Annotated in this window: 41 protein-coding genes; 28 read left to right on the top strand and 13 right to left on the bottom strand. The window is 74.9% G+C overall.

Annotation, left to right across the window (positions count from 1 at the left end; genetic code table 11):
* Positions 1-1,739, bottom strand: a 1,739-nt coding sequence (gene hrpA / locus ACTHLI_RS00650; RefSeq protein ID WP_440180734.1) for an ATP-dependent RNA helicase HrpA, incomplete at its 3' end; no start/stop codon positions are given.
* A gap of 64 nt (positions 1,740-1,803) precedes the next feature.
* Positions 1,804-2,898 (bottom strand): NADH:flavin oxidoreductase/NADH oxidase, encoded by a 1,095-nt coding sequence (locus ACTHLI_RS00645; RefSeq protein WP_440180733.1) that lies wholly within the window; start codon positions 2,896-2,898, stop codon positions 1,804-1,806.
* A 144-nt stretch (positions 2,899-3,042) separates the two neighbouring features.
* On the opposite strand from ACTHLI_RS00645, the gene ACTHLI_RS00640 reads away from it, so the two are divergent.
* From ACTHLI_RS00640 to ACTHLI_RS00620, 5 genes are all read left to right on the top strand, one after another.
* Complete coding sequence (locus ACTHLI_RS00640) at positions 3,043-3,318, top strand: GlsB/YeaQ/YmgE family stress response membrane protein (protein WP_440180731.1); 276 nt, start codon at positions 3,043-3,045, stop codon at positions 3,316-3,318.
* A gap of 149 nt (positions 3,319-3,467) precedes the next feature.
* Positions 3,468-3,674, top strand: coding sequence for a hypothetical protein (locus ACTHLI_RS00635; protein WP_440180729.1), 207 nt, complete (start codon positions 3,468-3,470; stop codon positions 3,672-3,674).
* Between the two features lie 83 nt (positions 3,675-3,757).
* Positions 3,758-5,584: a thioredoxin domain-containing protein gene (locus ACTHLI_RS00630; RefSeq protein WP_440180727.1), complete on the top strand. Its 1,827-nt coding sequence runs from the start codon at positions 3,758-3,760 to the stop codon at positions 5,582-5,584.
* Between the two features lie 35 nt (positions 5,585-5,619).
* On the top strand, positions 5,620-6,447 hold the full coding sequence (locus tag ACTHLI_RS00625) for an aldo/keto reductase (RefSeq protein WP_440180725.1): 828 nt from the start codon (positions 5,620-5,622) through the stop codon (positions 6,445-6,447).
* 182 nt (positions 6,448-6,629) lie between these two features.
* Positions 6,630-7,592 carry a ferritin-like domain-containing protein gene (locus tag ACTHLI_RS00620; RefSeq protein ID WP_440180723.1) on the top strand — a complete coding sequence of 321 codons (963 nt, stop codon included), beginning with the start codon at positions 6,630-6,632 and terminating at the stop codon, positions 7,590-7,592.
* Positions 7,593-7,795: 203 nt separating this feature from the next.
* Here the strand turns inward: ACTHLI_RS00620 and ACTHLI_RS00615 are convergent, their stop codons facing one another.
* Positions 7,796-8,539, bottom strand: coding sequence for a PspA/IM30 family protein (locus ACTHLI_RS00615; protein WP_440180721.1), 744 nt, complete (start codon positions 8,537-8,539; stop codon positions 7,796-7,798).
* Between the two features lie 49 nt (positions 8,540-8,588).
* Positions 8,589-10,568, bottom strand: a complete 1,980-nt coding sequence (locus ACTHLI_RS00610; RefSeq protein WP_440180719.1) for a TPM domain-containing protein — start codon at positions 10,566-10,568, stop codon at positions 8,589-8,591.
* Positions 10,569-10,670: 102 nt separating this feature from the next.
* Here ACTHLI_RS00610 and ACTHLI_RS00605 point away from each other — a divergent pair, with 102 nt between their 5' ends.
* Complete coding sequence (locus ACTHLI_RS00605) at positions 10,671-12,029, top strand: GH1 family beta-glucosidase (RefSeq protein WP_440180717.1); 1,359 nt, start codon at positions 10,671-10,673, stop codon at positions 12,027-12,029.
* Positions 12,030-12,144: 115 nt separating this feature from the next.
* The gene (locus ACTHLI_RS00600) at positions 12,145-13,020 is read left to right on the top strand and encodes an endonuclease domain-containing protein (RefSeq protein WP_440180715.1); all 876 of its coding nucleotides are present in this window, start codon (positions 12,145-12,147) and stop codon (positions 13,018-13,020) included.
* 63 nt (positions 13,021-13,083) lie between these two features.
* Here ACTHLI_RS00600 and ACTHLI_RS00595 read toward each other — a convergent pair whose 3' ends face one another.
* Together ACTHLI_RS00595 and ACTHLI_RS00590 are read right to left on the bottom strand one after the other, a co-directional pair.
* A complete protein-coding gene (locus ACTHLI_RS00595) occupies positions 13,084-13,488 on the bottom strand; it encodes an NUDIX hydrolase (protein WP_440180713.1) in 405 nt (134 codons plus the stop codon).
* Positions 13,485-14,039, bottom strand: coding sequence for a TIGR00730 family Rossman fold protein (locus ACTHLI_RS00590; protein ID WP_440180711.1), 555 nt, complete (start codon positions 14,037-14,039; stop codon positions 13,485-13,487). The genes ACTHLI_RS00595 and ACTHLI_RS00590 overlap by 4 nt, the downstream gene beginning before the upstream one ends.
* Positions 14,040-14,104: 65 nt before the next feature.
* On the opposite strand from ACTHLI_RS00590, the gene ACTHLI_RS00585 reads away from it, so the two are divergent.
* The gene (locus ACTHLI_RS00585) at positions 14,105-15,319 is read left to right on the top strand and encodes an MFS transporter (RefSeq protein WP_440180709.1); all 1,215 of its coding nucleotides are present in this window, start codon (positions 14,105-14,107) and stop codon (positions 15,317-15,319) included.
* On the opposite strand, the gene ACTHLI_RS00580 is transcribed toward ACTHLI_RS00585, so the two are convergent.
* Together ACTHLI_RS00580 and ACTHLI_RS00575 are read right to left on the bottom strand one after the other, a co-directional pair.
* Positions 15,303-15,758, bottom strand: coding sequence for a DUF4395 domain-containing protein (locus tag ACTHLI_RS00580; RefSeq protein WP_440180708.1), 456 nt, complete (start codon positions 15,756-15,758; stop codon positions 15,303-15,305). The genes ACTHLI_RS00585 and ACTHLI_RS00580 overlap by 17 nt on opposite strands.
* Positions 15,748-16,185, bottom strand: a complete 438-nt coding sequence (locus ACTHLI_RS00575; protein ID WP_440180706.1) for a TlpA family protein disulfide reductase — start codon at positions 16,183-16,185, stop codon at positions 15,748-15,750. The genes ACTHLI_RS00580 and ACTHLI_RS00575 overlap by 11 nt, the downstream gene beginning before the upstream one ends.
* A gap of 106 nt (positions 16,186-16,291) precedes the next feature.
* On the opposite strand from ACTHLI_RS00575, the gene ACTHLI_RS00570 reads away from it, so the two are divergent.
* From ACTHLI_RS00570 to ACTHLI_RS00545, 6 genes are all read left to right on the top strand, one after another.
* Positions 16,292-17,188, top strand: coding sequence for a carbohydrate ABC transporter permease (locus ACTHLI_RS00570; protein ID WP_440180704.1), 897 nt, complete (start codon positions 16,292-16,294; stop codon positions 17,186-17,188).
* A gap of 61 nt (positions 17,189-17,249) precedes the next feature.
* Positions 17,250-18,917: an FAD-binding dehydrogenase gene (locus tag ACTHLI_RS00565; RefSeq protein WP_440180702.1), complete on the top strand. Its 1,668-nt coding sequence runs from the start codon at positions 17,250-17,252 to the stop codon at positions 18,915-18,917.
* Between the two features lie 100 nt (positions 18,918-19,017).
* Entirely contained in the window at positions 19,018-19,620 is a 603-nt protein-coding gene (locus ACTHLI_RS00560) for a TetR/AcrR family transcriptional regulator (protein ID WP_440180701.1), read from the top strand.
* Positions 19,617-20,852 carry an MFS transporter gene (locus tag ACTHLI_RS00555; protein WP_440180700.1) on the top strand — a complete coding sequence of 412 codons (1,236 nt, stop codon included), beginning with the start codon at positions 19,617-19,619 and terminating at the stop codon, positions 20,850-20,852. The genes ACTHLI_RS00560 and ACTHLI_RS00555 overlap by 4 nt, the downstream gene beginning before the upstream one ends.
* Positions 20,852-22,069 carry an alanine racemase gene (locus ACTHLI_RS00550; RefSeq protein ID WP_440180738.1) on the top strand — a complete coding sequence of 406 codons (1,218 nt, stop codon included), beginning with the start codon at positions 20,852-20,854 and terminating at the stop codon, positions 22,067-22,069. The genes ACTHLI_RS00555 and ACTHLI_RS00550 overlap by 1 nt, the downstream gene beginning before the upstream one ends.
* Positions 22,066-23,367, top strand: a complete 1,302-nt coding sequence (locus ACTHLI_RS00545; RefSeq protein WP_440180698.1) for a D-arabinono-1,4-lactone oxidase — start codon at positions 22,066-22,068, stop codon at positions 23,365-23,367. Before ACTHLI_RS00550 ends, ACTHLI_RS00545 begins: the two co-directional genes overlap by 4 nt.
* Here the strand turns inward: ACTHLI_RS00545 and ACTHLI_RS00540 are convergent.
* The gene (locus ACTHLI_RS00540; RefSeq protein WP_440180696.1) at positions 23,364-24,545 is read right to left on the bottom strand and encodes an MFS transporter; all 1,182 of its coding nucleotides are present in this window, start codon (positions 24,543-24,545) and stop codon (positions 23,364-23,366) included. The two genes, ACTHLI_RS00545 and ACTHLI_RS00540, sit on opposite strands and share 4 nt — an antisense overlap.
* A 75-nt stretch (positions 24,546-24,620) precedes the next feature.
* Between ACTHLI_RS00540 and ACTHLI_RS00535 the strand changes: the two genes are divergently transcribed.
* From ACTHLI_RS00535 to ACTHLI_RS00515, 5 genes are read left to right on the top strand one after another with little or no spacing between them, the layout of a single operon-like run.
* Positions 24,621-24,986, top strand: coding sequence for a BlaI/MecI/CopY family transcriptional regulator (locus ACTHLI_RS00535; protein ID WP_440180694.1), 366 nt, complete (start codon positions 24,621-24,623; stop codon positions 24,984-24,986).
* Positions 24,983-25,798 carry a M48 family metalloprotease gene (locus tag ACTHLI_RS00530; protein WP_440180693.1) on the top strand — a complete coding sequence of 272 codons (816 nt, stop codon included), beginning with the start codon at positions 24,983-24,985 and terminating at the stop codon, positions 25,796-25,798. The genes ACTHLI_RS00535 and ACTHLI_RS00530 overlap by 4 nt, the downstream gene beginning before the upstream one ends.
* A 29-nt stretch (positions 25,799-25,827) precedes the next feature.
* Positions 25,828-26,463: a DUF5134 domain-containing protein gene (locus ACTHLI_RS00525; RefSeq protein WP_440180736.1), complete on the top strand. Its 636-nt coding sequence runs from the start codon at positions 25,828-25,830 to the stop codon at positions 26,461-26,463.
* Positions 26,464-26,477: 14 nt separating this feature from the next.
* Complete coding sequence (locus ACTHLI_RS00520) at positions 26,478-27,200, top strand: YcnI family protein (protein WP_440180692.1); 723 nt, start codon at positions 26,478-26,480, stop codon at positions 27,198-27,200.
* Positions 27,197-28,807 carry a copper resistance CopC/CopD family protein gene (locus ACTHLI_RS00515; protein ID WP_440180691.1) on the top strand — a complete coding sequence of 537 codons (1,611 nt, stop codon included), beginning with the start codon at positions 27,197-27,199 and terminating at the stop codon, positions 28,805-28,807. The genes ACTHLI_RS00520 and ACTHLI_RS00515 overlap by 4 nt, the downstream gene beginning before the upstream one ends.
* 28 nt (positions 28,808-28,835) lie before the next feature.
* Here ACTHLI_RS00515 and ACTHLI_RS00510 read toward each other — a convergent pair whose 3' ends face one another.
* Positions 28,836-31,094 carry a heavy metal translocating P-type ATPase gene (locus tag ACTHLI_RS00510; RefSeq protein WP_440180689.1) on the bottom strand — a complete coding sequence of 753 codons (2,259 nt, stop codon included), beginning with the start codon at positions 31,092-31,094 and terminating at the stop codon, positions 28,836-28,838.
* 115 nt (positions 31,095-31,209) lie between these two features.
* Between ACTHLI_RS00510 and ACTHLI_RS00505 the strand changes: the two genes are divergently transcribed.
* On the top strand, positions 31,210-33,216 hold the full coding sequence (locus ACTHLI_RS00505; protein WP_440180687.1) for a cytochrome c oxidase assembly protein: 2,007 nt from the start codon (positions 31,210-31,212) through the stop codon (positions 33,214-33,216).
* A 43-nt stretch (positions 33,217-33,259) separates the two neighbouring features.
* Complete coding sequence (locus tag ACTHLI_RS00500) at positions 33,260-34,510, top strand: Nramp family divalent metal transporter (RefSeq protein ID WP_440180686.1); 1,251 nt, start codon at positions 33,260-33,262, stop codon at positions 34,508-34,510.
* Between the two features lie 4 nt (positions 34,511-34,514).
* Here ACTHLI_RS00500 and malQ read toward each other — a convergent pair whose 3' ends face one another.
* Positions 34,515-36,614 carry a 4-alpha-glucanotransferase gene (gene malQ / locus ACTHLI_RS00495; RefSeq protein ID WP_440180684.1) on the bottom strand — a complete coding sequence of 700 codons (2,100 nt, stop codon included), beginning with the start codon at positions 36,612-36,614 and terminating at the stop codon, positions 34,515-34,517.
* Positions 36,615-36,674: 60 nt separating this feature from the next.
* Here malQ and ACTHLI_RS00490 point away from each other — a divergent pair, with 60 nt between their 5' ends.
* Entirely contained in the window at positions 36,675-38,051 is a 1,377-nt protein-coding gene (locus ACTHLI_RS00490) for a serine hydrolase domain-containing protein (protein WP_440180682.1), read from the top strand.
* 25 nt (positions 38,052-38,076) lie between these two features.
* A complete protein-coding gene (gene proC, locus ACTHLI_RS00485; protein WP_440180680.1) occupies positions 38,077-38,898 on the top strand; it encodes a pyrroline-5-carboxylate reductase in 822 nt (273 codons plus the stop codon).
* Between the two features lie 4 nt (positions 38,899-38,902).
* On the opposite strand, the gene ACTHLI_RS00480 is transcribed toward proC, so the two are convergent.
* Positions 38,903-39,418, bottom strand: coding sequence for a hypothetical protein (locus ACTHLI_RS00480; RefSeq protein WP_440180678.1), 516 nt, complete (start codon positions 39,416-39,418; stop codon positions 38,903-38,905).
* Positions 39,419-39,570: 152 nt separating this feature from the next.
* Between ACTHLI_RS00480 and ACTHLI_RS00475 the strand changes: the two genes are divergently transcribed.
* Genes ACTHLI_RS00475 through ACTHLI_RS00460 form a run of 4 tightly spaced genes read left to right on the top strand, consistent with a single transcriptional unit; the run spans position 39,571 to position 43,574 of the window.
* Positions 39,571-40,191 (top strand): TetR family transcriptional regulator C-terminal domain-containing protein, encoded by a 621-nt coding sequence (locus tag ACTHLI_RS00475; RefSeq protein ID WP_440180676.1) that lies wholly within the window; start codon positions 39,571-39,573, stop codon positions 40,189-40,191.
* Positions 40,192-40,215: 24 nt separating this feature from the next.
* Positions 40,216-40,845 (top strand): uracil-DNA glycosylase, encoded by a 630-nt coding sequence (locus ACTHLI_RS00470; protein ID WP_440180674.1) that lies wholly within the window; start codon positions 40,216-40,218, stop codon positions 40,843-40,845.
* A complete protein-coding gene (locus ACTHLI_RS00465; protein WP_440180673.1) occupies positions 40,842-41,678 on the top strand; it encodes a putative RNA methyltransferase in 837 nt (278 codons plus the stop codon). The genes ACTHLI_RS00470 and ACTHLI_RS00465 overlap by 4 nt, the downstream gene beginning before the upstream one ends.
* A gap of 51 nt (positions 41,679-41,729) precedes the next feature.
* Complete coding sequence (locus tag ACTHLI_RS00460; protein WP_440180671.1) at positions 41,730-43,574, top strand: glycoside hydrolase family 15 protein; 1,845 nt, start codon at positions 41,730-41,732, stop codon at positions 43,572-43,574.
* Here the strand turns inward: ACTHLI_RS00460 and ACTHLI_RS00455 are convergent.
* Positions 43,567-44,622, bottom strand: coding sequence for a histidinol-phosphate transaminase (locus ACTHLI_RS00455; RefSeq protein WP_440180669.1), 1,056 nt, complete (start codon positions 44,620-44,622; stop codon positions 43,567-43,569). The genes ACTHLI_RS00460 and ACTHLI_RS00455 overlap by 8 nt on opposite strands.
* Positions 44,623-44,661: 39 nt before the next feature.
* On the opposite strand from ACTHLI_RS00455, the gene ACTHLI_RS00450 reads away from it, so the two are divergent.
* Positions 44,662-45,324 (top strand): GNAT family N-acetyltransferase (locus tag ACTHLI_RS00450; protein ID WP_440180668.1); only part of this gene is annotated, 663 nt, incomplete at its 3' end.

Genomic DNA, 45,324 nt, shown 5'->3' with positions numbered 1-45,324 from the left:
AGGAGATCCGGGCCGGCGGCGGCCGGATCTCCTGAACGACGAAGGATGCCCGCGTCCTTCGCGACGGAGGTGAGCTGCCGCACGAGGTCCTGCCACTCCCGCACCCGCACGAAGTTCAGGAACTCGCTGCGGCAGCGCCGCCGGAACGCGGAGGAGGAGAGGTCGCGCCGCTGCTGCTCGAGATGGTGCCAGAGCCGCAGCAGCGCGAGCAGGTCGCTCGTCGGGTCGCTGAAGCGCGCGTGGGCCTGATCGGCCTCCGCCCTCCGGTCCGCCGGTCGCTCCCGCGGATCCTGCACCGTCAGCCCGGCGACGATCGCGATGACGTCGGCGGTCACGCCGTGGCGCTTCGACTCGAGCAGCATGCGCCCGAACCGCGGGTCGACCGGGAGGCGGGCGAGGTCCCGCCCGATCCGGGTCAGCTCGGGCTGCCGGTGCTCCTGCAGCGCGCCGAGCTCGCGGAGCAGGTCGAGGCCCGCTTTCACGCCGCGCGAGTCCGGCGGGGTGAGGAAGGGGAACGCCTCGATGTCGCCGAGCCCGAGGGAGAGCATCTGCAGGATGACCGCCGCGAGGCTCGTGCGCAGGATCTCCGGATCCGTGTACGCGGGCCGGCGCTCGAAGTCCTCCTCGGCGTAGAGCCGGATCGCGATGCCGTCGCTCGTGCGCCCCGCCCGCCCGGAGCGCTGGTTCGCGGACGCCTGCGAGATCGCCTCGATCGGCAGCCGCTGCACCTTCGCGCGGGAGGAGTACCGCGAGATGCGCGCCGTGCCGCCGTCGATCACGGCTCGCACCCCCGGCACCGTGAGGCTCGTCTCCGCGACGTTCGTCGCGAGGACGATCCGCCGGTCGAGACCCGGGGTCGTGCTCCGCTCGAACACGCGGTGCTGCTCGGCGGCGGAGAGACGCCCGTACAGCGGCAGGACCTCGGTCGGCCTCGTGCGGCCCGCGTACCGGCCCCGGAGGGCGTCGGCCACGTCCCGGATCTCGCTCTCGCCGGACAGGAACACGAGCACGTCGCCGCCCGGGAGGTCGCGCTCGAGCTCGTCGAGCGCCTCCTGGACCCCCGTGACGAGGTCGCGGTCCTCCGAGCCGCCGGGATCCGGGTCGTCCTCGTCGTCGCCGGCGTCCTCCACCACGAGGGGTCGGTACCGGATCTCGACCGGGTAGGTGCGCCCCGAGACCTCGACGATCGGGGCGGGCGTCCCCTGCGCGTCCGCGAAGTGCGCGGCGAACCGCTCCACGTCGATCGTCGCCGACGTGACGATCACCTTCAGGTCGGGGCGGCGGGGGAGGAGCCGCTTCAGGTACCCGAGCAGGAAGTCGATGTTGAGGCTGCGCTCGTGGGCCTCGTCGAGCACGATCGTGTCGTAGCGGCGGAGCTCCCGGTCGCGGCGGATCTCGGCGAGCAGGATGCCGTCCGTCATGAGCCGGATGCGGGTGTCCGGCCCGGAGGTGTCGGTGAAGCGCACCGAGTAGCCGACGAGGCCCCCGAGCGGCACGTCGAGCTCCTCCGCGATCCGCTCGGCGATCGTGCGCGCGGCGATGCGACGCGGCTGCGTGTGCGCGATGGCGGTGCGACCGAGTCCGAGCGCGATCTTCGGCAGCTGCGTCGTCTTGCCCGAGCCGGTCTCGCCGGCGACGATCACGACCTGGTGCGCGGCGATCGTCGCGGCGATCTCCTCCCGCACCGCGCTGACCGGCAGCCCGGGCGGGTAGGAGATCACGAGGTCGTCGGCAGGCATGGCATTCCATTTTGAAGGGGTTCCTGTCGGCCCAAGGCCCACAGGAACCCCTTCGAGATGCACGTCAGGCCCGCTGGGCGATGCGGCGCGGCTGCGCGCGGCGGTACTGGACGGGCCACTGCACCTCCGCACCGAGCCGGGCGGCCCACGCCTGCGGGAGGTGCGGGTCGCGGAGCAGGGCGCGCGCCAGCATCACGGCATCGGCCTGACCGGACGCCACGATCGCCTCCGCCTGCTCCGCGTCGTCGATGAGCCCGACCGCGTTGACCGGCACGCCGGTCGCCGTCCGGACCGCGGTGGCGAGCGGCACCTGGTAGCCCGGGCCGACCGGGATCCGAGCCCCGGCGACCACCCCGCCGCTCGACACGTCGAACCAGTCCGCGCCCGCCTCGGCGGCCCAGCCGGCGACGGTCTCGGTGTCCTCGATCGTCCAGCCGCCCGGGGTCCAGTCGGTGCCGGAGAACCGGACGAGCAGCGGCACCGTGTCGCCCACGCTCGCCCGGACGGCGCGGATCACGTCGAGCAGCAGGCGTGCACGGTGCTCCAGCGGACCGCCCCAGGCGTCCGTGCGGTGGTTCGCGAGCGGGGAGAGGAACTGGTGCAGCAGGTAACCGTGCGCCGCGTGCAGCTCGATCACGTCGAAGCCGGCGTCCACCGCGCGGCGGGCGGCCGCCACGAAGTCGTCGACCACCCGCGCGATGCCCGCCTCGTCGAGTGCGACGGGCGCGGCGTAGCCCTCGAACGCCTCCGCGGACGGGGCGACGGTCGTCCATCCGCCGTCCTCGAGCGACTGCGAACCCTGCCCGAGCCACTCCGGATAGGTCGATCCCTTGCGGCCGGCGTGGGCGAGCTGGATCCCCGCGAGCGAGCCCTGCGCGTGGAGGAAGGCCACGATGCGTGCGAGCGCGTCGCGCTGCTGGTCGTTCCAGATGCCGAGGTCCCAGGCGGAGATGCGGCCCTCCGGGCTCACCGCCGTGGCCTCCGTCAGCACGAGCCCCGCGCCGCCCTGCGCGAAGGCGCCGAGGTGCACGAGGTGCCAGTCCGTCGGCATCCCGTCCCGCCCCTCGGCCGAGTACTGGCACATCGGGCTCACCCACAGCCGGTTCGGCACGGTCAGGGAGCGGATCCGGACGGGCTGGAAGAGTGCGGAGCTGGTCACGGAGGGATCGACCCGGGAGGCGCCGCGCGTATTCCGCTCGGCGCATCAGTCCGCCGCTTCGTCGGCGGACGTTCAGGAGAAGATCAGGTCAGGCTCAGGGGGTATCGGGATGCTGTGAGCCGTCTGGAAAGGACGGAATCCGCAATGGGCACCCTTTGGTTCATCATCACCCTGATCGTGGTGGGTCTGATCGCCGGCTTCATCGCCCGGGCCGTGGTGCCGGGGCGACAGCACATGGGCATCGTCGCCACGATCGTCCTCGGCATCATCGGCTCGTTCGTCGGCGGCCTGATCGGGTCGCTATTCTCGGGCGGCGGCTTCACGATCTCGCCGTCCGGCATCATCCTGTCGATCATCGGCGCGATCATCGTGCTGCTGATCTACATGTTCGTGCAGCGACGGTCCGGCCGGACCGTCTGACCCACCCCCCTCGAGAGCGCTCCGCCCGGATCGGGCGGGGCGCTCTCGTGCGTCGTACGGCGGACGGTGACCTCGCGCCCTCTCCTGGTCGCGGTCGTCGCGGAGGCGGCGGGCGGCGCCTTCCCATCCGGAGCCGGTAGAGAGGGGGCATGAGCAACAGCACCCCGCAGGGTCCCGGTCCCGAGTTCGGCAGCGGCCCCGACGCGTCCCCGGTCGACGAGGACGAGGCCGTGCAGCAGGCGATGGACGAGGAGTCGGCGCAGGTCGACCGCGAGCAGGACCCGGACCTCATCGACATCAGCCGCAACGAGGGGCCGGAGCTGACGACCGACGTGGACGACGTCGACGCGGGCTGATCAGGCGCGGGGTGCGGGGGTGGTCTCGAGGCTCGCTCCGCTCGCACCTCGACCACCGGGGGTTGGCGGGGTGAGGAGGGCACATGGCGGAACGGCTGCGTGATGCCGTCAGCCCGTACCTGCGCTCGCACGCGGACAACCCGGTCGACTGGTACCCGTGGGGTCCGGAGGCGTTCGCGGCCGCCCGGGAACGGGACGTGCCCCTGCTCGTCTCCATCGGCTACGCGACCTGCCACTGGTGCCACGTCATGGCCCGCGAGAGCTTCAGCGACCCGGATCTCGCCGCCCGCCTGAACGCGGGCTTCGTGGCGATCAAGGTGGATCGGGAGGAGCACCCCGAGGTCGACGCCGCATGCCTCGCGGCGGCGGGCGCCTTCACCTCGGCGCTCGGGTGGCCGCTCAACGTCTTCATGACCCCGGAGGGGCGGGTGTTCCACGCGGGCACGTACTCGCCGCCCCGGCCGCTCGCGGGCCATCCGTCCTTCCGGCAGGTGCTCGACGCCGTCGCCGAGGCGTGGCGGGACCGGCGCGGCGAGGTCGAGGCCTCCGCGGCGGGGCTCGACGCGGCGCTCAGGGAGGCGGCCGCGGCGACATCCCCGGAGGTCCCGCTGACCTCGGACCTCCTCGCGCGGGCGGTCGACGAGCTCGGCCGCGCGGAGGACCGGCAGCACGGCGGGTTCGGCGGCGCGGCCAAGTTCCCCGTCGCACCGCTCCTCCTGGCGCTCATCGCGATGCGCACCTCCCCGCTGCTCGACGACGCCCACCGCGCGACCGCGGGCGGACTCGCCGACCGGGCCCTCGGCGCCATGCGGGGAAGCGCGCTCCGCGACCCGGTGGAGGGCGGGTTCTTCCGCTACGCCGTCCGGCGCGACTGGACCGAGCCGCACTACGAGCGGATGCTCACCGACAACGCGATGCTCCTGCGGGCGTACACCGAGGTCGGCGACCGGGACGTCGCGGCGGGTGTCATCGCGTTCCTCCGCGACGTGCTGCGGCGCCCGAGCGGGGCGTTCGGGTCGGCGCAGGACTCGGAGAGCGACGTCGACGGGGTGCGGAGCGAAGGCGGCTACTACGCGCTCGACGCCGACGCGCGCCGGGCGCAGCCGCAGCCCGGGGTCGATTCGAAGGTGCTCACCGGCTGGAACGGCCTCGCGATCGGGGCGCTCGCCGCCGCGGGGGTCCGGTTCGGCGAGCCCTCCTGGATCGCGCTCGCCGAAGCCGCCGCGGACGCGGTGCTCGCGGCGAACCGCCGGGGCGGCACGCTGCTGCGGGCGAGCCTCGACGGGCGTCCTTCCGACGCCGTCGCGACGCTCGAGGACCACGGCGCCCTCGCGAGCGGGCTGCTCGAGGTCGCGATCGCCGCCGGGCGCGTCGATCTGGCCGTGATCGCGCGGGAGCTCGTCGACGGGTGCCTGCGGCACGGCCGACTCGTCGCGCCGGCATCGGACCCCGTCCTCACCGCGCTCGGCGTCCCAGGCGGCTCCGACACGAGCGAGGGCGCCGCGCCCTCCGGGCCGAGCGCGATCGCCCGGGCCGCCTGGCTCCTGTTCCTCCTCACGGGTGACGGGGCCTACCGGGAGGCCGCGGCGGCCGGGATCGCGCCGCTCGTCGCGGCTGGCCTCGAGCGGCCGATCGGCTCGGGCGCCCCGCTCGCCCTCGCGGTCGCGATGGCCGCGCCGGTGCGCCAGGTGGTCGTCGTGGGGGAGGTCGGGGGTCCGCTCGCCCGTGCGGCCGCCGCCGTGCCGGCGGCGATCACCGCGGTCGTCGATGAGGCGACGGCGCGGGCCTTCGCGGCGGCCGGGTTCGAGCTGTTCGCGGGACGCACCACCGCGGACGGGCGCGCCGCCGCGTACGTCTGCGAGGACTTCGTCTGCCGGCTCCCGGTCACCGATCCGGCGGCGCTCGGCTGAGACCCGCTCGGAGGCGCGGCTGCCAGTCTGGGCCGATGCCCGACATCCCCCTCCTCGCCGGCCAGGACGGCGCCCGCATCCCGGCCATCGGCCTCGGCACCTACGACCTGCGCGGCGCGGACGGTGTCGCCGCGACCCGCACCGCGCTCGACGCGGGATACCGGCTGCTCGACACGGCCTTCAACTACGACAACGAGGGCGCCGTGGGGCGTGCGGTCGCGGAATCGGCCGTGCCGAGGGACACGATCGTGTACTCGACGAAGCTGCCCGGTCGCTACCACCGGCACGACCTCGCGCGGCGGGCGATCGAGGAGAGCCTCTTCCGCAGCGGGCTCGACCGTCTCGATCTCGTGCTGATCCACTGGCCCAACCCCCGCGTCGGGCTCTACGCGGAGGCCTGGCGGGCGCTCGTGGAGGCGCGGGCCGACGGCCTCGTGTCGATGATCGGCGTCTCCAACTTCCTCCCGGAGCACCTCGACCGGATCATCGGCGAGACCGGGGTGACGCCGGTCGTGAACCAGATCCTCGTGCACCCGTACACGCCGAACGACGCCCTGCGCGCGGCCAACGCCGAGCGCGGGATCCTCACCGAGGGGTACTCGCCGCTCGGGAAGCACACGGACCTGCTCGCCGATCCGGTCGTCACGAGGATCGCCGTCGCGCACGGGGTCTCGGCGCGCGTCGTGCTGCTCGCCTGGTCCGTCGCGATCGGTGTCATCCCGCTGCCCAAGTCGGCGAGCCCCGCGCGCCAGGCCGAGAACCTCGACGTCTTCGGTGTCGAGCTGTCCGCCGACGAGGTCGCGGCGCTCTCGGACCTGGGTCGCGCGGAGGGCGCCGATCCGAGGACCCACGAGGAGTTCTGAGGACGGTCCGGGCCCGATTCCGTAGCGTCCGCGCGCATCCGGTCGCTCGGCGCTGGGAGAACGCCCACTGCGCCTTCCTCCGGATCCGGCCGCGCTCCTAGCGTCCGAGCCATGACCCCTGCCCGGGGGTCACGGCGCCCCCGTCGGGGCGCCGACGCTCGTCCCTTGAGGAGCACCACCCCATGTTCGGAACCAGATTCCTCGGCCAGGTCGTCGATCGGAGCGCGGAGACCGCCGTCGACCGCCGCAAGCTCCTCACGATGGCCGGCATCGCCGGCGCAGGAGCCGGCGCGGCCGTCCTCGGCGCGGCGGCCCCCGCGTTCGCGGCCACCGATCACGACCGCGACCACGACCACGCGGGAGGGATCAACGACGGCTCGATCCTCAACTTCGCGCTCAACCTGGAGTACCTCGAGGCCGAGTTCTACCTCAGGGCCGCGACCGGGAGCGGCCTCCCCGATGACATGACGACGGGACGCTGCGACCGCGGCTGGGTCACCGGCGGGCACCGCGTGCCCTTCCGCACGAAGGCGCTGAGGAACATCGCGAACGAGATCGCGAAGGACGAGAAGGACCACGTCGCGTTCCTCCGGAGCGCGCTCGGCGGCGCGAAGGTGTCGCGGCCCTCGATCGATCTGCGGACCAGCTTCACCGCAGCCGCCACCGCGGCGGGCGTCATCAAGAAGGGGCAGACGTTCGACCCGTTCGCGAACGAGCAGAACTTCCTCCTCGGCGCGTTCCTGTTCGAGGACGTGGGCGTGACCGCGTACAAGGGCGCGGCGCCGCTCATCACGAGCAAGACCTATCTGGACGCCGCAGCCGGCATCCTCGCGGTCGAGGCGTACCACGGCGGCATCATCCGCAGCGCGCTGTACGCGGAGGGGTACGAGAACCCGAGCGTCTACGGGACGGTGCAGAAGCTGTCCGACGCCCGCGACCTGCTCGACGGCCCCGGCGACGACGACCAGGGCATCGGGAACCGCGACGTCTCGAACCTCGTCCCGGCCGACGGCAACAGCATCGCGTACAGCCGCACCCCGGGGCGGGTGCTCGACATCGTCTACCTCAACCTGTCCGGCAAGCCGGCCACGAAGGGCGGCTTCTACCCGCACGGGGTCAACGGCACGATCCACGTCAGCGCCTGAGCGCACGGCGCGGCCCGGCCGGTGTCCCGGCCGGGCCGCACCGCGTCAGGCGGTCACGTGCCACTGCCCGTCGCGCAGGCGGTTCGCCAGCACGAACGCGGCCGCGACGATCAGGAGACGGACGATCAGTCGCTTCATGCGCGTCACGCTACGTCCGGAGCCTTCGGCTCCGCCGAGCGGTGCGGTGTGTCAGCCGGACCGGTCTACTGCTCCCGGTGCGGGGTGGCGGTGAGCTCCACCGGCTGCTTGAGGGCGGCCAGCCTGGCCTCGATCTCGGACTGGGTGCCGAGGTCCTCGAGGCTCTCGAACTGCTTGTCGAGGCTGTCGGCGGCCAGCTCCTGCTGACCCAGCACCTTCGCCTCCTCGCGACGGACCTTCTCCTCGTAGCGGCCGAGCTCGCTCGTCGGATCCATGATGTCGATCGAGCGCATCGCGCCCATCACCTGCGTCTGCGCCGCGGCGGTCTTGGACCGGGCGACGAGCTCGTTGCGCTTCGCGCGCAGCTGGTCGAGCTTCGTCCGCATCCCGGAGACGCCCTCCTTGAGCTTGTCGACGACCTCCGTCTGCGAGGCGATCGTCGGCTCCGCGTCCTTCGCCTCCTTCTCGCTCTGCAGCTGCTTGCCGATCGCGACCTTCGCGAGGTTGTCGAACTTGTCGGCGTCGGCCGTGTTGCCGGCCGCGCGGAGCTCGTCCGCCTTGGTCGACGCGGCGAGGGCCTTGCGGCCCCAGTCGGCTGCCGCGTCGACGTCCTCCCTGTGGTCCTGCTCGAGCATGCGGAGGTTGCCGATCGTCTGCGCGACCGCGTCCTCCGCCTCCGCGATCGAGTTCGTGTAGTCCCGGACCAGCTGGTCCAGCATCTTCTCCGGATCCTCGGCCTGGTCGATGAGCGAGTTGATGTTCGCGCGGACCAGGGTCGAGATGCGGCCGAAGATCGACTGCTTCACCATGTGCGTTCCTTCCGTCGGGTTGTCGTGCCGTGCTCGTGTCCTGGGCGGGTCAGAACGAACCGCCTCCGCCGCCTCCGAAGCCGCCGCCGCCTCCGCCGCCGAAGCCGCCACCCCCGCCGCCGCCGAAGCCGCCGCCTCCGCCGCCCCAGCCGCCTCCGCCCCAGCCGCCGCCACGATCGCCGCCGGCGAGGATCCCGCCGAGGATCCCGCCGAGCACGGCCCCGCCGAAGGCGCCGTTGCCGCCTCCTCCGCCCCAGCCGCCTCCGCCCCAGCCGCCGTTCCGGAAGTCGTCGATGTACCGCTGCGCGTGGCCGATCGCGTCGTTCGCGAGGGAGAGCGCGTCCTGGGCGGCCGTGAGCGCCTCCACCGGGTCCGACTGCTGCAGGGCGTGCGCGCGGTCGAGCTCGCGCTGCGCCTCGCTGAGCCGGGTGCGGGCCTCGCTGCGCACGCCGCCCCGGCGGTTCTCGATGTACCGGCGGGCGTCCCGCACCGCCTGGTCGGCGGACTCGAGGGCGCGGGGCAGGGTCGCGACCGCGCGGCTCTGCCGCTGCTGCCGATCGCGCACGGGCGCCAGAGCCCGGTCCAGGCGCCCGTTCGCCTGCTCGACCGTGGACAGCCCGGCGGGCGGCGCCTGCAGATCGGCGGCGTCGAGCGCGGCCCGCGCAGCCGCGACCGCCGACACGAGCTCCTTGTCCTTCGACCCGGTGCGCTCCGCCTCCGCGATGTCCTTCCTCGTGTCCTCGACGGCGGCGTCGAGCTGCCGCTTCACGGCCATGAACTCGGCGGGAGCGGACACGATGCCATCGAGCAGCGACCCGGCCTGCGCGAGCGCCTGCTGAGCGCTGCGGAGGGCCACCGCCCCGCCGCCCGCGTTCGTGGCGCCTTCGCTGCCCGCGTCGCCGAGCGCGTGCCTGGCCAGCTTGAGGAGGTCGTCCGCCTGCTGCAGGTCGTCCGCGGCGCCGCGGACGGCGTCCGCGCCGAACCGGGTCCGGATGACCTCGAGCGCCTTCGCCGCCTCCGCCGATCTCGCCGTGAGCCGCTGCAAGGTGTCGGACGCGGCCGGGACGGCCGTCGGCAGCTGCTGCTCCAGCTTCCGGAGGTCGTCGAACGCGGACTTCTGGTCCGCGAGCACCTGCTCCGCCTCGGCGCAGAGCGCGATGATCCGCTCCGTCAGCTCCCGCTGCTGCGCCGGCGTCTCGGGCACGTCGTCGTCGAGCTGCTGCCGGATCCTGAACGCCTCCTGCGCCCGCTGCTTCGCGGCCGCGAGCGCGTCGCCGAACGGCTTCGCCGCGGCGTCGCCGAACTCCGCGACGGCGAACCCCAGCTCCTGGTCGCTCGTCGTCAGGTCGTCGTCGAGCGCGATGAGCGCGCGGCTCGCCTGCTGGTCCAGCGTCTTCTGATCGACGGGCGGTGGCCCGACCGCCGTGGCGCCGCCGCCCGCCGTGACCGCCTGCCTGGAGCGCCTGCGCAGGACCACGACGACGATGACGACGACGACGATGAGCGCGACGAGGAGGAACAGGGTGATGAAGCCGCTGCTGATGCCTCCGCCGCCGGACTGCGCCTGCTGGAGCCCCTTCGCGAACGCCGTCGCGCCACCGGCCCAGTCGTTCTGCTTGAAGCGCGGCACCAGGTCGTTCGTCGCGACCTGATCGAGGGCGGACCGGTCGAGCGGGAAGTCGTTCGAACGGGCGATGCCGTAGTTGCGGTCCTGGGTCGCGACCGCGAGCACCACGACCTTCGTGGACGAGTCGCTCTGCTGCGCCGTGGCGATCGCCCAGCTCTGCCGGTCCGTCGGGTTCTGGAACGTCTTGACGAAGACGATCCGCAGGTCCGACCCGGTCGACGAGTCGTACGACTCGATCGCGTTCCGCACCGTCGTCTGCTCGCTCGAGGACAGGACGCCGGCCTCGTCGACGAGCTGCTGCGACCCGAGCGCGACGGGCGACTCCGCCCAGGCCGCCGAGGCCCCTCCGATGGTGAGCAGCCCGGCGACGACGAGGCCGAGGGTCACGCGGTGCAGTCGCATCCGTTCCTCCTGGATCACCGGATCGTAGTGGGCGCGCCCGCGCACCGGATGTGCCGATGGTCTGCACCGGATGAAAGGATCGATGCGGACGAGGAGGTCGGTATGCGGTTCCCGGAGGGGTTCGTGCTCGGCAGTGCGACGGCGTCGTACCAGATCGAGGGGGCGGTGGCGGAGGACGGCAGGACGCCGTCGGTCTGGGACGTGTTCAGTCACACGCCCGGCCGCACGTACGGCGGCGACACGGGTGACGTCGCCGACGACCACTACCACCGGCTCGACGAGGACCTCGACCTGATGGCGTCGCTCGGGCTGCACGCCTACCGCTTCTCCGTCGCGTGGCCGCGGGTGGTGCCGGAGGGGCGGGGCGCCGTGAACCGGGCGGGCCTCGACTTCTACGGCCGGCTCGTGGACGGCCTGCTCGAGCGGGGCATCACCCCCGTCGCGACGCTGTACCACTGGGACCTGCCGCAGGTGCTCGAGGACCGCGGCGGCTGGCGCGTCCGGGAGACCGCGGAGGCGTTCGCCGAGTACGCGGGCGCGGTCGCCGAAGCCCTCGGCGACCGGGTCGACACCTGGACGACCCTCAACGAGCCGTGGTGCGCGGCGTTCCTCGGCTACGCCGCCGGCGTGCACGCCCCCGGCGCGACCGACCCGCTCGCCTCCCTCCGTGCCGCCCACCACCTGAACCTCGCCCACGGGCTCGGGGCGCAGGCGGTGCGGGCGGTGCTGCCGGACGCGAAGGTGTCGGTGACCCTGAACCTCCACGTGTTCCGGCCGGAGGGGGAGACCGGGCCCGAGGCGGCCCGCCGGCTCGACGCGGTCGGCAACCGCGTGTTCCTCGGCCCGATGCTCGAGGGCGCCTACCCGGCCGACCTGCTCGAGGACACCTCCGCGATCACGGACTGGTCGTTCGTGCAGGACGGCGATCTCGAGGCCATCCGGCAGCCGATCGACGTGCTGGGCGTGAACTACTACTCGACCTCGCACGTGCGGCTGCGCGATGCGCCCGCCGAGCCGGAGCCGTCGCCGTGGACCGGTGCCGACGTCGTCGAGGTGCTGCCGCCCGAGGGCCCGCTCACGGACATGGGCTGGAACATCGATCCCGCCGGTCTCACGGACCTGCTCGTCTCGCTCCACGAGACCTACCCGGACCTGCCGCTGATGGTCACCGAGAACGGAGCCGCGTTCCCGGACGTCGTGGAGGACGGGGCGGTGCACGACCGCGATCGGATCGACTACCTCCGCCGGCACCTCGCGGCCGCGCAGGACGCGATCGCGCGCGGCGCGGATCTGCGGGGCTACTTCGTGTGGTCGCTGATGGACAACTTCGAGTGGGCGCTCGGCTACTCGAAGCGGTTCGGCATCGTCCACGTCGACTACAACACGCTCGAACGCCTCCCGAAGGACAGCGCCCGCTGGTTCGCGGAGCTGATCCGCACGGGCGACCTCCCCGACGCCTGACTTTGCTCACGCTTCTGGACGCCGCAACGCCCCGGCGGCGTCCACAAGCGTGAGCAAACCCGGGGGTGTGGAGAACCGGAGGCGTGCATCCTGCCGCATGGGCACGATGCTCGCCATGGCCGAGCCCCGACCGCTTCCCGACGACCTGCAGCACCGAGCCTTCAGCCGCGCCGACGCCGAGCGCGCCGGCGTGGGGCAGGGACGGCTGCGGCGTCGGGACATCCGTCGGCCCTTCCACGGCGTGCAAATCGTCAGCTCCTTCGGCACGCTCCGCGAGCGCTGCACCGCGTACCGGGTCCGCATGAAGCCCGGTCAGTCCTTCAGCCACCAGACCGCCGTCCTGCTCCAGGGGCTGCCGCTCGCCCGCGCATTCGAGGAGGAGCTCGACCTGCACGTCGCGGTCGTGATGCCCGGCCGGGCTCCGACGACCCGTGGCGTGGTAGGGCATCGGATCCGCATCGCGCCGCCCGTCGTCGATCTCGGGGGACTGCCGGTCGTGCGGATGGACGAGGCGTGGGCGCAGATGGCGCCGCTCCTCGCCGTGGACGAGCTGATCGAGCTCGGTGACGCGGTGCTGTGGGCCGATCGCGAGCTGCTGGACGCGATGCGGGCCGCGGCGCACGTCCCGTATCGACCCGCAGGCGACCGGTTGCGGAAAGCGCTGCGTGAGATCCGTCGCGGGTGCGCCAGCCCCGGTGAGACGCGGGTCCGCCTCCTGCTCACCCGGGCGGGAATCCGAGAGCCGGAGCTGAATGCGGAGGTGTACCTGCCCGGCGAGGTCGTGCACCCCGACCTCATCTGGCGCGACCGCATGGTCGCCGTCGAGTACGAGGGTGGCGACCATCTCGAGCGCGAGCAGTTCCAGTACGACATCCAGCGGTACGAGCGGATGCGCGAGCACGGCTGGACCGTGATCCGGGTGACGGCGGACCAGCTCCGCGGGCCGCGGGCTTCGGCGCTCATCCGCCGGGTGAAGGCCCTCGTCGGCTGACTTCGCTCACGCTTCCGGACGCCGCAACGCCCCTGCGGCGTCCAGAAGCGTGAGCAAAGTGGGTCAGGAGGGGAGGAGGAGGCGGGCCAGCGGCGCCAGGAGGTCGCCGAGGGCGGCGGCCTCCGCCGTGGTGCACCACCGCAGCTCCTCGATCTCCGCGCGGGGCTCCACCGCGGCGGCCGCATCGGCGCTCAGGGGCAGACGGAACACCGCCGCCTCGAGCCGATGCCCCGGCTCGTTCGCCGCCTCGGTCGTGAACGGGCCGAGCGGGACGAGCGCCGCCTCGGGGACGTCGAGCCCCACCTCCTCGGCCAGCTCGCGGACCAGCGCGCCCGCGGGTGTCTCGCCCGGCTCGGGCTTGCCGCCCGCCTGCATGAACCGGTCGGTGCCGCGCTTCCGCACGAGGAGCTGCCGGTCCTCCGGGTCCGTGACGAGCGCCGCCACCACCCGGATCACCCGGTCGCTCACGCGCCCTCGAGGGCCGCGAGCAGCGGCTCGAGCGAGGACTCGAACCGGATCATGGCGGCCCCGCGCCCGGACAGGAAGCCCTGATCGACCATGTGCGTCACCAGCTCCCGCATGGGCGACCAGTAGCCCAGCACGTCGAGGAACCCGCACGGCTTCTCGTGGTAGCCGAGCATCGCCCACGACCACTGCTCGACGATCTCCTCGAGCGTCCCGGCGCCGCCGGGGAGCGCGACGAAGACGTCCGCGAGCTCGGCCATCATCGCCTTGCGCTCGGCCATCGTCTGCACGACGTGCAGCTGCGCCAGATCGGGGTGCGCGAGCTCGGGGCCGATCAGGGCCTCCGGGATCACCCCGATCACCGTGCCGCCCGCCGCCAGTGCTCCGTTCGCCACCGCCCCCATCAGTCCGGTGCCGCCCCCGCCGTAGACCACGGTCATGCCGCGTCCGGCGAGGTCGCGACCCACCGCGGCCGCGGCCTCCAGGTGCCTCGGGTCCACCCCGTCGCGCGCGCCGCAGAACACCGCCACCGCCTTGATCACCCGTTCCGTCACGCGGCGCATCGTAGGCGAGGTTCGTTTCGCGGCCCGGCGTCGGACCGGCCTGCCAGGCTGGTGGGGTGACGGGACGGCGGGCGGAGGCGGTCTACCTCGCCGGCGCCATCCCCGTCCGGCTCGTCACGAACGGCGCCGGGGTGGCGCTCGCGCTCGCGGCGGCGACCCGCCTCGACAGCGTCGCCGTCGGCGGCCTGCTGATCGCGGTGCTGAACGCCCCCAGCGTCGTCGCGGCGCCCGTGATCGGCGCCCTCACGGACGCGGTGCGGTCCCCGAAGCGCTTCATGCTCGCGGGCGCCGCGGTGCTCGCCGCGGCGCTCGCCCTCGCCGCCTTCGTCGGCACCGTGCCGCTCGCGGTCGTCGTGATCGCGCTCGCGGCCGGCGGCTGCGCGGTCCCCGTCTTCATCGGCGGCCTGTCCGCCTGGGTGGACGAGGCCATGCCGGGGGACCACGCAAGGGGCTTCGCGGTCGACGCCCTCAGCTACAACATCGCGGGCATCGCCGGCCCCGCGATCGTGGCAGGCATGAGCGCCCTGCTCACCGCGACCGGCGCGCTGCTCGCGCTCGCGGGCGTGATGCTCGTCGGCGGCCTGCTGCTGCAGTTGCTCCCGATCTCCGGCCGCGGCGGTGCCGCCGATCCCCGCTCGCTCGTGCGCGGCGTGGCGAGGGCGACCCGGCACCTCGTGACGCACGGTCCGCTCGCCCGGGTCGTGGTGGCGGGCGCGATCGTGCAGCTGGGCGGGGGCATGATGCCGGTCGTCGCCGTGCTGCTCGCCGTGCATCGCGGGCTCCCGCAGAGCGCGGGCGGTCTGCTGCTCACCGCGTTCTCGATCGGCGGCGTCGGGGGCGCGCTGCTCGTCGCGGTCCCCGCGGTCACGGCCCGCATCGCCGTCGTGCCGCCGCGGCGGATGATGGCCGTGAGCTTCGCCGCGACCGGGGTCCTCACCCTGCTCGCCGCGCTCAGCCCGACCTTCCTGCTCGCGGCGATCGCGCTCGGGGCCTCCGGGCTCCCGGACGCCACCGGCGTCGCGTCGATGCTGCGGCTGCGGCAGGAGGAGAGCCCGCCCGACGTGCGGGCGCAGGTGTTCGTGGTCGCCGCGGGCACCCGTGCGGTCACCGCGGCCATCGGTGCCGCGGTCGCGGGCGCGGTGTCGGGGCTCGACCCGTCGCTGCTGCTCGGCCTCGTCGCCGTGCCGTGGCTCGCCGCCGCGCCGATCCTGCTGCTGCACCTCCGCCGGCCGCGGGACGGGGCGGAGCAGGCGGCTACGCCGGCCGGATGACGCGGGCCCGCAGCAGCAGCACGTAGAGCCGGCAGCCGAGGCAGAACCCGAACACCGCGTTGAGGAACGCGGCCGCGAACGCCAGCGCGGCGCACACGACGAGGGCGGGGAGGACGCCGAAGGCGCCGAGCGCGACCCCGACGAACGAGATGACGAAGCCGACCCCCTGCGCGAACGTCGGCGGTGCGGCGTCCTCCAGCTCGGCGGGCGGCCCGAGTCGGGGCCGCACCGCGGCGCGGAACAGCAGCCCGTACGGATGCCGCCCGATCCCGGCGAACGCGCCCCAGGCGAACAGGAGGCAGATCGCCGCGAGCAGCACCGTCGCCGCGACGCCCCTGCCGGTGAGGGCGAGGAACAGGTCGACGAGCAGCAGCACCGCGGTGATGCCCGCGCCGAAGCGGGGGCCCCGAGGATCGAGCGGGGGACGATCAGTGGACACGGGAGCCTCCCAGGACGGTCTCGAGCTCGGTCTCGAGCGCCTCCGGCCGCGGTGCGCCGCCGATGCGCGCCCGGACGCGGTGTCCCGCGTCGAGGAGCAGGGTGGTGGGGGTCTGGAGCACGCCGAAGCGGTCGGCGACCTCCGGATGGCGGGCGAGGTCCACCTCGAGGTGCTCGACGCCCTCGTGCCGGCCTGCGACGCCGCGGAGCAGGCGGGCCGTGCCGGGGCACTGCGCGCACGTGGGCGTGGAGAACTGGACGAGGGTCGCGCGCGTCCCGAACGGCGCCACCCCGCCGAGGTCCGCGGGCGCGATGCGCTCCGCCGAGCCGGCCACGGCGCGCCCCGCACGGGCGCGGAGCACCACGCCGACGGCCGTGGTCAGCGCCACGAGCACGACGAGCACGAGCAGGGCGAGCAGCGGGGACACGGCGTCCACGGTACGGACCCCGCGGCGCGCGTCCCGCCTCCATGACGCTCCATGACGGGCGCCCGTAGCCTGCGGGCATGCAGGCGAGCAGCACGAGGGGGTGCGCGTGACCGCGCTGGCCGGCCCGGTGGCGGCCCGCGCCGAGCGGCCGGTGCTCGCCGTCGACCGGCGGCGGCTCCGGCGCCGTCGAGCGCTGCGCCGCGGTGCGGGCACGGGCATCCAGGCGGCCCTGATCGTGCTCTGGTGCCTGCTGCCCGTCTACTGGATGGTCGCCGCGTCCCTCCGGCAGCCGGGCGAGGTGTACTCGACGTCGCCGTTCCCCGCGGACCCGACGCTCGCGAACTACGTCGACGCCTTCGATCCGTACGCGCTGCTGCTGCCCGGCCTCGTCCACAGCTTCGGGATCGCGGCGCTCGTCACCGGCATCGTGCTCGTGCTCGGCGTGTCGGGCGGCTACGCGCTCGCCCGCTTCCGGTTCCCCGGCCGGGGCGTCGTGACCGGTGCGGTGCTCGCCGCCTCGATGCTCCCGGGGGTCACGCTCCTCACCCCGCTCTTCGCCTTCTTCTCGACGATCGGCTGGGCGAGCACGTTCCAGGCGCTGATCATCCCGTACATCGCGCTCTCGATGCCGTTCGCGGCATACACGCTGCAGATCTTCCTGCGGGACCTGCCGTGGGAGCTCGAGGAGGCGGCGCGCGTCGACGGCTGCAGCCGGTCGCGGGCGTTCGTGTCGGTGATGCTGCCGCTCATGGCGCCCGCGGTCGTGACCGTCGCGCTGCTGACGTTCATCGCGAACTGGAACGAGTACCTCGTCGCATCGGTGCTGTCGGTCCAGCCGACCATCACGGTCACGGTCGTCGTGGCGAACTTCAGCGCCGAGCTCACCGGCGGTGGCGCGACCATGGCGGCCGGGGTGGTGGCCGCCGGCCCCCTCGTGCTGCTCGTGCTGCTCTTCCAGCGCCGGATCACGTCGGGCCTCACCGCGGGCTCCGTGAAGGGCTGATCGCCCCGGCCTCCCGGCCGGCGTGGCAGGGTCGAGGTCACCTGACCCTCGAGGAGGAGCGTTGGACGCGGATGTCGTGGTGGTCGGAGGCGGCCTCGCCGGGCTCGTCGCGTGCGCCGAGCTCACCGCCGCGGGGCGGCGGGTGGTGCTGATCGAGCAGGAGAGCGCCGCGAACCTCGGCGGTCAGGCGTACTGGTCGTTCGGGGGCCTGTTCCTCGTGGACAGCCCCGAGCAGCGCCGGTGGGGCATCCGGGACTCGGCGGAGCTGGCCTGGCAGGACTGGCGGGGCAGCGCGCAGTGGGACCGGCTCGAGGACGAGGACCGGTGGGGCGCCGCCTGGGGCGAGGCCTACGTCGCGTTCGCGGCGGGGGAGAAGCGGGACTGGCTGCGTCGGCAGGGGATCCGGCTCACGCCGCTCGTCGGGTGGGCCGAGCGCGGCGACGGCCGCGCGGGCGGCCACGGCAACTCCGTGCCCCGCTTCCATCTGCCGTGGGGCACCGGGACGGGCGTGTCCGGGCCGTTCGCCGCACGGGCGCTGGCGGCCGCGGAGGCGGGCCTGCTCGAGCTGCGGTTCCGGCACCGCGTCGACGGCCTGCTCGTGCAGGACGGCGCCGTGGTCGGGGTGCGCGGCGCGGTGCTCGCGCCCGACGACGCGCCCCGAGGCGTCGCGTCGAACCGGGACGTCGTCGGGGAGTTCAGCTGCACCGCGCAGGCCGTGGTGCTCGCGAGCGGCGGCATCGGCGCGGACCACGACCTCGTGCGAGCCATGTGGCCCGAGCGGCTCGGCACGCCGCCCAGCCGGATGCTGACCGGCGTGCCCGCGCACGTCGACGGCCGCGTGCTCGGCATCGCGGAGGCCGCAGGGGCGCGGGTCGTCAACAAGGACCGCATGTGGCACTACACGGAGGGGGTCGCGAACTGGGACCCGATCTGGGCCGGCCACGGCATCCGGATCCTGCCCGGCCCGTCGTCGATGTGGTTCGACGCGCTCGGGCGCCGGTTGCCCGCGCCGGGGCTGCCCGGGCACGACACGCTCGGCACGCTGCGCCTCCTGCGCACCGATCCCGACATCGCCGGGTTCGACCACTCCTGGTTCGTGGCGTCGCAGCGCATCGTCGAGAAGGAGTTCGCACTCTCCGGCTCGGAGCAGAACCCCGACCTGACCGGCAGGGACCGGCGGATGCTGCTGCGCACGCGGCTCGGGCGCGGGCCGACGCCGCCGGTCGCGGCCTTCGAGCGGCACGGCGCCGACTTCGTGGTCGCGGACGATCTGCGCTCGCTCGTGGCGGGGATGAACCGCATCGCCCCGGAGGCGCCGCTCGAGCTCGGGCCGCTCGAGCGGCAGATCCGGGAGCGTGACGCCGAGCTCGCCAACCCGTTCACGAAGGACCTGCAGCTGCACAGCATCCACAACGCGCGCCGCGCGCTGAGCGACCGGTTCACCCGGGTCGCGACCCCGCACCGCATCCTCGACCCGGCTGCCGGCCCGCTCGTCGCGGTCAAGCTGCACGTGCTCACCCGGAAGACGCTCGGCGGCATCCAGACCGACCTCGACGGCCGCGTGCGCGGCGCGGACGGGGCCGTGCTGCCCGGCCTGTACGCGGCGGGGGAGGCGGCCGGCTTCGGCGGCGGCGGCGCGCACGGCTACAACGCGCTCGAGGGCACGTTCCTCGGCGGCTGCCTGTTCACGGGGCGCGTGGTGGGCAGGAGCCTGGCCGCGGCGCTCTGACACCCGGACGCCGCAGCGGGCGCGGACCTCCCGCCGACGGCGACGCACCGCTATGGTGCGGGAGTTGGACGACCGTCCAACTCCGTGACCAGGAGGCGCCATGCGGCGGATCGCGGTGCAGGAGCGGCGCGCGACGCTGCTCGCCGCCGCGCTGCGGGTGATCGCGAGGGACGGGATCGGCCGTGCCTCGACCCGCGCCATCACGGCCGAGGCCGGCATGCCGACCGCGAGCTTCCACTACGTCTTCGACTCCTACGACGACATGGTCGAGCAGCTCGTCGCGTCGATCCTCGCCACGCAGACGACGGCGGTCGCCGAGGCCGTGGTCGAGGCGGCGGGGCTCCGCGAGTACGTCGTCGGCGCGCTGCTGGGCTGGCTGGACCGGGCGGAGGCGGATGCGGAGGCCGAGCTCGCGCTGCTCGACATCGTCGCCTGGAGCCGCTCAGCGCCCGCCCTGCGGCACCTCGCCGTCGCGGTCTACGAGCAGTACGCCGCCGCGATCGCCTCGTTCGTCGAGGCCGCGGAGGCGCGCTTCGGCGCCCGCTGGAGAATCCCCTCCTGCGACGTCGCCCGGTTCGTGCTCGTGCTCACCGACGGGGTGGCCGCCAGGTGGTCCGTCGACCGCGACATCCCCGCAGCGCGCCGCGCGCTCGCCGTGGGCGCCCAGGCGCTCATGGCCCTCACCGCGGAGGTCGTCGCATGATCGCCGTCGAGCCGCGCACCAGGGTCGGTGCCTCCTGGGTGACGGGCTTCGCGCTGGCCTGGCTCGGGGTGTGGCTCGCGCAGCTCACGGTGATCCAGTTGCTCCTGCCCGATCAGGTCGCGGCACTCGGCGCCGCGCACGGCTTCATCGACACGATCGTCCGGTTCGGCTGGATCTCCGCCGTCGCCGGCGTCGCCGCGCTCGTCGCGTTCCCGGTCGTCGGTGCGCTGTCCGACGCCACGGTCTCCCGGTTCGGCCGCCGTCGCCCGTGGATCGCGCTCGGCACCGCGGCGTTCGCGGCGGGCCTGCTGCTGCTGGGCGCCCAGCACAGCGCGATCGGGGTCGGCGTCGCCTGGTCGATCGCGCTCGCGGGCTTCGCCGCGGTGTCGTCCGCGCTCACCGCGCTGATCGCCGACCAGGTGCCGGTCGGCCAGCGCGGGCTCGTCTCCGCCTTCGTCTCCGTGCCGCAGGCGGCGGGGACGATCCTCGGGCTCGTGCTGGTGGAGGCGCTCGCGCTCAGCCGCTTCGGCTCCTACGCCCTCGTCGCGGTCGTGCTCGTGGTGCTGGTGCTGCCGCTCCTCGTGCGCCTGCCCGACCCGCCCGCGACCACGGCGTCCCCGCGGCTCCGCATCGGCGGCATGGTCGCCTCCCTCTGGATCGACCCGCGGACGCACCCCGACTTCGCGTGGACGCTCGCGGGCAGGCTGCTCGTGAACCTCGGCAACGCGCTCGGCACCAGCCTGCTGCTCTACTTCCTCGCCGACGGCCTCCACGACCGGCAGGCCGCGAACGACCTGATCCCGCTCGTCCTCGTGTACCTCGTCGCGCTGATCGTCGCCAGCCTGCTGGCCGGGCGGGCGAGCGACCGGAGCGGCCGGCGCCGGGTCTTCGTCGCGGGCGCGGCCGTGCTGCAGGCCCTCGCCGGCCTGCTGCTCGCCCTCGTGCCGGCGTACGGGGCCGCGCTGGTCGGCGCGGCATTGCTCGGTGCCGGGTACGGGGTCTTCCTCGCGGTCGATCAGGCGCTCGCCACCCAGGTGCTGCCGGATCCGGCGGACCGGGGCAAGGACCTCGGCATCATGAACGTCGCGCTCGCGGTGCCCCAGGCGTTCGGACCGATCGTCGGCGCCGCGCTGATCGCGCTCTCCGGCGGCTTCGCGGCGCTGTTCGTGGGCGCCGGGGTGCTCTCGGCGCTCGGCGCGCTCTCCGTCGCCCGCGTGCGAGGTGTCGCGTGATCGCGCTCGACCCGCCGCAGGCGACCCCGTGGACCGATCCGGCCCGGTTCTGGCCGGGCGTGCTCGCGGCGACCGCCGCTCTCGACGCGCCGTTCGGCGTGCTCGAGCTCGACGCGCTCGCCTTCAACGCGCACGACCTCGTGCGGCGCGCTGCTGGCAGGCCGATCCGGCTCGCGACGAAGTCGCTCCGCGTCCGGGAGGCGATCGAGTCCGTCCTCGCGCTGCCCGGCTGGCGCGGGGTGCTCGCCTACTCCCTCCGCGAGGCGCTCCGGCTCTCCACGACGATCGACGACATCGTGCTCGGCTACCCCACGGTCGACCGCGCGGCGATCGCGGCGCTCGCCGCCGACGAGCGCGCCGCGGCCCGGATCACCCTGATGGTCGACTCGGTCGCCCAGCTCGACCTCGTCGACGCGGTCGTGCACCCCGCCGCCCGCCCGGTGCTGCGGGTCGCGCTCGATCTCGACATGAGCATCGACCTGCCGGTGCTCGGCCACCTCGGCGTGCGGCGCTCGCCCCTCCGGGACGCCGCCGCGGCCATCGCGCTCGGGCAGGAGATCGCGATGCGGCCGGGGTTCCGGCTCGTCGGCCTCATGGGCTACGAGGCGCAGATCGCCGGCGTCGTCGACCGGTACGGGGCGAACCGCGTCTACGAGCGGGTCATCGCGGGCGTCAAGCGCCGGTCGGCGCAGGAGGCGTTCGCGCGCCGCGAGCAGGCGGTCGCCGGGCTGCGCCCGATCGCGGACCTCGAGTTCGTGAACGGCGGCGGCACCGGCTCGATCGAGGCGACGATCGACGACGGCTCGGTGACCGAGCTGACCGCGGGCAGCGGGCTGTTCGGCGGCCACCTGTTCGACCGGTACCTGGCGTTCCGGCCGGCCCCGGCCGCGTCCTTCGTCCTCGCGGTCGTCCGGACGCCCGCGCGCGGGATCGCGACGCTCGAGGGTGGCGGGTGGATCGCCTCCGGCCCGATCGGGCCCGACCGTCGGCCGCTGCCCGTCTGGCCGGAGGGACTCGCGTACGAGCCGCGCGAGCAGGCGGGGGAGGTGCAGACCCCGGTGCGGGGCGGCGCCCTCCGCGTGGGCGACCGGGTCGTGCTGCGGCACACGAAGTCGGGTGAGGCCGCGGAGCGGCTCGCCCGGTACCACCTCGTGCGGGCGGGGCGGCTGGAGGGGGCGTGGGCCACCTACCGGGGCGAGGGGGAGACCTACACGTGAGCGAGCGCACCTGGACGAACTGGGGCAGGACGAGCCGGTCGACGCCGGCGGAGGTCGTCCGGCCCCGGTCCGCGGACGGCGTCGCACGGGCCATGCGGCGCGCATCCGATCGCGGTCTCGCCGTCCGGCCGGTCGGGTCGGCGCACAGCTTCACGGCGCTCGCGCGCACCGAGGGGATGCTGCTCGAGACCCGCGGGCTCGCGGGGCTGCGCGGTCTCGACCGCGACCGCGGCCGGATCACGGTGGGCGGCGGCACCACCATCGCGGCCGCCGCGCGGCTCGCCGACCGCTTCGGCCTCGCGTTCGAGAACCTCGGCGACATCGACCGGCAGACGATCGCGGGCGCGATCGCCACGGGGACGCACGGGACGGGCGCCGCGTTCGGGCCGATCGCCTCCCGGGTCGTCGGGCTGCAGCTGGTGACGCCCGCCGGCGAGGTGCTCGACCTCGGCGAGGACGACCCGCTGCTGCCCGCCGCGCGCGTGTCGCTCGGCGCGCTCGGCGTCGTCACCGCCGTGACGCTGCAGTGCGTCCCGGCGTTCGGGCTGGCGGCCGAGGAGCGCGCGGAGCCGCTCGAGTCCGTCGTGGCGGGGTTCGGCGACCGGGTCGCGGCGGCCGACCACGTCGAGTTCTACTGGTTCCCGGGCACGCGGCTCGCGCTGACGAAGACGAACACCCGCATCCCGCTGGAGGAGGTGGGGCCGCGCGGCTCGCGCCTCCGCCGCCTGGTGGACGACGAGCTGGTGTCGAACGGGCTGTTCGAGCTCACCTGCAGGGCGGGACGCCGCGCGCCTGCGCTCGTGCCGACGATCAACCGGATCGCGGCGCGGACCGTCGCCGAGCGGCGCTACACCGCACCGTCGCACGACGTGTTCACCTCCCCGCGGCGGGTGCGGTTCGCGGAGTCGGAGTGGGCGGTGCCGCTCGAGGTGCTGCCGGAGGCGTTCGAGGCGTTCCGGTCGGCGCTGCGACGCAGGGGGTTGCGGGTCTCCTTCCCGGTCGAGGTGCGCGCGGCGGCGGCCGACGACTCCGCCTGGCTCAGCACCTCCTTCGGCCGGCCGACGGGCTACATCGCCGTGCACTGCTACCACCGGGATGTGCGGCGCGAGTACTTCCGGCTCGCGGAGCGCGTCTTCCGCGGCTTCGACGGGCGTCCGCACTGGGGCAAGCTGCACACGCGGGACGCGGCGGACCTGCGGACGCGCTACCCGCGCTTCGACGACTTCCTCGCCGTCCGACGCCGGCTCGACCCCGGCGGCCTGCTCCGCAACGCGCACCTCGACCGCGTGCTCGGCTAGCGCAGGCGGGTCGGGGAGGCGACCGTGGCGCCCGCTGCGGCGAGCGCGGAGGCGCCGAGGACCGCGATCGTCGCCCCGCCGCTACCCGCCGCACCAGCGAGCACGCCCGCGACCGCCGTCCCGGCGCCGATCCCGACGCCGAAGGCGCTGATCACCCACCCGTTCGCCTCCGTCAGGGCCCCCTCCGGGGTCGCCCGCGCCGTGATCGAGAACACCTGCGTGAGCAGCGGAGGGAGGGTCAGGCCGGCGACGTAGGCGCCGACCAGCCACAGCACGGGCGTCAGCCCGAACACCGAGGTCGGCAGGTAGAGCGCGGCCAGCAGCAGGAGGAGGACCCGCAGCGACCGCTCCGGCGCCGAGCGCAGCGGGAAGCGGGCGACGAGGAGCGCCCCCGTCAGCGCGCCTCCTGCGTTGAACGCGAGCGCCCAGCCGTTCAGCGCCGGGACGCCGCCGAGGGTCGCGAGCCGCGCGGCGCTGATCGTGAGGACGCCGATCGGCAGCCCGGCCGTCACCTGCGCGACCAGCAGGGTCCGCACGGCCCGCGTGCGGAGCGCCGAAGGGTGGTCGCCGGCGTGCGCGGCCGGAGCCGGGACGGGACGGAGGAGCCGGTGCGCGCAGAACAGCCCGGTGCCGACGAGCCCGGCGGCCGCCATGACGAGCACGCCGCCCGTCGCGCCGAACGCCGCGGCCGCCCCCACCGCGAGCAGTGGGCCGAGGATGAAGAGCACCTCCTGCGCCGCCGCATCGGCGCTGAAGAGCCGGGCGAGGGACCGGCCGCCGGCGATCCTGGGCCACAGGCTGCGGAGCGTCGGCTCGAGCGGCGGGAACGCGAAGCCCGCGACGAGACTGCAGGCGAACGCGGCCGCCGGGACGGCCGTCACGAGCGCCGCGAGCCCGAGCAGCGCCGCGGTCGAGAGGGCCGCGGCGCCGACCAGCACCGCGCGTGGCCGGCCGGAGCGGTCCACCATCCGCCCGAGCAGCGGCGTGCCGACCGTCGACGCGATCACGTAACCGCCGCTCAACGCGCCGGCGAACGCGTAGCCGCCCCCGCTGTCCACGACGATGCGGACGAGCGCAAGCGCGCTCATCGCCTGCGGCAACCGGCCGAGCAGCGAGGTGGCGAGCAGCGAGGTGATGAGCCGGGGCGGTGCGGCGGTCGTCTCGGGGGCTCCGGTCACGCGTCGAGCCTCGCAGGTCCGGTCCGCGCCGCCCGGGAGCTCTGGTAGACACGTCGCACGAGGACGGGAGGCGCGATGGTCGGTCGCCGGGCGCACGGGCAGCTGAAGACCACGGTGCTCGCCCTGCTGCGGGACGCCGACGCCCCCGTCTCCGCGCGCATGCTCCTCGAGCGCTGGCCGGGCGACGAGCCGCGACCCGCGTTCACCACGGTCATCACGGTGCTCACGCGACTGCAGCAGGCCGGAGCCGTCGAGCGGATCGACGGCGCGGAGGCGCGCTTCCGGGTGCGGCAGGTGGCGGGAGGCGTCGCCGCCGAGACGATGCTCGCCGCCCTGCTCGAATCCTCGGACCGCAGCGCCGCGCTCCTGTCCTTCGCCGGGCAGCTCACCGACGCCGACCTCGCGGTGCTGCGGCGCGCCGTCGCCGACGGCGCCCCGTGATCCCGCTCGTCGTCCTGCTCGCGCTCGCGGCGGTCTGCGTGCTCGGTGCGCCCCGGCTGCTCCGGGTGGAGGGCGCCGGTGTGCGCCGTCCGCGCCTACTGCTCGCGGCCTGGATCGCGACGTTCCTGCTGGGGGCCGCCGCCATCCTCGGCAGCCTGCTGTGGAGCGTGATGCTCGCGCTCGCAGCGCGCACGCAGCCGCTCGACCTCGGCTGGGTCGCCGGGCTCGTCGCGTGGACCGCGCTCGCCGCCACCGGGGGCGCCGCGGCCCTCGTGCTGACGAGGGCCGAGCCGATCCGGGCGCGACGGGACGCCACGACACGGGACCTCGATCTGCTCGCCGCGACGTGCACCGAGCGGATCGACCGGATCGGGCAGGTGCCCGTGCTGGTCGTCCGCTCCGCCAGGCCGCTCGCGTTCAGCTCGACCTGCGACGGCGGCCGCGTCGTCGTCACCTCCGGCCTCGTGGCGGTCCTGACCCCCGGGGAGCTGCGCGCGGTGCTCGAGCACGAGCGCGCCCACCTCAGCGGGCGGCACGACCTCCTCCTGCTCCTCGCCCGGCTCAACCGCGCGTGCGTACCCGCCCTCTTCGGCGCCCGGGCGTTCGACACCGCGGTGCACGTGCTCGTCGAGCTCGCCGCGGACGACGCCGCGGCCAGACGGTGCGGCGCCGAGGTGCTCGCGAGCGCGCTGCGCACCACGGCCCGGCTGGAGCCGAACGAGTGGGCTGAGATCCGCGCCGCCCGGCTGAGCGAGCCGGTCACGGCCCGGAGACCGACCGGGATGGGGACGGCGACTCTCTACAAACTGTAGAGTTCCGGTATGGGGCCGGCGGCGTGACGATGGGCACGCCCTCGACGGCCGCGGTCGCGTCCGTGCTCTTCGCCCTGCTCGCGCTCTGGTACGCGGGCCGGGTCGTCGTGGCGCGCGACGCACCCGATCGCGTCTCGAACCTCGTCCACCTGCTCATGAGCGCGGCGATGGTCGCGATGCCGTGGCCGTGGGCCGCCCCCGCCCTGCCGCAGGTCGTGGTCTTCTCGGCCGGGGCGTTCTGGTACGTCGGGGTCGCCCTCTTCCGGCCCGCGGCCGACGCGCAGCTCGGCGTCGGGCACGGCGCTCACGGCGGGGTGGCCGGCCTCTGGTACCACGCCGGGATGCTGCTCGCGATGGTGTGGATGGCCGTCGCGATGATCCCGAGCGCGCCGGGCGGCACGGCGGCCATGGGCTCCATGACCGGTATGACCGCCATGACCGCGATGACCGCCGCGCCGGCGGCCGCGATGACCGGGTGGGCGCCGTGGGCGCTCGCGGTCTCGATCGCGCTCGGCACGGCGTTCGGAGGCGCCGCCGTCGTGCTGCTCGTGTTGCTCGTCCGGGAGGCGGCCGGCGTCGCCCACCGCGTGGCGGTCGCGGACCTCGCGGCCTCCGCGGCGATGGCCGCAGGCATGTCCTACGCCTTCCTCGTCCTGATGACCTGATGCAAGGAGATCCCGTGTCCCGCTCCACCCCCTCCCGCCGCCACGGCGCCAGGATCGCCGCCGGGCTGCTGCTCGCGGTCGGCGCCGTCCTCGTCTCGGCCACCGCCGCGTCCGCGCACGTCGAGGTGTCCGGCACCGATGCGACGCGGGGCGGCTACGGCGTGCTGACGTTCCGGGTGCCGACCGAGTCGGCGACGGCCGCCACGACCGGGATCGCGATCACGTTCCCGACGGGCACGCCGATCGCCTCCGCGAGCATCCAGCCGGTCGCGGGCTGGACCGCGACGGTGTCGACGGAGCGGCTCGCGAAGCCGATCACGACCGACGACGGCACGGTGACCACCGCCGTGTCGAGGATCGACTGGAAGGCCGACTCCGCGGGGGCGGCGATCGAGCCGGGGCAGTTCCAGGAGTTCGCGGTCGCCGCCGGGCCGCTGCCGGACACCGCGCAGGTGCGCTTCCCGACCCTGCAGACCTACAGCGACGGGACGACGGTGAACTGGAACGAGGTGAAGACCGGGACCGCGGAGCCCACGCATCCGGCGCCCGTCCTCGAGCTCGCCGCGCCGGCCGCCGCGACCGGGCCCACGGTGTCCGCGTCCGGCACGACCGCGACGACGAGCCCGGGCGACGGCGCCGGACTCGTGGTGGGGATCGTCGGGATCGTCATCGCCGTCGTCGCGCTGCTCGTCGCGATCGTCGCCGTGCTGCGCGGCTCGCCGCGTCGGGCGGCGTGAGCGCGGCCACGGCCGCCAGGTCGCCCGCGTGGCGGCGGCTGCTCCCGGCGCTCCTCCTCGCGGTCGCGGCGGTCCTCCTCCTGCCCCCGGCCGCGGCGTCCGCGCACGCGGTGCTCGTGTCGAGCGACCCGGCCGACGGGGCCCGGGTCGAGCGGGCACCGGCGGCCGTGCGGCTCGTGTTCGACGAGGCGGTCACGCTGCCGCCCGGCGCGACCGCGGTGCTCTCCTCCACCGGGGCGCGCGTCGACGCGGGCGGCCCGCGCGAGGCCGGCGACACCGTGATCGTCCCGCTGCAGGCGGCGGTGCCTGCCGGGGTCTACAGCGTCTCCTGGCGCGTGGTCTCCGCGGACGGCCACGTGGTCGCCGGCTCGATCCGGTTCGGGGTGCGCCGCGACGTCGCCGCGGTCGCGGGGCCGGTGACGACCGCATCGCCCCTGGACGGCGCGAACGCGGCGGCGACCGGCGCGCTGTACCTCGGGCTCGCCGCCGGGCTCGGCGCGCCCTGGGCCGCGTCCGCCTTCTGGCCGTCGGTCCTCCGGCGCCGTCGGACGAGGCGCATCGCCGCCGCCGGCCTCGCCGTCGCCGCCGTCGCGACGCTCGCCGACCTGCTGCTGCGCGGACCCCGCGCGGCGGGCGCCGGCTGGAGCGGCGTCCTCCGGTTCGAGGATCTCGGCCCGACGCTCGCGAGCGTCCAGGGGCTCGTGCTGCTCGCGCGGCTGCTGCTCCTCGCCGTCCTCGCTGCGCTCCGGCTGGCCGGACCGCGGCGGAGGACGGGCTCGGCGGCCCTCGTCGCCGCTGCACTCGTACTCGTCACGGTCGCGCTCCTCGGGCACGCCGCCGACGGCGCGGTCGCCCTGCTGCTGCCGGCCGCGGTGCTGCACCTCGCGGCGATGGTGCTCTGGCTCGGCGGCCTCCTCGTGGTGGTGGCCGTCGTGCTGCCGCGGCTCAGGAGGCGTCCCGCCGCGGCGCTGCGGGTGCTCAGGCGGTGGTCGCTGGCGGCGTTCACCTGCATCGGCGTCCTCGTCGTGACGGGGGAGGTCCAGGCGTTCCCCGTCGTCGCGCCGCTCGACGCGCTCTGGCGCACCGGCTACGGCCGCCTCCTGCTGCTCAAGCTCGCGCTCGTGGTCGCGGTGATCGTGGTGGCCGCCGCGTCCCAGCGGGTCGTCGCCGGGCGAGCCGCGTCCGCGGCCGCGCGGCTCCGGACCGTCGTCGCGATCGAGGTCGTCGGCGTGATCGCCGTGCTCGGCGTGACCGGCGTGCTCACCGGCACGGCGACCGCGGCCGAGACCTACGGGCCGCCCGTCACGCGTTCCGCGGCGATCGGCGCCGACCGGCTCGTGGTCGACGTCGGGAGCACCCGCCGCGGCGCCGCGGTCATCCGGGTGCGCGCCGTCGACGGACGCGAGCCGGTGCGCCTGCAGACCCTCACCGGCACGCTCAGCACACCGGGGATCGCGGCGCTCGACGTCGCCTTCCGACGGGACGGCACCGGCTGGCGCAGCACCGACGCGACGCTGCCGCTCGCCGGGGAGTGGACCCTCCAGCTCGATGCCCAGCGCTCGACCGCCTCCGCCTACGCCGCGGAGGTGTCCTGGCCGGTCTGGTGATGCGGCCGCGGCGGTGGGGCCGGGTGCGTCAGCCCTGGTGCGGGGTGAAGTTCCGGAGGCGGAGGCTGTTCGTCACGACCAGCACCGACGACAGGGCCATCGCGGCGGCCGCGATGAGCGGGTTGAGCAGGCCGGAGGCGGCGAGCGGGATCGCGGCGATGTTGTAGCCGAACGCCCAGATCAGGTTGCCGCGGATCGTGCCGAGCATCCGCCGCGCGAGCGCGACCGCGTCCGGCACGGCGCGCAGGTCGTCCCGGACGAGGATCACGTCCGCGGACTTCATCGCGATGTCGGTGCCGGTGACGATCGCCATCCCGAGGTCAGCGGAGGCGAGCGCCGCGGCGTCGTTGATGCCGTCGCCGACCATCGCGACCCTGCGCCCCTGCCGCTGGAGGTCCGCCACCACGGCGGCCTTGTCCGCGGGCAGCACCTCCGCGATCGTCTCGTCGAAGCCGAGCACGGCCCCGACCGCGGCAGCGGCGCGTGCGGTGTCGCCGGTGAGCAGCACGGTGCGCAAGCCCATCGCCTTCAGCTGGGCGACGGCCTCGCGGGCCGTCGCCTTCACGTCGTCGGCCAGTCCGAGCACCCCGGCCGCCTCGCCGTCGACGGCGACCAGCACGAGCGTGCGGCCCTCGGACTCGAGCTCGGCGACGACCGTCTCGAGCGCCTCCGGGATCGGGACGCCCTGCTCCGCGAGGAGACGCCGCGTGCCCGCGAGCACCCGCCTGCCGCCCACCATGCCGACGGCGCCGAGCCCGCTCAGCGCCTCGAAGTCCTCGACCGGCTCCGGCCGGCCGAGCTCCGCGGCGGCCGCCCCGGAGATCGCACGGCCGATCGCGTGCTCGGAGGCCTGCTCGAGCGCGCCCGCGAGCCCCAGCAGCTGCGTCCTGGTGACCGGCGCGAGCGGCCGGACGTCCCCGACGGCGAACGCGCCCGTGGTGACGGTGCCCGTCTTGTCGAGCACCACGGTGTCGATCCGGCCGCTCGCCTCGAGCGCGTCCTGGCCCTTGACGAGGATCCCGAGCTGGCCGCCGCGCCCGACCCCGACCATGAGCGCGGTCGGCGTCGCGAGGCCGAGCGCGCAGGGGCACGCGATGATGAGCACGGCGATCCCGACCCCGATCGCGGCGCCGACCGGCGCGCCGGCGAGGAGCCAGACGGCGGTCACGGCGATCGCGATCACGATCACGGCGGGGATGAACACGCTGGAGATCCGGTCGACGAGCTTCGTCACGCCCGCCTTGCGCCGCTGCGCCTCGTCGGCGATCGCCGCGAGCTGCGCGAGGCGCGTGTGCTGCCCGACGCGTTCGGCGACGATCGTCAGCGCGCCCGACCCGTTCACGGTGCCGGCGGCGACCGAGCCGCCCGGCTCGACCTCCGCCGGTGCCGCCTCGCCCGTCATCGTGCTCGTGTCCACCGACGACCTGCCCGCCTCGACGACGCCGTCGACGGGGATCGTCGCGCCCGGCCGCACCACCACCACGTCACCGCGGCGCACCTGCCCGGCGGGCACCTCCACGTCCCCGTCCGGCGTGCGGAGGAGGACGGAGCGCGCGGCGAGCCCGGAGATCGCGTGCAGGACGTCCCCGGCGCGGCGGCGGGAGCGCGTCTCGAAGTAGCGGCCGCCGAGCTGGAAGGTCACCATCCCGGCCGCGACGTCGAGGTAGATCGCGTCGGCGCCGGGCGGGGTGGGCCCGAAGCCGATCCAGTAGCCGGCCGCCGTCGGGCCGCCGACCAGCACCACGATCGCCCACGCGAAGGAGACCACCGCGCCGAGCGAGACGAGCGTGTCCATGCTGAGGGACCCGGCCCGGAGGTTCCGGAGCGTCGCCCGGTGGAACGGCCACGCGGCCCAGGTCACGATCGGCACCGACAGCAGCACGCACAGCAGCTGCCAGCCGGGGAACCGCCAGGACGGCACGAGCGCGAGCAGGATGGTGAGGTCGCAGAGCGGCACGCTGAGGAGCGCCGACACCGAGAGCCGGCGCCGGAGGGAGTCGATGCGGTCGCTCGTCGCCCGCCGCGACCACTCGTCGTCGCCCGGCACGTGGAGCGCGGCGCGGTACCCCGCCTTCTCGACCGCGGCGATGCCCCCTGCGGTGTCGCCGCCGAGGCCGACCACGGTCGCGCGCTCCGTCGCGAAGTTGACGCTCGCGGTGACACCGTCGAGCCGGTTCAGCTTCCGTTCGATGCGGGTGGCGCACGCGGAGCAGGTCATGCCCGCGATGTCGAACTCGACGACGTCCTCCATCGCGTCGATCGCAGGCTGATCGGCAAGCGTGGTCATGGGCGCACCTCCTCGGTTCGTCGGTCGCTTTACGAATTGTAGAATCGCCAGGCCCGACCGACCGCCGACGAGGGAAGTCCCATGTGCAGGAAGCCGCCCGTCATCGGCGAGGCCCGTGGCTGACCGGCGGCCGCGCACCGACGTCCTGCTGATCGTCGCCGCGCTGCTCCCGATCGTCGCGACGGCGGTCGCCGTCGTGCTGCTCGGCGGGGAGCCGTACCGGCTCCTCGGGCGGAGCGTGCCGGGGCTCGCCACGTCGCTGGCGAGCGGGCTGCTGCACGCGGTCGCCGTGGTCTCCTCCACGTGGTGCGTCGGGAGCCTGGCGTACGCCGTCCTCGCGCGGCAGCGGTCCGGCGAGCACCGCATGACGATCGACTACTTCACGGACGCCAGGCCCGTGGTGCGCTCGGCGACCGTGTGGGCGGTCGCCTCCGCGGCGCTGATCTTCGTCGACGCCGCGGACACGGGCGGCCAGCCCCTCACCAGGCTGCTCGTGCCGGGTGCCGCCGGCTACCTCGTGGCCGCCTCCTACGTTCCCACCGCCTGGTTCGTCGTCGCCGTCCTGGCCGCGGCGATCGCGATCACCGCGTTCCTCGCCCACACCTGGCAGGCGCACGCCTCGCTGCTCGCCGTCGCGCTCGTGGCGCTGCTGCCGCCCGTCGTCACCACGCAGGTGCTGGTCGGGCCGAACCACGACTTCGGCAGCGACGCCGGCACGGTCGGGACGCCCGCGATGATCGTCCTGGTCGGACTGCTCGCGGTGACGCGGTTCCGCGGTGTCGCGGGGCCGCTGCCCGGGCTGGTCTCGTTGCAGCGCGTGTGGCGCATCCTCGGTCTCGCCTGGGTCGCGACCGCGGTGTGCGAGGTCGTGCTCGCGCTGTTCGAGCTGACCGGGTCCCCGTTCCTCGGGTCGACCACCGCATGGCTCTTCGTCGCCCGGTTCGTGCTGCTCGCGGTGCTCGCGGTGCCGATCGCGCGCGGGCTCGCGGCGTCCAGGCGCGCGACCGACCTCGCGGCGCTCCGGCGCACCTCGGGTGCGCTCGTGCGCGTGGCGCTGCTGCCCGCGGCGCTGCTGCTCGGGGTCTGGCTCGTGATGAGCCGGGTGCCCCCGCCCCAGTACTTCGTGCCGACCTCGATCGCGCAGATCTTCTTCGGCTACGACGTGAAGGCGGCCCCCACCGCCGCGGTGCTCATGTTCGACTGGCGCCCGAACCTCCTGTTCCTGCTCATCTCGGTCGTCGGCGCGGCGCTCTACGTCGCCGGGGTCGTCGCGCTGCGACGGAGGGGGGATGCGTGGCCGGCCGGCAGGACCGTGGCCTGGCTGCTCGGCTGGACCGTCGTCGTCCTCACCACCTCGAGCGGCCTCGGCCGCTACTCGAGCGCCGTGTTCAGCCTGCACATGGTGCTGCACATGGCGCTGAACATGCTCGGCCCGCTGCTGCTGGTGCTCGGCGGACCGATCACGCTGGCGCTCCGCGCGCTGCCCGCGCACGGACGGTCGAAGCCCGCCGGCCCACGCGAGTGGATCGCCGCGATGCTCGGCTGGCGGGTGACGCACGTGCTCTACAACCCGCTGTTCGTGTTCGTGCGGTTCGTCGGCGCGTACTACGTCCTGTACTTCACCCCGATCTTCGAGCAGGCGCTCCGCTACCACTGGGCGCACCAGGTCATGAACCTCGAGTTCATGGTCGTCGGCGTGATGTTCTACGGGCTGGTGATCGGCGTCGACGCGCCGCCCCGGCCGATCCCGCACATCGGCAAGCTCGGGATGGTGCTCGCCGCCATGCCGTTCCACGCGTTCTTCGGCGTCGCCGTGATGACGAGCAAGGACGTGATCGCGGGGGAGTTCTACCGCTGGATCGACGCGCCATGGGCGGGGAGCCTGCTCGCGGACCAGGCCGTCGGCGGCGGCATCGCGTGGGCGGCGGGCGAGTTCCCGCTCGTGATCGTCATCGTCGCGCTCGTCACGCAGTGGGCCAGGCAGGACAGCCGGGTCGCGACCCGCGTCGATCGGCACCTGGATCAGGGGACGGACGACAGCTGGGAGGCGTACAACACCATGCTCGCCAAGCTGCAGACCAGGGACGACGCGCCGGCACCCGCCTCCGACCGCACCGTCTGAGCGCACCCCGATCGCGTCGCCGGTACGCTCGCCCGACCCGACGATGAGGAGCGCGGTGCGGACAGCGGAGGTGAGCCGGCCGCCCGAGCGCAGGCTGCTCCGCCTCCTCGGGCCGGCCTTCGTCGCCGCCATCGCCTATGTCGACCCCGGCAACGTCGCGGCGAACGTCACCGCCGGGGCGACGCACCGGTACCTGCTCGTCTGGGTGCTGGTCGCGGCGAACGTCGTCGCGGTGGTCGTGCAGTACCTCTCCGCGAAGCTCGGCGTGGTCACCGGCCGTTCGCTGCCCGAGCAGCTCGGCGACCGGCTGCCGCGGGCCGGCCGCATCGCGTTCTGGCTGCAGGCCGAGCTGGTCGCCGCGGCCACGGACGTCGCGGAGGTGATCGGCGGCGCGATCGCGCTCCAGCTGCTGCTCGGGATCCCGCTGCTGCCGGCCGGCGTGCTCATCGGGGCGGTGTCGATCGCGATCCTCGCCGTGCAGTCGGCCAGGGGGCAGCGCACGTTCGAGGCCGTCGTGATCGCCCTGCTCGCGGTGATCACCGTCGGGTTCGTCGCCGGGCTCGTCGTGAGCCCCGTGGACTGGCGGGCCGCCGTCGCCGGCCTCGTGCCCCGGTTCACCGACGCCGGATCGGTGCTGGTCGCCGCGAGCATGCTCGGCGCCACGGTGATGCCGCACGCGATCTACCTCCACTCGGCCCTCGCGCGCGACCGCCACGGCGTCTCCGACGACCCGGGCCGGGTCCGAACCCTGCTGCGCGCCACCCGGCTCGACGTGGTGCTGGCGCTCGCCATCGCGGGCTCGGTGAACGTCGCGATGCTGCTGCTCGCCGCCGCGGCGCTGCCGGGGACGCCGGGCACCGGCACGATCGAGGGCGCGCACGCGGCCATCGGCGCGGCGCTCGGCCCGGTGGTCGCGGCGGCGTTCGGGATCGGGCTGCTCGCCTCCGGCCTCGCGTCGACCTCGGTCGGTGCCTACGCGGGCTCGACGATCATGGCGGGGCTGCTGCGCGTCTCCGTGCCGCTGCTGCTCAGGAGGATCGTCACGCTGATCCCCGCGCTCGTGATCCTCGGCGCCGGGGTCGACCCGACGCTGGCGCTCGTCCTGAGCCAGGTCGTGCTCTCGCTCGGCATCCCGTTCGCGCTCGTGCCGCTCGCCGTGCTGACCGGGCGGGAGGGGGTGATGGGCGCGTTCGCGAACCGCGTGCCGCTGCGCGTGGTCTCGATCGCGGCGACCGCGCTGATCGTCGCGCTCAACCTCGCGCTCCTCCTCCTCACGCTGCGCGGATCGGGCTGAGCGATCAGCGGAGGATCGCGGCGAGCCGGGCGGCGCGCTCGGAGGCGAACACGGCCTCGAGCGTCATCGGCTCGCCGTCCGGCCCGGAGAGCGGCACCCGCCAGTTCGGGTACTCGTCCACGGTCCCCGGCTGGTTCTGCGTCCGGCGGTCGCCCACCAGATCGACCAGGGCCGCGTTCAGCAGGCGCGCGGGGGTGAGGGTCAGGTAGCGGTGGAGGGCGAGGACCGTCGCCTCCTCCCCGGCGTCGTCGCCGAGCAGCCCGCGGCGCCGGATCTCGTCGAGCCAGCCGCGCTGCTCCTCGCGGTCCGCCGCGAGCTCCTCCTCGACCGGTCGGGTGAGGAGCCCGAGCTCGGCCCGGAGCCGGACGTGCGCGCCCTCGAGGTAGCCGGCCGTGGGCGGCAGGTCGTGAGTCGTGACCGAGGCGAGGCACTGCTCGCGCCACCGCTCGGCGGGGAGCGGGGCGCCGTCCTCCCGCTCGAACCAGAGGATCGAGGTGCCGAGGATGCCCCGGGAGGCGAAGTAGGCGCGGGCGGACGGGTCGACGACGCCGAGGTCCTCGCCGACGACCACCGCGCCGGCGCGCACGGCCTCGAGGGCGAGCACGCCGATCAGGGCCTCGTGGTCGTAGTGGACGTAGGCGCCGCGGTCCGCGTCGGCGCCCTCCGGGACCCACCACAGCCGGAACAGGCCGATGATGTGGTCGACCCGGACCCCGCCCGCGTGGCGCAGCACCGCGCGGATGATGTCGCGGAAGGGCGCGTACGCGGCTGCCTCGAGCGCGTCCGGGCGCCACGGCGGCTGCAGCCAGTTCTGGCCGAGCTGGTTGAAGGGGTCAGGCGGGGCGCCGACCGAGACGCCCTGCGCGTACACGTCCCCGAGCCGCCACGCGTCCGCCCCGCCGGGATGCACGCCGACCGCGAGGTCGTGCATGACCCCGATCCCCATCCCCGTGCAGAGCGCCTTGTCCTGCGCGTGCGCGAGCTGCTCGTCGAGCAGCCACTGCAGCCAGCAGGCGAAGTCGATCGCCGCCTCGTGCTCCGCCGCGAACGCCGCCACCTCGGGGGAGCCGGGGCTCCTCAGCCCCTCCGGCCACTGCCGGGCGTCGTTGCCGTACGTCTCCGCGAGCACGCTCCAGGTCGCGAAGTCGGTGAGCGCGACCCCCTCCCGGCGGCGGAACGCGGCGAGGTCGCGCTCCCGGCCGGCGGAGCGCGGCACGGCGAACAGCAGCCGGAGCGCCTCCCGCTTCGCGCTCCAGGCCGCGTCCCGGTCGATGGCCTCACCGGAGGCCCGCTCCCGCACCCTGCGGGCGAGCACCGTGATCCGGGCCCTGGCCCTCGAGGGCAGCGCGGCGTACTCCGGCACCGCCTCGACCCGCAGGTACAGGGGATGGAAGAAGCGGCGGGACGAGGGGAGGTACGGCGAGGGCTCGAGCGGCGGGACCGGCTCCGCCGCGTGGAGCGGGTTCACGAGCACCGAGTCCGCGCCGAGGTCCGCGCCCGCCCACACCCCGAGATCGGTGAGGTCCGTGAGGTCCCCGACGCCCCACGACCCGGCCGAGCGCACGCTGTACAGCTGCGTGGAGAGCACCCAGCCGCGCCGGTCGCCCATCGAGGCGGGCATCCCGACCCGGGCCGGCGTCACGATCAGCGGGGCGTCCTCCTCCGCGATCCCGTCGGAGCTCGCGACCAGCCGGTGGTACCCCATCGGCAGTCCCGCGGGGATGCGGAAGGTCGCCTCGCCGATGCGCCGACCGTCCACCTCGCGGGGCGGCACCCACTGGTCGACCTGCTCGAGGTCGAGACGGCCGCCGCCCTCGAGCTCGACGGCGAGGACCGCGGGCGCGCCGTCCGGGACGTGCATCCAGACGAGCCGCTCCTCGCCCTCGGTCGCGACGGTGCACGCCGGGAGGGTGCGGCGCCAGGGCTCGTCCCACCGGTCCCGCAGGGCCGCGCCGGGATCGGCGGGGTCGGCGCCGAGCGCACCGAGCACCGCGGTCAGCGTCTCGGTGGACACCGTGCGCGTCTCGCCGCGCCAGTCGGTGAACGAGGTGGCGACGCCGTATGCGTCGGCGAGGTCGAGCAGGGACTGGTCCGGGAGCGTCACCCCTGGATTCTCGTCGGCGCGCCCCGGGAGCGCCCAGCATGAAGGCGGAACAGTGATCCCATGGCCCTGCCGCGCTCCCGCCCCTCCGACGCCGGTGTCGCCGCCTCCGGCGTCGCCGCGTTCGTCGACGCCCTCGAGCAGCACCCCGGCATCGACCCGCACGGGCTGATGCTCCTGCGGCACGGGTCCGTGGTCGCGGAGGGGTGGTGGGCGCCGTACACGCCGGAGCGCCTCCACCTCCTGTACTCGCTCAGCAAGACCTTCCTGTCGACCGCCGTCGGCTTCGCCGTCGAGGAGGGGCTGCTCTCGCTCGACGACGCGGTCGCCGACCACTTCCCGGAGTTCCGCGACGAGCTCCCGGAGGCCAGCAGGCGCATCCTCGTGCGGCACGCGCTCGCGATGGCGTCCGGCCACCACGCGGAGATGGTGCAGGCCGCGGTCGCGACCGACCCGGCGGAGCCGGTGCGCGGCTTCCTGCTCCACGCGCCCGAGCACGAGCCGGGCAGCTGGTTCGCGTACAACCAGCCCGCGAACTACACGGTCGCCGCCATCCTGCAGCGGGCGGCGGGCACCGACCTGGTGTCCTACCTCCGCCCCCGGCTGCTCGACCCGCTCGGGGTGCCGCCCGTGAGCTGGCAGGAGTACCCGCCCGGTCGCGCGCTCGGGTTCTCCGGCCTGCACGCCACGACCGAAGCGATCGCCGCGCTCGGGCAGCTGCACCTCGCCCTCGGCGAGTGGGAGGGGGAGCGGCTGCTGCCCGACGGCTGGGCCGAGCAGGTGCGCACCCCCAGGGTGTCGACGGAGCGGGAGGCGAACCCCGACTGGGCGCAGGGCTACGGCTACCAGGTCTGGATGGCTCGGCACGGCTACCGCGGCGACGGGGCCTACGGCCAGTTCTGCGTGATCCTGCCTGACCAGGACGTCGTGCTCGCCATCACCTCCGCGGAGCAGGACATGCAGGCGGTGCTCGACGCCGCGTGGGAGCACCTGCTGCCCGCGTTCGGCGACGGTCTCGGCGAGGGGGAGGAGGCCGACGCGGCGCTCGCGGCGCGGCTGGCGGACCTCGAGCTGCCGCCCTCCTCCGGAGCGCCCGAGCCGACCGGCACCGTGCCGGAGACCTGGCGCGGCGCCGAGCTCACTGCGTCCCGCACCCCGGACGGCGTGGAGCTCCGGGACGCGCGCGTCGTGCTCCCGCTGCCGGTCGGGCGCCCCGGATGGACCACCGTCGAGGAGGCGGACGCGCCGCCCGTCGCGGTGTCCGGCGGCTGGGCGGGCGACGTCCTCCGCCTCGACCTCGTGTTCCTCGAGAGCCCCCACCGCCTCCTCGTGGAGCTCACGCCGGACGGGTCGATCGTGAGCCGCTGGCGCACGACGCCCCTCGACTTCCCGCCCGGATCGACGACCCTCGGGCAGCGGGCGCCTCGGCCCCTGCACTGAGCGCCGGCCCGCCTACGCTGGCCGGGTGGCACTTCCTCCCGTGGCCGTCCTGGGCGGCGGCAACCTCGGCTCCGCGATCCTGACCGGGCTCGCCGACGCCGGCGCGACCGACCTCCGCGCGACGACCCGCACGGCCGCGTCGGCCGCGCGCTTCGCCGGCGGCCCCGTGCGGGCGGTCGCGCTCGAGGCGGACCCCGCCGCGAACCGCAGGGCCGTCGAGGGCGCGGGGATCGTGATCTCCGGGGTGAAGCCCGTCGGCACGGCCGACCTGCTGCGGGAGATCGGGCCCGTGCTGGCACCGGAGGCGGTCGTCGTGAGCCTCGCGGTCGGGACGCCGCTCGCGCCGCTCGAGGCCGTGCTGCCCGCCGGCGCGCCGCTGGTCCGCGCGATGCCGAACACCCCGGTGCGGGTGCGGCGCGGCGTCACCGGGCTCGCCAGGGGCAGGGCGGTGACGGACGCCGGGTTCGCGGCCGTGACGGCGGCGTTCGACCTGCTCGGTGAGGTCGTCGTGCTCGACGACGACCGGATCGACCGGATCTCGACGATCTCCGGGAGCGGCCCCGCGTACGTCTACCTCCTGCTCGAGCGGTTCGCGGACGCGGCCGTGGAGCTCGGCTTCGACCGCGGCGACGCCGAGCGCACGGTCGCCGCGACGTTCTCCGGAGCGCTCGCCCTGCTCGATGCGTCCGGCGAGTCGCCGGAGGCCCTCCGGCGCGCGGTCACGAGCCCGAACGGGACGACCGCCGCGGCCGTGGCCGTGTTCGAGGAGGACGGCGCCCTGGGCGAGCTGATCGCCGCGGCGCTGCGGGGTGCGCTCCGCCGCGCCGACGAGCTCGCCGGCCGCTGACGGGCTACGTCGCGCCCTGCGGCGGGTGGGTGATCAGCGCCACCCGCTCGTCGAGGTAGGCGCCGAGCTCGCGCGCCGCGTCGTCGTCGGCCGAGACGCTCCAGCGGACGAGCACCCGCCCGTCCCGCAGGAAGAGCGGCCCGGCTGCGCCATCGAGCGCGGCGAGATCGATCACGGGCGAGTCGAACCACACGGTCGCGCCCTCCGGGAAGGGCCCGCGGAACGCGGCGTCCCGCACCTGGCGGCGCTGCTCCGTCGAGGCCGCCATGTGCCCGGGATGCCCGGGCGGGACGGCCCTCGTCACCGATCCGGTCGCGCGCACCGTCCCGTCCGCGGACAGCAGGAGCACGCCGAGGCGCCATGCGCGCCCGACCGGGCGCAGCCGGGCCGCCCTCCGGAGCCCGAGCCGCCGCGACGGCGGCACGAACTCGGCGACCGCGTCGTCGGGCACCGTCGCCAGGGCCGCGGCAGCAGCGGCGAACCGCGCCCTGGCTTCCGCGATCGGATCCGCGCCTGCCACGGGTGGAGCGTAGATCCCCTGCTCTGGGGGTACGTACCCGGGCCCTCCTGATCGGGCGCGGCCGCGAATCATCCCGTGCGGCCATCACCATGAGGACACACCCGGAAGCGACGCGGATGCGGCCTGGTGGCCCGACACCGGAAGGAGCGGACGTGCGCCACACCAAGCATCGGCACCTCGATCACGAGGAGGTGCTGACCGCGGCGGTCGGCGTCGCCTTCGATCACGGCCTGCACGCCGTCACGATCGCGAGCGCGGCAACCCGGCTCGGCGCGGCGGAGCGCGCCGTGCTCGCCGCCTGGCCCGACCTCGACGAGCTCGTCGCGACGACGTTCTCGCGGATCGTCGCCGCCGAGCTCGCGGAGGTGAAGCGGGAGGTGCTCGCGCATCCCGCGCCGGTCCGCCAGCTGACGGTGCTGCTCGACACGCTCGCGGAGCCGGTGCGGCTCGACGTCGACGCGGTCTGGCTCGAGGCGTGGAGCCTCGGGCGCCGCAACCCCGCACTCGGCGGCGCCGTCCGCGCGGAGGAGAGCGCCTGGCACGCCTTCGTCGCCTCCGTGGTGCGCCGCGGTGTGAAGTCCGGCGACTACCTCGACGTCGACCCCGACGAGGTCGCGACCCACCTGCTCGCCGTGATCGACGGCGTCAACGCCTACTCGCTCGTCGGCTACCGCACGGGCCTCGACCGCCTCCGCCTGCTGCACTCGGTCGCGCGGACGCACCTCGGCGCGCGCTTCGCGGGGGACGCGGAGGCGTCCGCGATCGCGGGCTGACCGCGGAGGCGGCAGGCTGGGGCGGTGCTCGAGCGCTTCTTCGACCTGCTCGCGGCGCTCCGGGAGCGCACGCCGGCCGACGCCGAGTTCCTCTACGACGAGCGCACCCCGGACGGCGCCCTCCGGCTGACGAACCTCCGTCGCTACCTCGCCATCAGTGCGGGCGCGACGACGGCGCTCATCGGCGAGGCGCCGGGCTGGCGGGGCGCGACCGTCACCGGGGTGCCGTTCATGAGCGTCCGGGAGCTGACCGCCCGGCCGGGGCTGCTCACCGGAGACGCCGGCGGCGACGGCTTCCTTGCGCCCGCCGATCCCGCTGCGGCCTGGGAGCTCTCGGCATCCATCGTGCAGCGCGCGTGCCGGTCGTGGCCGCGGCAGCCCGTGCACTGGCCGGTGGTCCCGAACCATCCGTTCCGCGCCCCCGACCGGGCCACGAACCGCGCGCCGCGCGCCCCGGAGGTGCTCGCGGGCGCGCCCATCGCGGTCGAGCTGATCCGCGCCCTCGGCATCGAGCGGGTCGTGGCCGTCGGCAGGAAGGCGGAGCACGCGCTCGCCGCAGCCGGCGTCACCGCGATCGCGGTGCGGCATCCCGCACAGGGCGGCGCCGGCCTGTTCGCGGCGCAGATGGCGGAGCTCGGCGGGTCGGCCGCGTGACGGCGCCCGGCCGGCTCGCGGCGCTCGACGGGGCCCTCGCGCTGCTCGCGTGCCCGGTCTGCCTCGGCCCGCTCGACCGCGAGGGCTCGACCCTGCGGTGCCAGGAGGGGCACGCCTTCGACGTGGCGCGGCAGGGCTACGCCGCGCTCGCGACCGGAGCGACGGTGCCGGGCGACACCGCCGCGATGGTGCGCGACCGCGCCGCGTTCCTCGCCGCCGGGCACTACGCGCCGATCACCGAGGCGGTCGTGGCGGCGGTGCAGGAGGACGCGCGGCGGATCGCCGATCTCGCCTCCGGCCCAGGCACCTACCTGGCCGCCGTGCTCGAGCACCGGCACGGCGCGCGGGGGGTCGCGCTCGACGCGTCCGCTCCGGCGATCCGGCTCGCCGCGGCAGCGCATCCCAGGGCCGCGGCCGCGACCGCCGACCTGCGCACCCGGATCCCGCTCGCCACCGGCTCGATCGACGCGGCGCTCGTCGTGTTCGGGCCGCGGCACGGCGGGGAGCTCGACCGGGTGCTCGCCCCCGATGGCGTCGTCGTCGTGGTGATCCCGGAGGCGGCGCACCTCACGGAGCTGCGCGGGCCGTTCGGCACGCTCGCGGTTGGCGCGGACAAGGGCGCCCGTCTGCAGCAGCGCATGCTGCCGCTCCGCCCGGTCGCCGACGACCGGATCACCGCTCGCCGCACGCTGTCGCCGGAGGACGTCGCGCGGGTGGTGCTGATGGGGCCGAGCGGCCACCACCTGGATCACGACGACGTCCGGCGACGGGCGGCGGAGCAGGGCCCCGTCGCGGTGACGGTCGACGTGCGGGTGCTGCGCTTCGCGCGCTGATCCGACGCCGGTTCCAGGGACTCCTCGGCGACACGCCAATACCGTGGACCGGTGGCGCCGGCAACCCCTCGACAATCCAGCACCTCGTCGCGCGTCGACGGCTACGTCCCGCTCCGGGAGTACGCGGCGATCGGCGACGGCCGCACCGTCGCGCTGATCGCCCTCGACGGGAGGATCGACTGGCTGCCCGTCCCCGGCACGCCTCGGCCCCCGATGTTCGCGGCCGTGCTCGACACGGAGCAGGGCGGCCGCTTCGAGCTGCAGCCCGCCGAGCCCTTCACGGTCACGCGCGAGTACGTCGACGGCACGAACGTCCTCCGCACCCGCTTCACGTGCGCGTCCGGCGTGGTCGACGTGACCGACGTGCTCAGCACGGGCGTCGCCGGGCGCCTGCCGTGGATGCAGCTCGTGCGCCGGGTCGAGGGCGTCACCGGCGCCGTGCCGATGCGCTGGATCGTCGAGCCGGGCAACGTCTTCGGCACGCACGCGATCGAGCGGATCGACACGGGGAACGTGCCGCTGCTCCGCGCGGGCGCCACGAACATCGCGCTGACCGGTTCCGACATCGGACGTGAGGACCCGGTCCATCCCGGCAGGGGCAGGGCGACCGACTGGGGGCCCGACTTCCGCGGGGCGTTCACGACCGCGCCGGGCTCCCGCCACGTCCTCTGCCTCACCGGGACCGAGGACGAGCCGGTGCGCGCTCCCGACCCGCGCACCGCGGACGAGTCGGTCGACCGCACGATCGCGGACTGGCAGAAGTGGTCGAAGGTCTTCTCGTGGGACGGACCGTGGCCGGAGGCGGTGCTGCGCAGCGCGCTCGCGCTCAAGCTGCTCGTCTACAGCCCGTCTGGCGCGATCGCGGCCGCGGCGACCACGTCCCTCCCCGAGGACCTCGACGGGGGCAAGAACTGGGACTACCGGTTCGCGTGGGTGCGGGACCTCGCCTACACGGTCGACGCGTTCCTCCGTCTCGGCCTGCGGGAGGAGCCCCACGGCGCGGTCTCGTGGATGCTGAAGGCGCTGGAGGCGAGGACGAAGCGCGGCATGGCGGTGTTCCTGTCGCTCGACGGTGGCCCCACCGACGGGGTGCACCGGATGGACGCGCCGGGCTGGCGCGGCATCGGGCCGGTGCTGAAGGGCAACCAGGCGAGCGGGCAGCTGCAGCTCGGGGTCTACGCCGACCTCATCGGCCTGATGCGCTCCTACACCGCGGACGGGAACCTGCTCGACGAGGCCTCGAGCGACCTGCTCGTGCGCCTCGCCGACGAGGTGTGCGAGCGGTGGATGCAGAAGGACTCGGGCATGTGGGAGCTGACCACCCTGCAGCACTACGTCTCGAGCAAGATGGGCTGCTGGCAGGCTCTCGACGCCGCCTGCGCGCTCGAGGACATGGGGTACCTCCTGCCGCCGCCCGGGGCCAGGAAGCGGTGGGAGCGGCACAAGGACCGCATCCGGCGCTGGATCGACCGGCACGGCTGGGACGAGGAGCGCGGCGCCTACGTGATGGCGAAGGGGTCGAAGGCGCTCGACGCCTCCGTCCTCCTGCACTCGGTGAGCGGGTTCGACCGCGGCGAGCGGATGTCCCGCACCATCGACGCGCTCCGCGCGGAGCTCGGCCGCGGGCCGCTGCTCTACCGGTACTCGGGGATGGAGCGGGAGGAGGGCACCTTCGTCGCGTGCGCCTTCTGGACGGTCTCCGCCCTCGCCTGCGTGGGCAGGACGGACGAGGCCACGGCCCTGATGGACGAGCTGCTGGCGACCGTGCCGAACGACGTGGGCGTGATGTCCGAGATGGCGGAGGAGGGATCGGCCGACTTCCTCGGCAACCTGCCCCAGGCACTCAGCCACCTCGCGCTCGTGCAGGCCGCGAGCGTCATCCGCGAGCTCACCTGAGGAGGGCCGCGGCCTCGAGCACGGGGGTGACGGACTCGTGCTCGCCGACGGAGATGCGGACGCCGTCGCCCGGGAACGCGCGGACGACGACCCCGTGCTCGTGGAACACGTCGTCGGCCCGGCCGGTCGCGTCGCCGAGCGCGAGCCACACGAAGTTGCCCTGCGCGTCCGGCACCTCGAACCCGAGCTCCCTGAGGCCTGCCACGAGGCGCGTCCTCGTGCCCACGATGTCCTCGACCCTCGCGGACAGCAGGTCCTCGTGGTCGAGCGCGACGAGGCCGGCGAGCTGCGCCTGCCCGGTCACCGACAGCGGGATCGCGACCGCGCGCGCGGCGTCGAGGACGGCCTCCGGGCCGATCGCGTACCCGAGGCGGAGCCCGGCGAGCCCCCACGCCTTCGAGAAGGTGCGGAGGACGACGAGGTTCGGGTACCGCCCGATGAGGCGCGACCCGTCCACGGCGTCCGGGTCGCGCACGAACTCCGCGTAGGCCTCGTCGAGCAGCACGAGCACGTCCGACGGCACCGCGGCCATGAAGCGCGTGAACGCCTCCGCGGGCACCGTCGGCCCGGTCGGGTTGTTCGGGCTGCAGACGATCACCGCGCGGGTGCGGTCGGTCACGGCCGCGGCCATCGCGTCGAGGTCGTGCCCCGCCCCAGGGCCGAGCGGCACCTGCACGCTCCTGCCGCCTGCGACGGTCACGAGGCCCGGGTACGCCTCGAAGGACCGCCAGGCGTAGACGACCTCGCTGCCGGGCTCGCAGACCGCGAGCAGGAACTGGCTGAGGAGCGCGACCGACCCGGCACCGAGGTGCACCTCGCCCGGTCCGACGCCGAAGCGGCCGCCGAGCTTCGCGCGGAGGGCCGGGCCGGTCGCGTCCGGGTACCGGTTGACCTCGGCGCGGGCGACGGCCTCCACGATCTCCACGAGCGGGCCGAACGGGTTCTCGTTGGAGGAGAGCTTGTACCCGTCCGCGACGGCCTGCCTGCCCTGCTTGTACGCGGGCAGCGCGGCGATCTCCGGACGCATGCGGAGGGGAGGAACGGCCATGCCCGGAAGCGTATCGAGGGGGCCTTCTAGGCTCGGAGGATGCACGCGGACGCGCTGACCATCCCCGTCGACGAGGCCGCGGCCGCCGCGCTGGCGGCGCACGGGCTGCGGATGACCGTGCTCGACCCGGCCGACGAGGCCGCGACCCGGGCATGGGCGGAGGCGGACGCGCGGGGCTTCCACGACCCCGCCGTCTCCGATGAGCGGTTCGAGGACCTGCGCGGCGACTTCCCGCTCCAGCGCACGGTCGCGGTCCACGACCCGGGTGCCGCCGAGCCGGAGGTCCCCGTCGCCACCGTCGGGTCCTGGCCCGCCGCGCTCACGGTGCCGGGCGGGGAGGTCGTCGCGTGGGCGATCAGCAGCGTCACCGTCGCGCCGACCCACCGGCGCCGCGGCATCGCCCGGCAGCTGCTCGAGTCCGAGCTGCGGGTCGCGGCCGCCGCCGGTGCGCCGCTCGCGATCCTCACCGTCTCCGAGGCGACCATCTACGCCCGGTACGGCTTCGGGCCGGCCACCTGGTCGACCGACCTCGCGATCGAAACGCGCCGGGCCGGCTGGATCGGCGGCGACGTCCCCGGCCGCCTGCACTTCGTGGGGCGGGCGAGCGCGATGGATGCCGCGCAGCCGCTCTTCGCGGCGGCGCGGCGCCGCACGGTCGGCGACGTCGAGATCGTCGGGCAGCGCTTCGCGCGGCTGTTCGGC

The organism is Amnibacterium sp. (assembly GCF_051956055.1).
Lineage (GTDB): Bacteria > Actinomycetota > Actinomycetes > Actinomycetales > Microbacteriaceae > Amnibacterium.
Note: the sequence above shows the minus strand (reverse complement) of the source record. Positions and strands in the feature narration are given on the sequence as shown.

Excerpts from the sequence above, each read along its gene's own strand:
- ACTHLI_RS00640 (WP_440180731.1), top strand. The coding sequence starts at position 3,043 with ATGGGCACCCTTTGGTTCATCATCACCCTGATCGTGGTGGGTCTGATC.
- ACTHLI_RS00635 (WP_440180729.1), top strand. The coding sequence starts at position 3,468 with ATGAGCAACAGCACCCCGCAGGGTCCCGGTCCCGAGTTCGGCAGCGGC.
- ACTHLI_RS00630 (WP_440180727.1), top strand. The coding sequence starts at position 3,758 with ATGGCGGAACGGCTGCGTGATGCCGTCAGCCCGTACCTGCGCTCGCAC.
- ACTHLI_RS00625 (WP_440180725.1), top strand. The coding sequence starts at position 5,620 with ATGCCCGACATCCCCCTCCTCGCCGGCCAGGACGGCGCCCGCATCCCG.
- ACTHLI_RS00620 (WP_440180723.1), top strand. The coding sequence starts at position 6,630 with ATGTTCGGAACCAGATTCCTCGGCCAGGTCGTCGATCGGAGCGCGGAG.
- ACTHLI_RS00615 (WP_440180721.1), bottom strand. The coding sequence starts at position 8,539 with ATGGTGAAGCAGTCGATCTTCGGCCGCATCTCGACCCTGGTCCGCGCG.
- ACTHLI_RS00610 (WP_440180719.1), bottom strand. The coding sequence starts at position 10,568 with ATGCGACTGCACCGCGTGACCCTCGGCCTCGTCGTCGCCGGGCTGCTC.
- ACTHLI_RS00605 (WP_440180717.1), top strand. The coding sequence starts at position 10,671 with ATGCGGTTCCCGGAGGGGTTCGTGCTCGGCAGTGCGACGGCGTCGTAC.
- ACTHLI_RS00600 (WP_440180715.1), top strand. The coding sequence starts at position 12,145 with ATGGCCGAGCCCCGACCGCTTCCCGACGACCTGCAGCACCGAGCCTTC.
- ACTHLI_RS00560 (WP_440180701.1), top strand. The coding sequence starts at position 19,018 with ATGCGGCGGATCGCGGTGCAGGAGCGGCGCGCGACGCTGCTCGCCGCC.
- ACTHLI_RS00555 (WP_440180700.1), top strand. The coding sequence starts at position 19,617 with ATGATCGCCGTCGAGCCGCGCACCAGGGTCGGTGCCTCCTGGGTGACG.
- ACTHLI_RS00535 (WP_440180694.1), top strand. The coding sequence starts at position 24,621 with ATGGTCGGTCGCCGGGCGCACGGGCAGCTGAAGACCACGGTGCTCGCC.
- ACTHLI_RS00525 (WP_440180736.1), top strand. The coding sequence starts at position 25,828 with ATGGGCACGCCCTCGACGGCCGCGGTCGCGTCCGTGCTCTTCGCCCTG.
- ACTHLI_RS00510 (WP_440180689.1), bottom strand. The coding sequence starts at position 31,094 with ATGACCACGCTTGCCGATCAGCCTGCGATCGACGCGATGGAGGACGTC.
- ACTHLI_RS00500 (WP_440180686.1), top strand. The coding sequence starts at position 33,260 with ATGAGGAGCGCGGTGCGGACAGCGGAGGTGAGCCGGCCGCCCGAGCGC.
- ACTHLI_RS00490 (WP_440180682.1), top strand. The coding sequence starts at position 36,675 with ATGGCCCTGCCGCGCTCCCGCCCCTCCGACGCCGGTGTCGCCGCCTCC.
- ACTHLI_RS00455 (WP_440180669.1), bottom strand. The coding sequence starts at position 44,622 with ATGGCCGTTCCTCCCCTCCGCATGCGTCCGGAGATCGCCGCGCTGCCC.